Origin of the sequence: Chryseobacterium takakiae, assembly GCF_900129385.1 — a bacterium.
GTDB classification, from domain to species: Bacteria; Bacteroidota; Bacteroidia; order Flavobacteriales; family Weeksellaceae; genus Chryseobacterium; species Chryseobacterium takakiae.
This window is the reverse complement of sequence record NZ_FQVO01000011.1, coordinates 57,672-115,342: the sequence shown is the minus strand read 5'-3', so window position 1 is coordinate 115,342 and position 57,671 is coordinate 57,672. Positions and strand designations below refer to the sequence as shown.

The 57,671-nt window shown below is 34.6% G+C and carries 55 protein-coding genes, 1 tRNA gene and 1 pseudogene (1 of these 57 only partly in view); 33 read left to right on the top strand and 24 right to left on the bottom strand.

Going from position 1 to position 57,671, the window contains the following annotated elements:
• Positions 1-104: 104 nt before the first annotated feature.
• From BUA76_RS14550 to BUA76_RS14525, 6 genes are all read right to left on the bottom strand, one after another.
• Positions 105-1,130 (bottom strand): endonuclease, encoded by a 1,026-nt coding sequence (locus tag BUA76_RS14550; RefSeq protein WP_228408493.1) that lies wholly within the window; start codon positions 1,128-1,130, stop codon positions 105-107.
• A gap of 632 nt (positions 1,131-1,762) precedes the next feature.
• The gene (locus BUA76_RS14545) at positions 1,763-2,212 is read right to left on the bottom strand and encodes a JAB domain-containing protein (RefSeq protein WP_072885517.1); all 450 of its coding nucleotides are present in this window, start codon (positions 2,210-2,212) and stop codon (positions 1,763-1,765) included.
• On the bottom strand, positions 2,205-2,591 hold the full coding sequence (locus BUA76_RS14540; protein ID WP_072885516.1) for a hypothetical protein: 387 nt from the start codon (positions 2,589-2,591) through the stop codon (positions 2,205-2,207). Before BUA76_RS14540 ends, BUA76_RS14545 begins: the two co-directional genes overlap by 8 nt.
• A gap of 39 nt (positions 2,592-2,630) precedes the next feature.
• Complete coding sequence (locus BUA76_RS14535) at positions 2,631-3,266, bottom strand: hypothetical protein (protein ID WP_072885515.1); 636 nt, start codon at positions 3,264-3,266, stop codon at positions 2,631-2,633.
• Entirely contained in the window at positions 3,267-3,680 is a 414-nt protein-coding gene (locus BUA76_RS14530; protein WP_143149919.1) for a hypothetical protein, read from the bottom strand.
• Between the two features lie 4 nt (positions 3,681-3,684).
• Positions 3,685-4,047: a hypothetical protein gene (locus BUA76_RS14525; RefSeq protein ID WP_072885514.1), complete on the bottom strand. Its 363-nt coding sequence runs from the start codon at positions 4,045-4,047 to the stop codon at positions 3,685-3,687.
• A 257-nt stretch (positions 4,048-4,304) separates the two neighbouring features.
• On the opposite strand from BUA76_RS14525, the gene BUA76_RS14520 reads away from it, so the two are divergent.
• Entirely contained in the window at positions 4,305-4,535 is a 231-nt protein-coding gene (locus tag BUA76_RS14520) for a helix-turn-helix domain-containing protein (protein WP_072885558.1), read from the top strand.
• A 401-nt stretch (positions 4,536-4,936) separates the two neighbouring features.
• Here BUA76_RS14520 and BUA76_RS14515 read toward each other — a convergent pair whose 3' ends face one another.
• Positions 4,937-5,284: a hypothetical protein gene (locus BUA76_RS14515; protein ID WP_083573242.1), complete on the bottom strand. Its 348-nt coding sequence runs from the start codon at positions 5,282-5,284 to the stop codon at positions 4,937-4,939.
• Between the two features lie 248 nt (positions 5,285-5,532).
• Here BUA76_RS14515 and BUA76_RS14510 point away from each other — a divergent pair, with 248 nt between their 5' ends.
• From BUA76_RS14510 to BUA76_RS14480, 7 genes are all read left to right on the top strand, one after another.
• Positions 5,533-6,159: a hypothetical protein gene (locus BUA76_RS14510; protein ID WP_072885513.1), complete on the top strand. Its 627-nt coding sequence runs from the start codon at positions 5,533-5,535 to the stop codon at positions 6,157-6,159.
• A gap of 151 nt (positions 6,160-6,310) precedes the next feature.
• Positions 6,311-6,838 (top strand): ATP-binding protein, encoded by a 528-nt coding sequence (locus tag BUA76_RS14505; protein WP_072885512.1) that lies wholly within the window; start codon positions 6,311-6,313, stop codon positions 6,836-6,838.
• Positions 6,822-8,348, top strand: coding sequence for a PIN domain-containing protein (locus BUA76_RS14500; protein ID WP_072885511.1), 1,527 nt, complete (start codon positions 6,822-6,824; stop codon positions 8,346-8,348). The genes BUA76_RS14505 and BUA76_RS14500 overlap by 17 nt, the downstream gene beginning before the upstream one ends.
• Positions 8,345-8,749: an ASCH domain-containing protein gene (locus BUA76_RS14495; protein ID WP_072885510.1), complete on the top strand. Its 405-nt coding sequence runs from the start codon at positions 8,345-8,347 to the stop codon at positions 8,747-8,749. The genes BUA76_RS14500 and BUA76_RS14495 overlap by 4 nt, the downstream gene beginning before the upstream one ends.
• The gene (locus BUA76_RS14490) at positions 8,742-10,112 is read left to right on the top strand and encodes a hypothetical protein (protein ID WP_178337344.1); all 1,371 of its coding nucleotides are present in this window, start codon (positions 8,742-8,744) and stop codon (positions 10,110-10,112) included. Before BUA76_RS14495 ends, BUA76_RS14490 begins: the two co-directional genes overlap by 8 nt.
• Positions 10,102-10,452, top strand: a complete 351-nt coding sequence (locus BUA76_RS14485) for a DUF4325 domain-containing protein (RefSeq protein WP_143149917.1) — start codon at positions 10,102-10,104, stop codon at positions 10,450-10,452. The genes BUA76_RS14490 and BUA76_RS14485 overlap by 11 nt, the downstream gene beginning before the upstream one ends.
• Positions 10,449-10,982: a hypothetical protein gene (locus BUA76_RS14480; protein ID WP_072885507.1), complete on the top strand. Its 534-nt coding sequence runs from the start codon at positions 10,449-10,451 to the stop codon at positions 10,980-10,982. The genes BUA76_RS14485 and BUA76_RS14480 overlap by 4 nt, the downstream gene beginning before the upstream one ends.
• 41 nt (positions 10,983-11,023) lie before the next feature.
• On the opposite strand, the pseudogene BUA76_RS14475 reads toward BUA76_RS14480, so the two are convergent.
• The 9 genes and pseudogenes from BUA76_RS14475 to mce form a co-directional block, all read right to left on the bottom strand.
• Positions 11,024-12,105: pseudogene (locus BUA76_RS14475) on the bottom strand (DUF3871 family protein).
• Entirely contained in the window at positions 12,083-12,961 is an 879-nt protein-coding gene (locus BUA76_RS14470) for an ATP-binding protein (RefSeq protein ID WP_072885506.1), read from the bottom strand. Before BUA76_RS14470 ends, BUA76_RS14475 begins: the two are co-directional and overlap by 23 nt.
• Positions 12,962-13,049: 88 nt before the next feature.
• Positions 13,050-14,252, bottom strand: a complete 1,203-nt coding sequence (locus tag BUA76_RS14465) for a site-specific integrase (protein ID WP_072885505.1) — start codon at positions 14,250-14,252, stop codon at positions 13,050-13,052.
• An 84-nt stretch (positions 14,253-14,336) separates the two neighbouring features.
• Positions 14,337-15,653 carry a DUF3987 domain-containing protein gene (locus BUA76_RS14460; RefSeq protein ID WP_072885504.1) on the bottom strand — a complete coding sequence of 439 codons (1,317 nt, stop codon included), beginning with the start codon at positions 15,651-15,653 and terminating at the stop codon, positions 14,337-14,339.
• Between the two features lie 4 nt (positions 15,654-15,657).
• Positions 15,658-16,050, bottom strand: coding sequence for a hypothetical protein (locus BUA76_RS14455; protein WP_072885503.1), 393 nt, complete (start codon positions 16,048-16,050; stop codon positions 15,658-15,660).
• Complete coding sequence (locus tag BUA76_RS14450) at positions 16,043-16,324, bottom strand: helix-turn-helix domain-containing protein (protein ID WP_072885502.1); 282 nt, start codon at positions 16,322-16,324, stop codon at positions 16,043-16,045. Before BUA76_RS14450 ends, BUA76_RS14455 begins: the two co-directional genes overlap by 8 nt.
• Before the next feature lie 128 nt (positions 16,325-16,452).
• Positions 16,453-17,208, bottom strand: a complete 756-nt coding sequence (locus BUA76_RS14445; protein ID WP_072885501.1) for a hypothetical protein — start codon at positions 17,206-17,208, stop codon at positions 16,453-16,455.
• Positions 17,209-17,295: 87 nt separating this feature from the next.
• Positions 17,296-17,369 (bottom strand) — tRNA-Ile (locus tag BUA76_RS14440).
• A 61-nt stretch (positions 17,370-17,430) separates the two neighbouring features.
• A complete protein-coding gene (gene mce / locus BUA76_RS14435; protein ID WP_072885500.1) occupies positions 17,431-17,829 on the bottom strand; it encodes a methylmalonyl-CoA epimerase in 399 nt (132 codons plus the stop codon).
• Between the two features lie 85 nt (positions 17,830-17,914).
• Here mce and BUA76_RS14430 point away from each other — a divergent pair, with 85 nt between their 5' ends.
• The 6 genes from BUA76_RS14430 to BUA76_RS14400 all read left to right on the top strand — a co-directional run bounded on the left by BUA76_RS14430 (position 17,915) and on the right by BUA76_RS14400 (position 23,999).
• Entirely contained in the window at positions 17,915-18,274 is a 360-nt protein-coding gene (locus BUA76_RS14430) for a ribosome-binding factor A (protein WP_072885499.1), read from the top strand.
• A gap of 3 nt (positions 18,275-18,277) precedes the next feature.
• Positions 18,278-19,483, top strand: a complete 1,206-nt coding sequence (locus BUA76_RS14425; RefSeq protein WP_072885498.1) for an ABC transporter permease — start codon at positions 18,278-18,280, stop codon at positions 19,481-19,483.
• 204 nt (positions 19,484-19,687) lie between these two features.
• The gene (locus BUA76_RS14415; protein ID WP_072885496.1) at positions 19,688-20,425 is read left to right on the top strand and encodes a shikimate dehydrogenase family protein; all 738 of its coding nucleotides are present in this window, start codon (positions 19,688-19,690) and stop codon (positions 20,423-20,425) included.
• Between the two features lie 79 nt (positions 20,426-20,504).
• A complete protein-coding gene (locus BUA76_RS14410) occupies positions 20,505-22,310 on the top strand; it encodes a DUF349 domain-containing protein (RefSeq protein ID WP_072885495.1) in 1,806 nt (601 codons plus the stop codon).
• 59 nt (positions 22,311-22,369) lie between these two features.
• Complete coding sequence (ribD, locus tag BUA76_RS14405) at positions 22,370-23,404, top strand: bifunctional diaminohydroxyphosphoribosylaminopyrimidine deaminase/5-amino-6-(5-phosphoribosylamino)uracil reductase RibD (protein WP_072885494.1); 1,035 nt, start codon at positions 22,370-22,372, stop codon at positions 23,402-23,404.
• The gene (locus tag BUA76_RS14400; RefSeq protein WP_072885493.1) at positions 23,394-23,999 is read left to right on the top strand and encodes an IMPACT family protein; all 606 of its coding nucleotides are present in this window, start codon (positions 23,394-23,396) and stop codon (positions 23,997-23,999) included. The genes ribD and BUA76_RS14400 overlap by 11 nt, the downstream gene beginning before the upstream one ends.
• Here BUA76_RS14400 and BUA76_RS14395 read toward each other — a convergent pair.
• A complete protein-coding gene (locus BUA76_RS14395; RefSeq protein ID WP_178337343.1) occupies positions 23,996-24,706 on the bottom strand; it encodes a zinc metallopeptidase in 711 nt (236 codons plus the stop codon). The genes BUA76_RS14400 and BUA76_RS14395 overlap by 4 nt on opposite strands.
• 103 nt (positions 24,707-24,809) lie before the next feature.
• On the opposite strand from BUA76_RS14395, the gene BUA76_RS14390 reads away from it, so the two are divergent.
• The 17 genes from BUA76_RS14390 (at position 24,810) to BUA76_RS14310 (ending at position 43,094) form a co-directional block, all read left to right on the top strand.
• Positions 24,810-25,937, top strand: a complete 1,128-nt coding sequence (locus tag BUA76_RS14390; protein WP_072885492.1) for a GNAT family N-acetyltransferase — start codon at positions 24,810-24,812, stop codon at positions 25,935-25,937.
• Between the two features lie 327 nt (positions 25,938-26,264).
• The gene (locus BUA76_RS14385; RefSeq protein ID WP_029298774.1) at positions 26,265-26,636 is read left to right on the top strand and encodes an NADH-quinone oxidoreductase subunit A; all 372 of its coding nucleotides are present in this window, start codon (positions 26,265-26,267) and stop codon (positions 26,634-26,636) included.
• 105 nt (positions 26,637-26,741) lie between these two features.
• Entirely contained in the window at positions 26,742-27,302 is a 561-nt protein-coding gene (locus tag BUA76_RS14380; RefSeq protein ID WP_066441001.1) for an NADH-quinone oxidoreductase subunit B, read from the top strand.
• A 5-nt stretch (positions 27,303-27,307) separates the two neighbouring features.
• A complete protein-coding gene (locus tag BUA76_RS14375; protein WP_072885491.1) occupies positions 27,308-27,802 on the top strand; it encodes an NADH-quinone oxidoreductase subunit C in 495 nt (164 codons plus the stop codon).
• A 61-nt stretch (positions 27,803-27,863) separates the two neighbouring features.
• Entirely contained in the window at positions 27,864-29,087 is a 1,224-nt protein-coding gene (nuoD, locus tag BUA76_RS14370; protein WP_072885490.1) for an NADH dehydrogenase (quinone) subunit D, read from the top strand.
• 116 nt (positions 29,088-29,203) lie between these two features.
• Positions 29,204-29,713: an NADH-quinone oxidoreductase subunit NuoE family protein gene (locus BUA76_RS14365; RefSeq protein ID WP_029298766.1), complete on the top strand. Its 510-nt coding sequence runs from the start codon at positions 29,204-29,206 to the stop codon at positions 29,711-29,713.
• An 88-nt stretch (positions 29,714-29,801) separates the two neighbouring features.
• Entirely contained in the window at positions 29,802-31,154 is a 1,353-nt protein-coding gene (nuoF, locus tag BUA76_RS14360; RefSeq protein WP_072885489.1) for an NADH-quinone oxidoreductase subunit NuoF, read from the top strand.
• 73 nt (positions 31,155-31,227) lie between these two features.
• The gene (locus BUA76_RS14355; protein ID WP_072885488.1) at positions 31,228-32,004 is read left to right on the top strand and encodes a hypothetical protein; all 777 of its coding nucleotides are present in this window, start codon (positions 31,228-31,230) and stop codon (positions 32,002-32,004) included.
• Between the two features lie 43 nt (positions 32,005-32,047).
• Positions 32,048-33,046 (top strand): NADH-quinone oxidoreductase subunit G, encoded by a 999-nt coding sequence (locus tag BUA76_RS14350; RefSeq protein ID WP_072885487.1) that lies wholly within the window; start codon positions 32,048-32,050, stop codon positions 33,044-33,046.
• Between the two features lie 176 nt (positions 33,047-33,222).
• Complete coding sequence (nuoH, locus tag BUA76_RS14345; RefSeq protein WP_072885486.1) at positions 33,223-34,287, top strand: NADH-quinone oxidoreductase subunit NuoH; 1,065 nt, start codon at positions 33,223-33,225, stop codon at positions 34,285-34,287.
• A 164-nt stretch (positions 34,288-34,451) separates the two neighbouring features.
• A complete protein-coding gene (locus tag BUA76_RS14340) occupies positions 34,452-35,009 on the top strand; it encodes a NuoI/complex I 23 kDa subunit family protein (protein WP_029298761.1) in 558 nt (185 codons plus the stop codon).
• Entirely contained in the window at positions 35,009-35,506 is a 498-nt protein-coding gene (locus BUA76_RS14335; RefSeq protein WP_072885485.1) for an NADH-quinone oxidoreductase subunit J family protein, read from the top strand. The genes BUA76_RS14340 and BUA76_RS14335 overlap by 1 nt, the downstream gene beginning before the upstream one ends.
• A gap of 3 nt (positions 35,507-35,509) precedes the next feature.
• The gene (gene nuoK, locus BUA76_RS14330) at positions 35,510-35,839 is read left to right on the top strand and encodes an NADH-quinone oxidoreductase subunit NuoK (RefSeq protein WP_029298757.1); all 330 of its coding nucleotides are present in this window, start codon (positions 35,510-35,512) and stop codon (positions 35,837-35,839) included.
• 2 nt (positions 35,840-35,841) lie between these two features.
• Positions 35,842-37,755, top strand: a complete 1,914-nt coding sequence (gene nuoL, locus BUA76_RS14325; protein ID WP_072885484.1) for an NADH-quinone oxidoreductase subunit L — start codon at positions 35,842-35,844, stop codon at positions 37,753-37,755.
• A gap of 2 nt (positions 37,756-37,757) precedes the next feature.
• Positions 37,758-39,251, top strand: coding sequence for a complex I subunit 4 family protein (locus BUA76_RS14320; RefSeq protein ID WP_072885483.1), 1,494 nt, complete (start codon positions 37,758-37,760; stop codon positions 39,249-39,251).
• Between the two features lie 93 nt (positions 39,252-39,344).
• Positions 39,345-40,730 (top strand): NADH-quinone oxidoreductase subunit N, encoded by a 1,386-nt coding sequence (locus BUA76_RS14315; protein ID WP_072885482.1) that lies wholly within the window; start codon positions 39,345-39,347, stop codon positions 40,728-40,730.
• A gap of 63 nt (positions 40,731-40,793) precedes the next feature.
• Positions 40,794-43,094 carry a GAF domain-containing protein gene (locus BUA76_RS14310; RefSeq protein WP_072885481.1) on the top strand — a complete coding sequence of 767 codons (2,301 nt, stop codon included), beginning with the start codon at positions 40,794-40,796 and terminating at the stop codon, positions 43,092-43,094.
• 53 nt (positions 43,095-43,147) lie between these two features.
• On the opposite strand, the gene BUA76_RS14305 is transcribed toward BUA76_RS14310, so the two are convergent.
• Positions 43,148-44,326 carry a Pycsar system effector family protein gene (locus BUA76_RS14305; protein ID WP_072885480.1) on the bottom strand — a complete coding sequence of 393 codons (1,179 nt, stop codon included), beginning with the start codon at positions 44,324-44,326 and terminating at the stop codon, positions 43,148-43,150.
• 38 nt (positions 44,327-44,364) lie between these two features.
• Here BUA76_RS14305 and BUA76_RS14300 point away from each other — a divergent pair, with 38 nt between their 5' ends.
• Positions 44,365-48,069 carry a metallophosphoesterase gene (locus tag BUA76_RS14300; RefSeq protein ID WP_317041298.1) on the top strand — a complete coding sequence of 1,235 codons (3,705 nt, stop codon included), beginning with the start codon at positions 44,365-44,367 and terminating at the stop codon, positions 48,067-48,069.
• Positions 48,070-48,126: 57 nt separating this feature from the next.
• Here BUA76_RS14300 and BUA76_RS14295 read toward each other — a convergent pair whose 3' ends face one another.
• The 5 genes from BUA76_RS14295 to BUA76_RS14275 form a co-directional block, all read right to left on the bottom strand.
• Positions 48,127-48,900 (bottom strand): hypothetical protein, encoded by a 774-nt coding sequence (locus BUA76_RS14295; RefSeq protein WP_072885478.1) that lies wholly within the window; start codon positions 48,898-48,900, stop codon positions 48,127-48,129.
• A 40-nt stretch (positions 48,901-48,940) separates the two neighbouring features.
• Complete coding sequence (locus BUA76_RS14290; RefSeq protein WP_072885477.1) at positions 48,941-49,810, bottom strand: esterase-like activity of phytase family protein; 870 nt, start codon at positions 49,808-49,810, stop codon at positions 48,941-48,943.
• A 4-nt stretch (positions 49,811-49,814) separates the two neighbouring features.
• Entirely contained in the window at positions 49,815-50,894 is a 1,080-nt protein-coding gene (locus BUA76_RS14285) for an FUSC family protein (protein WP_072885476.1), read from the bottom strand.
• Between the two features lies 1 nt (position 50,895).
• On the bottom strand, positions 50,896-51,663 hold the full coding sequence (mazG, locus tag BUA76_RS14280) for a nucleoside triphosphate pyrophosphohydrolase (protein ID WP_072885475.1): 768 nt from the start codon (positions 51,661-51,663) through the stop codon (positions 50,896-50,898).
• Positions 51,664-52,695: 1,032 nt separating this feature from the next.
• Positions 52,696-53,232: a hypothetical protein gene (locus BUA76_RS14275; RefSeq protein ID WP_178337342.1), complete on the bottom strand. Its 537-nt coding sequence runs from the start codon at positions 53,230-53,232 to the stop codon at positions 52,696-52,698.
• Between the two features lie 881 nt (positions 53,233-54,113).
• Between BUA76_RS14275 and BUA76_RS14270 the strand changes: the two genes are divergently transcribed.
• Positions 54,114-54,461, top strand: a complete 348-nt coding sequence (locus BUA76_RS14270; protein ID WP_072885473.1) for a helix-turn-helix domain-containing protein — start codon at positions 54,114-54,116, stop codon at positions 54,459-54,461.
• A 95-nt stretch (positions 54,462-54,556) separates the two neighbouring features.
• Here BUA76_RS14270 and avs4 read toward each other — a convergent pair whose 3' ends face one another.
• Positions 54,557-57,671, bottom strand: the 3' portion of a protein-coding gene (gene avs4, locus BUA76_RS14265) for an AVAST type 4 anti-phage nuclease Avs4 (protein ID WP_072885472.1). Its footprint extends 1,553 nt past the window's final position; the window shows 3,115 of its 4,668 coding nt (coding positions 1,554-4,668); its start codon lies off the right edge, out of view; its stop codon occupies positions 54,557-54,559.

Sequence of the window (57,671 nt, the reverse complement as noted above, 5' to 3'; positions counted from 1 at the left end):
TCATTTCAGCATAATAAAAAAGGCACTCCTGAAGGAATACCTTTTTAACTATGCTGTTTGCTATTAGCAGAAAAATGCTAATAATTCAATATATATTAACACTTCTATTCTTTAATAAACTTGGTAGAAAAACGTTCAGTGACAAAATAATATACCCCTGGCTTTAATTCTCTAACATCAACTGTATTCGTATTTTTGAAAGGCATATTAACTTTTTTGATCAATTGCCCGAGTGAATTATAAATTTCTAATTTCTCTATTTTCGCAATATCACTTCCTGAAAGTGAAATTATATCTTTTGCCGGATTTGGGTAAAGAGAATACAAAACAGCAGTATCTTTTACTATATCATTGGCAGATAATGTGGAGTATCCCCATACATCATGAACCCACTGTGGATTATCAATATAAGGATTTCGGTTATTTTGCCAATTGTAGGCAGCATTGTTACGGTCAATCTCTCTTTGAGAAACGGGATCCATATCATTCCACAAGAGCAAAACATTCAGCTCCCAGGTTTGAAGGCCGGGGAAAGCCGAGTTTCCTAACATATTACCTGACGAGAAGTTGGCAAGCTTGTTCTCATACCTGGTAACAAAATAGAAAATCATTCTTGCGATATCTCCCTTAAACTCATCAATTGGCTCAAAAACAGTACCCGAATATCCTGAAGTAGCGCTCTGACCAAGCTTGGAACCATTCAATGAAGTCCAGGTTGGATTGGAAACCTTTCCTAAAGGCCAATCAGACCTCATTCCGTTTACTTTTCCGTCCGTAGGCGGAATGAAATGTACATCATTGTGCATTGGATTAGCCGAATTAAATAAACTTTGAGGTACTAAATGCTCCCTATTATAGCAATCCCCTTCAGTTTGATAATTTCCACATTGATTGGTAACAATAGTATATTCATAAGGGTCAGCAGCAGTGGGTCTCTCTGAATACATGTCCAAGACTTTTCCATTATTTTCATAATAATAATCTCTATCGGTTGTCTGATAAGCTGTCCATAAACCACTATAACCTTTATCTAGCGCAACATCAATAATTTGAGATAATTTAGTTTTTAAAGCACTTCCAGTAAGTCCTGTTGTGCCATTATAATAATTAGCGGGAGCCTGTGCAGTCATTAGTCCTAAACTACATAAAAAGACTCCTATATAAAATATAGATTTCAGTTTCATAAATCTTAGTATTTAATTTCATGCAAAGATATAAAAAGCTTGATTTAAAAAATAAGCCCGGGCAGTCCAATTTTTTTGAATAAAAAGCTCATTCGTTTTAAATACTTAAGAATATATAGTTTCTAAAAAACACATTTAAAACTACTTAACGTAATTATTTTACCAACAGTATCTAATTATGAAAAACTATTTGCAATTTTAATTTTAATTAATATATGTTTTCTTAATAACAATTCTTATTTCAGTAATAAAGAATTCACATAGAAAAAAGAGACTGTCTCAAAAGACAGTCTCTTTGTAATTTTTTGAAGATATCTATTCTTCGAAGTCGTGGTCCCACTTGGGCTCGAACCAAGGACCACCTGATTATGAGACGATTAAATATAATCTTCAATCTTTTGCATTTATTTGTATTCATCTATTTTTCAGTAATTTACTAATAATTAAAATTCTAAAACTTTTCATTTATTATTATTTTTCTTCAATGAGTAAATCTAATTGTTGCAGTAATGTTGCAGCTAAAACCATTACTCTCTTGAAACTAATGTAAACTTGCAAAATCTGCAATATTTGCAATACTACAATAATCCATCATCAGCAAAACTCATGTAGTTTTCTTTTGTAATGATGATGCTATCAAACAAAGTAATATCCATAAGCCTACAGCTCTCGTTTAATTTCTTTACAATGCTCAAATCTGCTGAACTTGGTTTTATATTTCCACTTGGATGATTGTGGACCAATATAATACCTGTAGCCAAACATTTCAGTGCTACAGATAAAATAAGTCTGACATCCACTAAGCTACTTGTAATTCCACCTTTGGATAAATTATAAATTCCTAAAACGCAGTTCAAATTATTAAGTAAAATTACTTTTACTTCTTCCTGCATTTGTATTGTTTCTTCATTCCAAAATTTTCTTATAATTTGAATAGCATCAAAGCTTGTAGTAATCTTTGAACTTAAAATTTTGTTAGGTTTATAAGAAACCTGTATTTCAGAAACTTCTGATATAGTATTATTCATTTCTTTGGATTAAATTTTTTTGTAATAGTTTATGTTGATACATCAATACAGAGAATTTCATATTCCTTCTTAGAATTAACATCATATATTCTGGTAAATCAATATCCTGTATCTCTTCTAATTTCTGTTTTAAAAAATCTAAAATGTCACCTGGATATAGGAATTCTACTTTCATTAATACATTGGCATTAAAATACAGAAGAATATGTTTTGTCCTTAGCTCCAAAGTCTCATATATCTCCCCAAAGTATTCATAAGGTTTTAATGACAATTCATTCTCAGTGAATTCATATGGTGGTATTGAAATAAGGTCAAATTCGTATTCTGCATATTCACTGTTAAGTTTAAAAATTAAGTGATCATAAATGTCGTTTTTCATTAATTTAAGGGTCTAAAAAAACCACCTCAAAGGTGGCTGTTAATCAATTTTAGGAATTGGAATCATAGGTACAGCTACCTTCTGCATTTCCTCCTCTATTTCTTTTAGTTTTTCTGGATATATATTTCTCTCATAAAGTAACATTTTAAATACATCATCAAATTCAATAAGGTTTTCGTAATACTTTCTGTCAATACAAACTCCAAATTCTCCTATTGGCGAATTTCCAAAATGAGGATGAACTACCTCATCATTATCAACACTATAGTCCAGATGGTCATAATAGAAAATAGCCAGTTTGTTGTAGCCAATATCAAAGTACTTTATCAACCATTCTTTTAATTGTGAATCATTGTTATAGGTTTTGTATTCTTCAAGTGCAACTTTACAAACTGTATCTAATTCTTGCATTTTTATCCCATATTCAACTTCTTCATAAAAATTTGTAAAATAGCTGTATCTCTTAGTACAATAATCTGCTTCTTGTAAACAGTCATAAGGCAAACCATTAGCTTTCCATTGTCGACACTCCTCGCAAAGATTCTTAGAATAATTTTTAACTTCCTTGTGTAAATCGTTATATTCATACAGCCAATAAGCAATCTTTTGTAATGTGAAAGGATTGTCGTTAAGCAGTTTTAGATTATTTAAAGAATTTATAATCTCTAGTTTCATTCAGTTACATTTACTTTTACTGTTTAATAATTCCACTTTATATTCGTAACCACTATCAGAAGTAAATGTAGCTGTACCATCTGAAATATTTGGTGCTTTAAAATGAGATTCATCTAACCATCCATCATTTGACCATTGTAGCTTAACTAATTTACCACCTTTGACAAAAACTGGTAAAAAATATTTAGATTCAGTCTCGGTTTCTGGATTATAGTAATGAATTTCTGCACAGTAAGTTCCATCTTCGTAATCATTATCTGGAATAAAGCCAATTCCTATAAGTCCTCCAAAAATAAGTAAATAGCCGCAAAGATTAATTAATTTTCTTTTGTTTTCACTTACGTTAAGTATTGTCAGCCATATTACAATCAGAGTAACAATTATCCCTATTAGTAGTTTCAATAAGATAATCATGAGGCTAAATTTTATTTAAAAGTTTCGCCCCAAATTCCGTTAAATAGATTTCACTTGAATCTTGTGTAACAACCCTAACTCCAACTACCTGTCCATTTTTCTCATCATAAATAATTGAAAATGCTCCCAACTCTGAATTTGGTCTTTTTTTTAACGTATGTTGTACAGCATCTGTTGTATAGGCAACATTAAACAAATTAGCATTGTCATAAAAGGTATTCTTAAACTTTATATAGTATTGTTTTTGAATCCTTAAGTCTTTATCATTTGTGTAGAGAATCCCATCAGAAGGAAAAAATCCAAAATAATAGTTTTCTTTAGCAACACTCCTATCTGGCTTAATTCTGTATTGTGTGTCAATCGTCATATTTTGTTGTGAATAACAGAATTGAAATGACAAAGTTGAAAATAAGATTAAAAATAGAATGTAATTACATTTCATAATATATAGTTATTAAAGTTTTTCAAATATAGTAAATGTATCATTTATGATAACCATACAATTATCATTTATGACCATTTTTGGCTATTAATATTAATAAACAAATAGAGTTAGAGTTTATCACATTTCTTTACGGTTTCCGTAGTTAAAGTGCATTCTAATTATTGTTTAATTCAGCTAAAGTGGATAAAAAAGCGTATCAGGTTGCAATAGGAAAGCGCATAAAACAGCTTAGAGAAAAGAAAAACATTTCTCAAGTTGAATTAGCGGCTTTATGCAATTTTGAAAAGTCTAATATGTCCAGGTTAGAAGCTGGAAACACCAATCCTACCGCATATACTTTGCATATTATTGCTCAAAAGTTAGAAATTGAAACCTTCGAGATTCTAAAGTTCAATACCTTGCTTGAGTAAGTTTTAGCTATTTATACTAATCCTTACAAAACACCTGTATAAGGGAAATAGTTGTTATTCTGATGTTATTTTGTAAGAAAGCACAAAAGTAAATCTTTTATCTCCAGATTTCCTGTAAGGGTTTGCAAAAGTTGTTCAAGCCTTCGCATTACATCTGGAACTACATAGCATCTTATATCTACAGGTAACACTCGAATAATAAACGTATAATTGTGAATATATTCGCTTTTCACCTGATTCATAATATTTATTTCCAGATGAAGTATTAAATTATCCTGCACATTTTTTCCTTACACTATATTATATAAAAGGAAATTTTGTGCAGCTAAAAAATAAAAATGTCCAGATTTTACCTGAACCTATATAAGATTCAACAGTAAAATTTGGACATTTTAGGAAATTTACTCAGCCATTGCAAAGTTACCCGGAGCTGAATATACTTTAGAAGCGCTAAATTCTTCTGCTCTGTAAACATACCTGTGAGACAATGTAATGATTTCTCCTGTATCTTGAATAGTGTATTCATAGGGTTTACATTCTTCTTTTACAATTGAGCCTGGAAATTCTGAACCCACTAAAGATTTACAGGTTTCTTCATCGAATGTAGACGTAATAGTAGCTTTCTTAGAGGTGGCATAATACATTCCTGTAGTTTTGCTTAATACCATTTCAATACCTCCTGAAACTTCAAGTACAAAGAACTCCTTGTTCTCTGCTACTCTTCTTTTGTAATTGATAATTCTTACCATTGTTTTTGATTTTGAGTTAGAAATAACACCACAAGAATTGAAATTAAACAGCACAAATAAACCCAGCTTTCAACTTGAATTTATAATTGTTCCTGTAAAATTTTCGTTTTCTTATAAAGGTGTAGGGGAATCTTCTTTCCCCAAGATGGGTGTGGGTTGATTTTGAGGGGCATCGAGTGTGAATATTTTTTTAAAGAAAAATTTTTTTAGAAAAAAAATCTGTAATTTTATTACTAAATCTAATTCCCATGAAATATTTATATCTGAACGGTAAGAATTCAGTTGCACTTACATATATTGAAGATAGCTCTAAAAAAAGTATTGTTAAAGATGTATTTATAGATAATATTGTACATGTCTTTAAAGATGGCGAAAATCCTAATAAAGAAGCATACGCCGAAGAAATAAAAAGGAATTCTTATAAGAAACTTCTTAATAATCAATTTGAAAATTTAGCTATTCTTACTGGTGCAGGTTCATCAGTTGACATTGGCAATGCAGACAAGAAAGGAAAAATATTATCCCAACTCTGGGATGATTCAGAAAATGAACTAACAAAAGATAAATTTACCTTGTTATGCGAAAAACTAAATTATGACGATAAATATGATGATGGGGAAATTATCAAAAACCTGGAAAAATTATTATCTATAGCAAATACAGCAAAAGATTATATACCTAAAGACGAGATTGATATTGCTGATTGTGTAGACAAAATAAAAAATGTTATAAAAGGCATTGATAAAAAAGGTGAACATGAACCGGTTATTGAAAATGGCAATGTAATTATAGAAAACAGTGATTTGAAACTAACAAGTAATCAAGATTACATCGTTTATCAATTTGATTTCATTCTGCGATTTGTAAAAAACTAATTGGTAAAATCTTTTTGGTAAAAATTTTAATAATCAAATTACGGGAATCCATAAAATAAACCAAATAAGATTATATACATTTGTAAAAAACTAATATTGAAAGCCTTCCGTAAAAATTAAGGCAACCCAATAAGCCTAAAACTTAAGTAACATGTTTAATAATATATACTTCCTGGGTGGGATACATGGCTCAGGTAAAGGTACTACAGCCGAAAAAATACTTTCTAAATCAAGCTTAATCCATCTTGAAGCGAGCAAGGTTTTAAAATGGGAAGATATTAGCCATAAAGAAAATAAAAAAGTTGATAACATTTCTTTTACGCAAAATAAACTTATCGTTAATTTAGAACAAATTGTGAATAATGACAATCAATTCCTTTTGGATGGTCATTATTGTCTTATAAACAAGCAAGATGAAATTGAAAAAGTTACCCTTAAAACTTTTGAAAAGATCAATCCTATATCATTAAGCATAAAAATTGATGAACCAACTGAGATAAAAAAAAGGTTGGAACAAAGGGACTCTAAACTTTATGATTTAGACTTCTTAATCCATTTTCAAGATGAAGAAGTAAAATATGCAAAATTCTTATCTGAATATCTTAAAAAACCTTTGTTCATTTTAAATCAAGACCTTGAAAATTTATTAAAACATATTAAAGATGAAAATCCTTCTTGACACCAATATAATCATTCATAGAGAAGCAAATAAAGCCCACAAACCAGAAATAGGAACATTATTTAAATGGATTGATAATCTAAAATACTCCAAATATATACACCCGATAACCATTGAAGAATTAAATAGGTTTAGGGATAATGATGCCAAAGAAACGATGAGCATCAAAATTGAAAACTATAACCAAATCAAGTATTTAGCTCCTTTTAAAGAAGTAATATCTAAAATAAGCAATGAATTTGATAAAGATTTGAATGACAAAAATGATACTAAAATCTTAAATGAGATATTTGAAAATCGCATAGATATTCTTATTTCGGAAGATAAAAAGATTCATAAAAAAGCAGAAGCTTTAAATATTAATGATAGAGTGTTTACCATTCAAAAATTTCTTGAAAAGGTGATAGCTGAAAATCCCAGTTTAATTCCATATGATATATTAGCTGTTAAACAAGCTGATTTCGGGCAAATTGATTTATCAGATCCTTTTTTTGATTCTTTCAAACAAGATTATTCTGAATTTGAGTGGTGGTTCAATAAAAAGACAGAAAATCCATGTTATATATGTAATAGCGATGGTATTTTATCCGCATTTCTCTTTATTAAAGTAGAAGATAAAGGCGAAGATTATTCAAATATCACTCCTGCATTTAAAACTAAAAGAAGGTTGAAAATTGGGACATTAAAGGTTACTGGAAATGGGTATAAAATTGGTGAAAGATTTTTAAAAATAGTGTTTGACAATGCATTTCAGTATAAAGTTGATGAAATTTACGTAACTATTTTTGATAGAAGACCAGAACAAATACAACTAATTGAAATGTTAGAAGAATGGGGATTCATCTATCATGGGATAAAAACTACATCAAATGGAGAAGAGAAAGTCTATGTTAAACCTTTCTCTAAAAAAAATATAATTGACATCAATAATCCAAGAATTAGCTTTCCTTTTTTCTCAAAAGAGACTGATAAATATATTATTAAAATAGAACCTCAATATCATACTGAACTATTTCCAGATAGTATAAATACAAAGGAGGACAAAACTCTTTATCAAGAAAATGCCCCTCACAGAAATAGAATTGGAAAAGTATATATATCTCACTCTCCACAAAGAAATTTAAAGTCTGGAGACATATTTTTAGTTTACAGAATTGGAGAAACTGATCCAAAAATTCATTCCAGTACAATTACATCAATTTGTATTGTCGAAGGTATTAAGACTGATTTTAAAAATTTTGACGATTTTTTTAATAGCTGTAATAGAAGGACATTAATAAATAAGGAAGACTTACTAAATAAGTGGTGGAATAAAAAAGGAGACTATAAACCATTTATTATTAACTTTTTACATGCTTTTTCCTTTCCTACTCCCAAGCCTACTTTAAAAAATTTAATTGATATAGGAGTATTAGAAAATCCAAGTAGTTTAGGTATAGGATTCTACAAGCTGAATGACGAACAGTTTAAAAAAATAGTTAAATTCGCATATAGAAATGTTAGAAAATGAAAGTAGTATTGTCGATTAAACCTGAATTTGCGAAGAAAATTTTTGAAGGAACTAAAAAATTCGAGTTTAGAAAATCTATTTTTAAAAACAAAGACGTGGAAACTGTAATTGTTTATGCATCTTCACCTGTGCAAAAGGTTATTGGAGAATTTGATATAGAACATATTATTAAAGATAAGTTAGATGAATTGTGGGAATTAACACATATGCATGCTGGTATTACAGAAGAATATTTTTATGAATATTTTCAAGATAAGGACTCAGGATTTGCCATAAAAATTAAGGAATTTAGAAAGTATAAAATACCGAAAGATTTAAAAGAAGATTTTAATCTTCTTCCTCCACAGTCTTTTTCCTATTATTTTAAGGATGATAGGTCTAAAAATGCCAAAAATGAATAAAAATAAAAATCTTTTAAAAAAATTAGCAAAAAAGAGAGAAAGAAAAAGATTAAAAAGAAAAAGGAAAAAAAAATATTCTCCCACATCTAATATTAAGATTAAAATTTATAGAAGTGCTATAAAAAATGATCAATATATTATAAGAAATAATTCGTCAAATTTAAACGAATTTTTAGTATCTACTGGGTTTGTATTCCCTTTCGAAGACTGTTTGTATGATATAAAGATACCCGAAATCTTTAGTTTTGAAAACAACAATTTAGAGACAAGGGCAATTTTTAGTAAGATAATTAATAGTATAATTCAATGCAAAGAAGATAAAGTCTTAATTGATTTTTCGTTTTGTAAAGAAATTGATGAAGAAACTATTTTCTTTTTAAATATTATATTAACGGAATTGAAAAACTATTCTGATAAACTTAATAGAAAATTAACTGTAAAAAACCAATCTTTTAGTATTTTAATTAGAAATTCTATTCATAGTAAGGTAAATAGGATGCTCTTTCTATATAAAAGTATAAAAGATTTTGATTTGCAAGATTTTAATATCTCTCAAGATGAAATTCCATTCCAACATTTAGGCTATTTAAAAGGGACTAAATCAAAAAAACATTATTTAGAAAATAAAAAAGATGTTTATACTACAAAAATAGTAAACTACTTAAATGAATGTCTTGGATTAAGTAAATATTGTTTCACTGAAGGTGGAAGAAATGACTTAGAAGGTATAATTTCCGAGATTCTTAATAATGCAGAGGATCACAGTCCTCTCAATACTTACTATGTAACATCAACATTTTCGGTTAATAATATTTCTGAAAATAGTGAAGATTTGGTAGGAGTTTTAAATATTAATGTTTTAAATTTTGGATATTCATTTTATGATGGTTTGGAAGGTAGTAAACATGAGAATAATCAAATGTATAGTCTAATAGAAGAAAAACAAAAAAAAGATAATTTCAAAGCTTTTAGTAGGGAAAATATATTTACCTTACTCGCTTTACAAGAAGGAATTAGCCGCCTAAAGTACGAGGATCAAAGTAGAGGAACGGGAACAATGAAATTTATTGGCAGCTTTATGGAACTCGGAGATTTTGAAGATATAGACAAGGGTTTCATTCCGTTTTTAAAAATTTATAGTGGTAATACATTGTTAATTTGTTCAAATAAGTATAAACCCTATATACAAAATGACTCATATTTATTATCTTTGAACACGGAAAATGATTTGAATTGCGAGCCAGATAAGAATAATCTTCTTACATTGGATAGTAAATTTCCTGGAACAATGATTTCAGTAAAGATCTACTTAAATGAAAAACATTTAAACAAAAAATTAAAAAAAAATGACAATGGAAATTAATTTAGGAGATTTTAAAAACTCTTATAGTTCAGTTTTCACAGGACGTCCACAAGGAAAATTAGCAAGACAAAAGTTAAACTTAGATAAAATAGACAATAGTTCTGAAGTTATTTATGTTATAATCCCGGATGGAGTATCATCTATAAATCCATCTTTTTTTTTAGGATTGTTTTTTGATAGTTACAAAAAATTAAAAGACAAATTTAACACAAAATATAAATTTAAATTTCTAAGTAATAATCCTGAAACTATTAATGTTTTACAAGAAAACATTAATGATGCATTAAGAAATGCACATAATTCAGTTAATGTAGATTTTAACAATTTATTTAAGCTGTGAAACTGTTACTTCTAAGTACTGTAGCAGATACTGAACTAAGCTTAAAGGACTATTTTCCTTTAATTGGTTCTTCAATAGTTATTATACTTTTCATTATAGAAAGAATTTTAAGCTATGGAATAAGAAAAAAAGAGAGAAAAACTAATTGGTATTATAAAGTATTTATAGATCCAAATATTGAAAAAATCAACTCTTTTTTTGACAATACTAAACAAACTTATGTAGAATCTTCAAAAGAAATAAAGTCTTATTTGACAAGACCTAATATCTTAGATTATAAATCTCATGAAATAGGTAAGTTTCAAACTCTCAAAAGAGATTTTGAAAATGACATTTTACTTCCTATTATCTCAAGCTATCAAGAAATAGGAAATAGCTTGACAGAGGAACTATTAAACTTAGAGGATGTATATGCAGAATGTATGGATAAGATTCATGGCGATGAAACTTATCAAAATGAATTTTCTAAGAAACTTTCTGAAAGAAAAGCTCAGTTTTTTAAAATGTTATTTAAACCTATTAATAAATAACCCACCAATTAAAAAAAATGAGCCATTTTCAGGCTCACTTTCTAACTCAAAAACCAATGATAATTGGAATTACCATTGAGTGTTTTCTGAATACCTTTGGTAAACTCAAAAGCATTCAAATTCCTGTTTAAAAATGTATCTATACAACTACTCTTACTGGCTTGTGTAAAAAGATTGTAGAGATTCCATAGGTTTATATCTCCAGCATTATCTCTACAGAAACTTTCATCTTCATAATAATCCTTGGTAATGGTATTGATATGACCATCATTAAATTGAAGCCTTGGTATCTGTGACTTCTCTTTTTTAGGTAAATGCTGATACAACCTGGTTCTACCCAACAACTGAGCAAATTGATGTTCAGTTAATGAGTAATCTGCAAGCTCTTTCATTCAGATAAATGTTTCTCTGAATTATAATTGTTAAGTACCTGGAAAAGTTTAGATTGTAATTCTTCATAAGAACTTACTTTTAAATCTTCAACAAATCCATCACTCCAAACACAAAGATTACAACATACTTTATTCTGAAAACCAACAAAGAATTTAAACTTTTCAAAGGTTTTCTTATTGTACAAATTCTCCTGATTATAAGCTCTAACTCCGCCAATTGTTAATGACAGTTCATCACCGTTAATAATGTCTGTAATTGCAGGTATTTTAACAATAAAAGCCATCCTTTCATAATAAATAGTTTTCTCATGGTCTAACAAATCCTTCACATTCTTATAAATAGCACCTGGAGTCCTACCTTTAATTTGATGAGAAACCCTTATTTCAGGTTCACTGATAGAATGGTTAGGAAATACATTAGCAATGCAGTTTTGGGATATTTCTATGAATTCCTGGTGACTAATAGTCTTTTCGTTATCCTTGCTGAATACAGGTATGATACATTCATTTTTCAAATGTTGCAAATGAACTTCCTGTGTATTGGCTTCAATAAAAGGTTTGTGGTTATAATCCTTCTTGTCCAGTAAAATTTGCAAATTAGCCTTTACGTCACCTGTATCCAAGATATTATTATGGGATACAGGTAACTTTTCAGTTCTTGTATTGTTGATCGGTCTTAAATCAAAAGCCTGCTCTAAAGTGGCAGGCTTAATGTCTCTTATTGTGTCCATTTGTCGAATAATTTTTCGGATTAGATAGTTGTATTAAGAAACTCTTTTTCTCTCCGTAATGAGGTTTAAGGTTCTCTTGATATTCAGGATATTGCTTGTATAAAGCCAATAATTCAGCTATATTATTACAATACTGGATTTGTTGAATTACCTGCTGTTCATTAAGAGTATTTTGGTTTCCAGGTACGCCACTATTACACCAATCTAAAATCAGCTTCCCAGTCAATTCACTTATCTGAAATTTAGGTTTACCCATAAATAAACCAGTTCTGTCTTTACTTGATACTGAAAAATGTTTTATATCAATATCAAAAACAAGAGTAAATTCGTAGTCCAATCCATCTCTTTGAACTGATTTTAGACCTACTTTTTCAGGAATGTATTTACCATCTTTTTGATTCAGCACATAGTCTTGTTTAGTTCTCATAGTAGCAATAATATGAACATTAGCTTGAAGAATTTTCTCTACAAAGGCTTTCTGTCTCGGTGTAACCTTTGCCCAGTTAGTAAAGCTGTTTCCAGCCAATCTGGAATGAAAATCTAATAGTTCATCCCATTCATGAGATATTGAATCTATAATAATAACTTCCATTCCTGCTTTTTCACAAACTTCAATAGCTTGAATATAGTTTTCAGGTGTAAATGGTGGTGTCATTGTCAAGACGTTGTAATTACCTAAATGAGCATACAAATCAGCACTTCCATTTTCTGTATCAATTACAGCTACCTTTGATAAATCGCCATTAGTCAGTCCTTGTGCTATAAGTAATGAGGAATAGGTTTTTCCTGTTCCTGATGCACCTTGCAGAGCCATTTTGATTTTTGCTCTCCTCCTTTCGCTTTGTCTTAATTGCATAATATTTTTTATTTAATGGTTAATGTTTAAAATGAAAAAAGGTTAAGCAAAGTTGCCTAACCTTTCCTCCGACTTTTAATAGTTAAGATTATAAATCATCTAATGCTTTTACAGCATCATCTAATACATCACTGCCAAACTCTTTCAGATAAGTCATTGTAACTTGAACATTGCTATGTCCCATCAATTCAGAAATTATATCTGTACTTGCTCCCCTATTCTTCATAATTGTTGCAAAACTATGTCTTGCAACGTAAGAAGTTAAATGAGTTTCAATTTTAGCTATCTTAGCTATCTCCCTAAGCTTATTGTTGAATCTTGAAAGTATCTTATGCTTTCTATTTTCAATCTGCAAAGGTGTCATTTCATTGTGGAGCAAAATGGGAAATACAAACTCTGATTTACTTCTATTACTATAATAATTAATAATATCCTTTGCTTTATTATTCAATTCTAAACTAAAATCTCCTTTTGTTTTTGAACGAGTATAAATGATTCTATTATTTTTAATATCAGATTTTTTCAGCTTCATCATATCAACAAAATTCATCCCTCGTGTATAAAATGAAAACATAAAATAATGATAAGCTTCCAACAATTCAGGTCTATCAGACAAGTCCACATTTTTAAATTTTCTAAAATCCTCTTCCGTCAATGCTCTTTTTTTAGTTTTTGTTTTTAGTTTTGAAATCAAATATTTATCAAATGGATAATCTTCTTTTGACATTATTTTTCTTTGAATTGCTTTATTAATTAACGATCTTAATTCCCTCATTTTAAAGGCAATACCACCATCTATATTTCCTCTTGACCTCATATCAACTTCAAATTTTTCTAAGAACTCAGGAGTTATATCAGTAAATTTAATCTTATCATTAGAAAACTTTAAAAGTGCATTTTTAGTTTCCTTATAAGCCCTTGCATTACCAAGCCTATGAGCTGTAGTTAGTTCATCAATAATTTCATCAAAAAAAGGAATTACTAATTTTCTATTTATTTGTTTTCCTCTAAATTTATCTTCAAATTCCTCGAGAGAAAAATCTTTATCATCCAACTGAAAATCTCTAACTATATCTTCAGCTTTGACTTTAATTTTATTAAGAATCTTATTTTCAGCTTTGTAATTTTGATGTCCTTTAAGAAACTGTTCATTTTTAAAATTTGCTCTATAGCATTTTAAACCAATATTTATTTTTTTTCTTTGACGTGCTTTTATGATTTGTAAATAAACAGAGTATTGACCATTGGACATAGGTTTACTGTCAAGCACTATTTTAATACTTGTATTCATCTATTTTAATTTTAAAGTTTAGGAAAAACTGCCCAAGAAGCTGGGCAGTTAAATTAAATTGCAAAAACTGCAATAATTGCAGGTTTACACCATCTTTCTGTCTCTGCGATATTCACCATGTTTGACCGGAATAATTATTTTCTTTTTTTTCCATTGGCTTAATTTATCGTCAACCGTTCTGGTTGGAATACCTAAAGTTTCACCTTTTTGTATTGCTTCCGCTCTTGTAAAAGTTGATGGTAATGAAAAAAGAAATTGCTCATCATTTTCTGATAAGAATGAATCATCAAATGAATTAAATGTTATTAATGAATGTTTTAATAATTTCTTCGTAATTCTTAAAGCTAAGATAAAATCAACATTTTCACATAGCAACTTTTTATCTTCTATAATTCTATCTAAATTTCTTAATGCAGATAAAATCATTGCGATTCTATAACATATAAGACCATGTCTACGTAAATTAGATAAAAATGAATGAGAATGTCCGTTTATAATTGTCTCATGTAAAATCTCAAATTCCTTTGTAAAAGCTTTATTTTGTGACTCTGTAAATAAAAACTCTATTTCATAATCTAATTCTTTTAACTTCCCATAAAAATCAAATATTACAGAAGCTTCATTTTGAAATATCGTGTTGATATCATTTGTTTTCTTTAAAAATAAATCAGATTTAAATCCAGAGATCTCATCAAAAGAATAAACAATAAACCTGGAAAACAATCCATTTTCTTTAGATTTTATTAAACTTTTGAGTTGCTGTGGTGTTCCACTTAAAAGCATTGATAATTTAGGTTCTTTTATATCAACAAAAATATTTTCTAATTTTCTGCTAATTGATAAAGGCTCGTGATGAAATGCCTTACGCAATACATCAGAATAATTACTCCAATCATTATTTAGCATAATACTCATTGTGTCCGCTTCTGATTCTATTATTACTAAACCGTTCTGTGATTTAGATAAATAGGAATACATTTCCGCAGTTGAAATATTGGCTGGCAAAATTTTGATTTCAGGTGAAGGACAATTTTCAAAATCTCTTTCCTTCGCTTTTTTCTTTTCTTCTCTACATTCTTTCTGTTCGTGAATGCTTAACTCCAATAATCTATCGTGAATTTTCTCAATTAAAATTCTTGACTTGTTCATAACACCTTTGCCAGATGCCGCAGGAGCAATAATCATCGAATAAAGGTTTGGATAAACTTTATCACTATCATAAACCCCATAAACATTAGGTAAACAAACACTTAACACAGATAATGATGATACTAATACTATATCTCTTTCTCTTCCTTCAAAATTATCTGTTAGATTTTTCAATACAGAAGGCAATAATTTAAAGACTTTATCATCAAGCATTTCATTAACAATTCCATTATTATATTTAACTTCCTCCATGTCTCTATATATTAATTTTGCTTTCAAAAACTTTAGGAAAAATAAAGTATCCTTTATTGTCATTCTTCATTCCATCATCATATGGAGGGCTATTTTTACTTTTATTCACAACAGAAAAAGTCCCATTTGAATAAAAAGCTAAATAATTTAGCAAAACATCTCCCAATTTATAATCATATTTATTACTTGAAGGAAAAATTGAAATTTCAATTTTATTTGAGAAATAGGTAACAGCAATACCACGGTTAGTTTTTCCATTTACTTCATAAAGATAGCCATTAGATACAACCTCAGTAATTGAAAGGTTTTCAATATTTCTTAAAATTCTTTTATTAAATTCATGAAAAACAATTTTAGCCTCATGATCTATCGAATAATTTTCTAATCTCTTATACATCTTTCCTAACTTTTAAATTGTTAAGTATTATCTCTGCTATGGAATCTATACTTTTACTTTCATTTTGAAGCATCCAATTATCTAAATGAGTTTTCTGGAAATATAATTTTCCACCATTAGGTTTGGAAAATGAAATTTTCGATTCAGATGTCAATTTATAAATAGAACTCTCTGATAAATCAAGATATTGGGCTGCTTCTCTCAAGCTTAAAATATTCTTTCCAACAAATGTTGGCAACATAGAATACTCTTTATCTAATGTGTCTTTTGTCATTTTTTTTATTTTATGAAGTCCCGACGTCGTTAAATTTAGACTTCGTTGTTAAACAGTGACAAAATTCTTAAGATAAAGAGGAAAAATATGAAACAGAAAAAAATAAAAAATTGAAATCTTGTTTCAATTTATCTGGAAATATAATTGTTTAGATTCTTTAAATCTATACTCTCAATATTTTCTTTAAGAGTATCGTAAATCTCGACTGGATATTTATTATTGCTTTGAATTTGAGCAAAATGTAGAAAAACACCTATAAATCGGAGGGAATCTGATTTTTTTAAATCTCGGTCAATTAAAAAAGAATGCAATTGCTTAATGAATTGTTTTTTGTAGATTTCAGATGTATTTTTGAATTGCATAGTCGATTCATCTTCCAGTATTTGCAATCTTTTAGAGCTGAAATTATCCTTATTAAATCCGTAATAATGAATTATTGAAGAGTATATGTCTTGAACTAAGAAAAAATTATCAACAGTAAGATTATTACCATTCTTATTTTTAAAATAAATACTTTTTAAATAATTATAATTATTAGAAAACAAATATTCTTCTAAAATATCAAATAGTGAAGATAAATTTTTAGATAAATTTAAATAGTCTTCATCCATCGAGTTAATAATTGATAGATGTTCACTTTCATTAAAATATGTATTTTGAGTGAAAGCTAACAGTGTGATAAAATCAGAAGAAAATATTTCTAAATTATATAGCTTTACTAATTCTCTAAGCAATTTCAGTATGTTAGAAGGAACGGAAAATTGTTTAAATTTGAAGTTATCTACATCAATTGGAATAATGTTGCATTTTTCTAATGGTACAATTTCATTAGCAACAGAATTTGAAAAAGTTTCGATTTGTCTGAAATAGTAAATATCATTCACAATTCAAAATTAATAAAATGTTGCAGTATTGTTGCAGCCAAAAATAAAAAAAGCACCCACATTTCTGTAAGTGCTTGATTTAAAAAGTGGTCCCACCTGGGCTCGAACCAGGGACCACCTGATTATGAGTCAGGTGCTCTAACCAACTGAGCTATAGGACCGCAAAATTGGTTGAATTTTGTGACTGCAAAAATAACAAAATTTCCGTCACTACAAAATTTTTTATTGCTTTTCTTGACAAAGTTCTACAAGTACCCCGTTGGTGCATTTCGGATGCAGGAATACAATTAATTTATTATCAGCTCCTTCCTTTGGTTCTTCGGAAATAAACTCAAATCCTTCCTTTTTTAATCGTGCAACTTCATATAGTATATTTTCAACACCAAAAGCCAAATGGTGAATACCTTCCCCTTTTTTATCAATAAATCTGGAGATCGGGCTTTCTTCTCTACTGGCTTCCAGAAGTTCAATTTTACTTTCTCCTGCAGCATAGAATGATGTGACAACACCTTCTCTCTCCACTGTTTCTTTTTTATAAGATTCCGTTCCCAGAAGTTTGGAAAAGAGCTCGTCTGAAATTCCCAAAGATTTTACCGCTATACCGATATGTTCTAATTTCATAAATTATATATTAAGTTGTAAATTTGATAAACGTTCAAATTTTCAAAGTATCAATTCAAACAAAAGTACTAAATTTGCACAACTTATGGAAAGCAACAGACAACGAAAAGTAGCACAGATCATACAGGAAGACTTCGCGGAACTTTTCCGCAAACAGGCTGCAGAAAGCGGGCAAGGCATTTTGGTATCAGTTTCTGATGTAAAAGTGACCGCAGATTTAGGAATCGCTAAAATCTATCTGAGCATATTTCCTCAGGAATTCCGTGCTGCCGTGATGAAAGAAATAGAAGAAAATAAAGCGCAGTATAGAAATTTCATCGGTCAGAAAATGGCCAAACAGGTTCGTGTCATTCCTAATCTCAACTTTTATTTAGATACTACTCTTGATGACGTTGAAAAATTAGACCGGGAATTAAGAGGTGAAGGTGATAATCCTATTCTGTAACCTTTGAAAAATATTGCATTTTATATCGCATCCAGATACCTTTTGTCAAAAAAAGGAAGCACTGCAGTTACATTCATTACCTGGCTTGCTGTTGGGGCTATGACGGTTGCCGTTACTGCAATGTTTGTCATCATTTCGGTATTCTCAGGACTGGAAGATCTCAACAAGGAACTCATTTCCAATCTTCATGCAGATCTTACCATTAAAAGCAATTCCGGAAAAACCCTGAAAGATTTTGACAATATAAATACTATTCTTAAAAACAATAAAGAAATCAGTCATTTTTCAAGGGTTATTGAAGAAAAAGTTTACATCAGCTATAACGGAAAAGGCGATATTGCTTATCTGAGAGGTGTAGATTCCGCTTACACAAAAGTAAATCCTATTGATAAAGATATTTTTTACGGAGCCTATCCGGGTTTTAAGTATTCCAATGAAGTTTTAATGGAAAACTCCCTGGATAACAGGCTTTCCATTCCGGTACCTTCCAATTCAGATTATGCAACATTATTTATGCCTAAACCGGGAACCGGAATTATCAATAAAGAGGAGGATATTTATAACAAAAAAGACATTCTGGTGACAGGAGTCTTTCCCGGTAAAGACCAATTGGACAATTACATTATCGCACCTATTGAACTTACCGAAGAGTTACTGAACCTTCCAAAACACTCCACTTATCAGATTGTTATCAAACTAAAAAATCCTGATAATACAAATTTAGTAAAACAGCAGCTCCTGTCTTCTTTAGGAAAAAATGTTGATATTAAAACCAAAGAAGAAGAAAATGCTGCATTCTGGAAAATGATCAACACCGAAAAATTATTTATTTATTTAATTTTTGCACTGGTCATTTTTATTACAACCTTTAACCTTGCGGGAGCTATCATTATTTTACAACTTGACAAAAAACAGCAGGCAAAATCCTTGGTGTCATTAGGGTTACCTTTAAGCCATCTTCGTCAGATTTATTTTTATACAGGAATTCTTATCGTTGTTTTGGGAATTATTTCCGGGCTCATTCTTGGAACTGCACTTTGCTTTTTCCAGCAGTATACCGAGTTTTTCAAAGCCAATGAAACCCTGCCTTTTCCGGTAAAAATCGTAGGCAAAAACTATCTCATTGTCGCGGTTACTGCAGCACTTTTCGGCTTTGGTATTTCATGGGTGTTTTCTAAAATAAGTAAAGATTATATTACTAAAAATTAACCCGTATAAGAAAAATATTCGTGAAATTAAAAAAGCTTTGATTTTTATTTTCAGGAAAGATATAATCCAGATTACAGAAAAGCCTCAAAAATTTAAAATAAATGAAAGAAAATATTCTTTTCCTCAAAATTATGATAGAGTAATCTATAAAAAAAATATTTATATAAAGACCGGTTTTTCCAGTCTTTTTTTTATTTTTATACTATGGATTCCAATAAAAAATTAGGCCTCATCGGAAGAAATATATCATATTCTTTCTCTAAAAAGTTCTTTGAAGATAAATTTCAGAAACTGATGTTAAAAGGCTATTCTTATACTATTTTTGATCTGACTGAAATTCACGAAGTGAACGAACTTTTCACTATTCCTGATCTGATAGGATTTAACGTTACCATTCCTTACAAAGAAAAAATCATCGACTATCTGGATGATCTCAGTGAGGAGGCAAAAAAAATTGGTGCCGTAAATTGCGTTTTAATTGAAAACGGAAAAACAACCGGCTACAACACAGATGCCTTCGGGTTTGAAAAAACATTACTGCTTCACAAAAAGCCACACCAGGAATCGGCGATCGTATTAGGAAACGGCGGCGCAGCAAAAGCGGTAAAATACATTCTGGACAAGAATAATATTCCATCTGTTACAGTGTCAAGAAATACGGAAATAAATTATCTCAATCTGGACAGAAAAATGGTTGAAGATCACAAAATTATCATTCAATGTACCCCGGTGGGAACTTTTCCCAATGTAGAGGAATGCCTGGATTTTCCTTTTGAAGGCATCACAAAAGACCATCTCATCATTGATTTGATTTACAACCCAAGCTATACGCAATTCATTATCAAAGCTTCAGAAAAAGGAGCAAAAACAGTGAATGGATATTACATGCTTGAGCAACAGGCAGAAAAAGCCTGGGAAATTTGGAACTTTCAAAAAAAATAACATAAATTAGTGCTATATTTGGCTTTTTTGCTATATATTTAGAAGCTATATTAATGCCACTCACAATAAACGATTTGCTATGATTACAGAAAACAATCTTTCTGAAAACGAGGAAAACAAAAAATTTACTCCGGAATCTTCGGAAGAAACTTCAGAAGACGCCACTCCAAAAGATGAAACCGTTCATGCTGAAGAACATGAGCACGACGAAGAACATGAAGAGGTACAGCTTTCCCTCAGTGATACACTGAAGGAAATGGAGAAAATCATCAATGCTCCCAATGCCGGTGAAAATTTCAAAAAATTTAATCAGCTTAAAGAGAAAGCAAGTCATTACATCCATGATGAAGTGGAGGACAAAAAACACGAATATATCGATGCGGGAAATGCTCCTGAAAATTTTAACTTTGAACACCCTTCTCAGGCTAAATTTTCAGCCTTGGTAAATATTTTCAGGGAAAAACATGACACCTTCCAAAAAGGACAGGAAGAGGAGCAGAAAAAAAACCTGGAACACCGCCAGAATATCATTGAAAGACTTAAAAGTCTGTACACTAATTCCGAACCCGGAACCAATCTTTTCAAATCCATAAGAGAGATTAAGGAAGACTGGTCTAAGGCAGGACAGGTAGCAAAGTCTGAATTCAAAATTCTTAACAACAATTATTTTCATCATCTGAATCAGTTTTACCAGATGTTGGATCTCAATAAAGAGTTTCTTGAACAGGAATACAGCCATAATCTTGAAAAAAGACAGCATATCATTGAGCGTGCAAAGCAACTGGAACAGGAACCTGTTATTCAGAAAGCACTAAATGAGCTTCAGTACCTTCATAAACTCTGGAAAGAAGAAGCAGAGCCGGTTGCAGAAGAGTTCCGTGAAAAAACATGGGAAGAGTTCAAGGAAATTTCCAATAAAATCCACGAAAGAAAGTCTGAACTTTCAGCAGCTATCGAAACCGAACAAAATGAAAATCTTGAGAAGAAAAATCAGATTATCGCCGAAATAAAAAAACTTTCGGAACCGTCTGAAAATCCGAACCATAATTACTGGCAAAATGCCATTAAAAGAGTAGAAGAATTAAGATCGGAATTCCTGAAAACAGGAAGTGTGCCAAGAAAACTTTCCAACCAAAACTGGAATGATTTCAAAACAACTTTAAGATCCTTCAACACAACTAAAAATACCTATTACAAGTCATTAAAAGGCTCTCAGCAAGCGAATCTTGAAGAAAAACTAAAACTTATCCAGACAGCAAAAGATAACCAGAACAACGAAGAGTGGGATATTGCAGTACCTTTATTTAAAAAGCTCCAGGAAGACTGGAAGAAAATAGGTCACGTTCCCAAAAGCATGACCAATAAAATCTGGGACGAATTCCGCGATGCCTGTAATGCCTTTTTCAATAATTACAGAGAAAAGAGTAATGCTTCTACCGATAACTGGAAAGAAAATTATAAAAATAAAAAAGCACTTCTCGATGAACTGAAAACAGTAACCAACGAAGAAGGAAGCATCGAAAGAATCGAAGCGATAAAAACCTCATGGAACAATATCGGAAAAGTCCCTAGAGATAAGATTTCAATCAATACAGAATTCAACAAAACATTAAGAGAAAAGCTTAAACTCAACAAAATCAACGAGCTTGAGCTCAAAGAAGAAGGTTTATCTGAAAATCAGCTAACTGATAAAGCAAGAAAAATAAAAAGCCAGATCTCGGATCTTGAAGCTGAAATTGTAAAACTGGAAAATAACCTTGCTTTCTTCAAGAATCCATCCAGAGAAAACCCGCTTTTAAAAGAAACATTTGATTCTATTGATGAGAAAAAGACTCATCTTGAAACATTAAAACAAAATCTTCACAGCATTATTGCAGGAGAATAATATAATTTAAAATTAAAAAGGCGGAGCAAAGTAATTTGTCTTCGCTTTTTTCATTCAATATGCAGGACGAATTTTATATAAAAAGATGTATTGAACTCGCTAACAAAGCATTAGGAAAAACTTATCCTAATCCGCTGGTTGGAAGCGTCATCGTACATAATGACCAAATTATCGGTGAAGGCTATCATCATAAAGCAGGTGAAAACCATGCGGAAATCAATGCCATTAATTCCGTTAAAGATCTTTCCCTTATCCCGGAATCCACAATCTATGTATCGCTGGAACCCTGCGCTCATTATGGAAAGACACCGCCGTGTGCCTTAAAAATCAAAGAACTGGGCTTTAAAAAAGTAGTTATCGGAGCTATGGATTCTCATGATAAAGTAAACGGAAAAGGAAAAAAAATCATTCAGGATGCGGGAATAGAAGTCGTTTCAGGAACTTTTGAGAAAGAGTGCACCGAATTAAACAAGAGATTTTTCACTTATCATGAAAAGAAAAGACCATATATTATTCTGAAATGGGCACAGTCCGGTGACGGGTTTATGGATAAAGATTTTAAACCGGTTTCCATCTCAAATCCATTGGTCAATCAGTTTGTTCACAATCTTAGAGCAGACGAACACGCCATTCTTGTAGGAACCCAAACCGCTTTGAATGACAATCCTGCTCTCACAGTACGAAATGTTGAAGGCATAAACCCTGTGAGAATTTTGATCGATTTTGACCTGAAAGTCCCGCAGGATTTCAATATTTATAATGAAGATGCAAAAACTTTGGTTGTTAATGCGGTTAAAGATGAAGAAAAAGGAAATATCCGTTTTATAAAAATCAATAAAGAAAATCCACTGAATGAACTGATGCATGTACTGTACAACGAACAAATCCAGTCGGTGATCATAGAAGGAGGAAGATTTACCCTTCAACAATTTATTGATGAAAATCTTTGGGATGAAGCTATAGTCATTGAAAATAAAAATTTAAAACTTGAAAACGGTACAAAAGCTCCGCAATTTGACGCAAAACCTGAAAAAAAAGAAATATTCAGGGATAATTTAATACGATTTTACAAGAGAAAGAATTATGTTGTTTGAGTACAAAACGATAGAAAAACCCGTAGAAAATATTTTATTAAAAGAAAAAGGAAGTAAATTTATAGGATTTGCCTATCCGGTAAACAATGAAGAAGAGCTTAAACATGCTTTAGAACAAATAAAATCAGAGCATCCCAAAGCGACACACTATTGTTATGCTTTCAGAATAGGGCTCCACGGGGAAAATTATCGGGCCAATGACGACGGAGAACCTTCGGGAAGCGCTGGACTTCCGATTTACAACCAGCTTCTTGCCCATGAAATTACCAATGTAATCGTTATTGTGGTCCGCTATTACGGCGGTACAAAACTAGGGGTTTCCGGCTTGGTAAAAACATATAAAGAATCTGCTAAGCTCACTTTGGAAGAATCTCACATTATTACAAAGGAACTTGAAACAATATTAGAAATAAATTTCAATTTTGATCAGCAAAACATCATCTTTACAATTCTTTCTAAATATGACGCAAAAGTGATGGATTTTGCTGCTGAAGAAAAATGTAAGGTTACCGCATCGTTAAAGCTGTCACAAAAAAAAAGCATTTCGGACAAACTGTCCGAAATGCAGCATATAACTTTTAATTTTAAAAATTAATCTCTTCTGCCTCCCATAAGCAGTGATGCCCAGTATAAAAGCTGAGCCAATGATCCGATAGCCGCTACCACATAGGTTCTGGCCGCCCATTTTAAACTGTCTTTTACCCCTACATACTCTTCTGCGGTTACCGTACCGGTATCTCTCAGCCATTTCATTGCTCTGTTACTCGCATCGTATTCTACAGGAAGAGTAATAAAAGCAAACAGCGTTGTACATGCAAACATGATCACGCCTATTGCCAAAACCAAACGGTTTCCCGTTGGGTTCTCAATAGATTGTGTAGCAGCCATAATCATAATCCCTGCAATAAGCACAAACTGCATAAGATTTGAGCTTATCTGTACTACAGGCACCAGTTTTGAACGAAGCTGCAGCATTGAATATCCTACTTTATGCTGTACAGCATGTCCGCATTCATGGGCAGCAACTGCAGCCGCAGCCGCATTTCTCTGCATGTAAACGGCTTCTGAAAGGTTCACCGTTTTATTTTCAGGATTGTAGTGGTCTGTTAATTGCCCCGGAACCGATATTACCTGAACATCATTAATTCCGTTATCTCTCAGCATCTTCTCTGCCACCTCCTTTCCGGAAAGCCCGTTCCGAAGATGCACTTTTGAATAATATTCGAATTTCGACTTCAGCCTGGATGAAACCCACCAGCTTACAAGCATTGAAATCCCAATGATTATATAATACCCTATCATTTTAGTAACTTTATAATATATTTTCACCCGATATGATGTAAAAACTGTGCCAAAGTTTAGCATTTATTTGGTTATATTTGCTTATTAATTTGCCTTTAAAACTATGTCTACAATTTCAGTAATTGAAGTAAAAACAACGGATCAGTTAAAGCAATTCGTCAGATTTCCAATGGATCTGTATAAAAACAACCCTTACTATGTGCCGTCATTTATCAATGATGAAATCAACATTTGGAATCCTGCTGAAAACCCTGCCCTACAATATTCTGAAGCGAAGCAGTTTCTGGCTTTTAAAGACAATAAAATTGTTGGCAGGATTGCCGTAATAATCAATCATAAAGAAAAAAAAGAGCTGGGTATCAGAAAAGTCCGTTTCGGATGGATTGATTTCATCGATGACTTTGAAGTGTCTGAAGCGCTAATAGACACCGCTATAAATTATGCCAAAGAAAAAAACATTGACAAAATAGAAGGTCCAATGGGTTTTACCAATCTTGATAAAGCAGGAATGCTGACTTTAGGATTTGACAAGCTGGCAACGATGATCGGAATTTATAATCATGAATATTATCCAAGACATCTTGAAAAATTAGGCTTAACAAAAGAAAAGGAATGGGTAGAATTTGAACTTCAATTTCCGGAAATACTCCCTGATAAAATTCACAAATTCAACGAATTAATATCCCAAAAATACAGACTTAGAGTCCTGAAATTCAAATCAAAAGAAGAGATTATCGAATATGTAGATCCTATGTTTGACCTTCTTGACGAAACCTATAAACATCTCTCTACATACACTCCTATTTCCGATGAACAGCGTAAAACATACAAAGAAAAATATTTTAAGCTGATAGATAAAGATTATATTGTTTGTGTTGCCGATGATGCAGATCAGCTCATCGCTTTTGCCATTACAATGCCTTCTTATTCCACAGCTTTACAAAAATCAGGAGGGAAACTTTTACCCTTCGGATGGTGGCATTTTCTGAAAGCAGGAAAGAAAAACGACCGGGCTAATTTTTATTTAATAGGAATTCATCCGGATTATCAGCGAAGAGGTGTTACTTCTATTATTTTTAAAGAAATATGGAAACTTTTCAGGAAAAAAGGTGTAAAATATCTTGAAACCAATCCTGAACTTGAAGAAAACAAAAGCATACAGCTCCTTTGGCAGGATTATAATCCTGTGAACCACAAAAGAAGACGAACATATTCTTTAAATGTCATTTAATTTAATTAACTAAATTATTCATCACTAGATATGAAAACGCCTCTTATTATTTTTGGAGTTTTAATTGCAGGATTTATTGTTTTCAATCTGTTTCTCCAAACAGACAATGAAAGAATTGACACAGCCATAAATATCATCTATGCCAGCATCTTATTTGGCTACATTTCCTTTATGGCATTTTCTCTCCTTAAAAAAATGAAGAAATAATCTTATTTTTATTGATTCTAAATTGTGCGTTTTATCCATTTTAGTGAGACTTTTAATGGTATAAATTTCATGCTTTCTTGTTTATTCCCTAAATTTGCAAATTGAGATAATAATGCAAAAATGAATTTACCTGAAAGTTATATTCCAATCCTTATACAAGCGGGTGTTGCGATAGGTTTCGTAGCCATTTCTTTGCTTGGAGCACATTTTTTAGGTCCGAAACAGAAAAAAGGAAATTCTGTGAAAAACCAAAGCTGGGAATGTGGAGTCCCGGTGGAAGGAAATGCAAGAACGCCGTTTTCCATCAAATACTTTTTGACAGCGGTATTGTTTGTATTATTCGATATTGAAATCGTATTTTTTTATCCGTATGCAGTAAACTTCAGAGAATTCGGAATGGAAGGATTCTTAGCAGTGCTCATGTTTGTGGCAATTTTCTTTATGGCATTTTTTTATGTCTGGAAACGCGGCGCATTAGATTGGGATAAATAAAAGGAATAGAAATTTTAAATGACAATTTTAGACAATTCATTTTACTTTAAAGCTAACATTACCAGTAATTTTGAATCTAAAATTAAAATCTTAAATCTAAAAAAAATGTCAGATAACAAACCAATAATAAGAACAGATGCACCTGCTCCGGAAGGATTTGAAGGAGAAGGGTTTTTCGCAACGAAACTGAGCAGTGTAATCGGGATGGCCAGAAAGTTTTCTCTATGGCCGCTGCCTTTTGCAACCTCTTGTTGTGGTATCGAGTTTATGGCAACCCTCAATCCAACATATGATGCTTCAAGATTTGGTATGGAAAGAAACTCTTTCTCACCAAGACAGGCAGATTTATTGATGGTTTGCGGAACGATATCAAAAAAATTAGGCCCCGTGCTTAAAGAAGTATATACACAAATGGCAGAGCCGAAATGGGTAGTATCCGTTGGTGCATGCGCATGCAGCGGAGGTATTTTCGATACCTATTCCGTATTGCAGGGGATCGACAAAATCATTCCTGTGGACGTATATGTACCGGGATGTCCTCCAAGACCGGAGCAGATTATCGAAGGCGTAATGCAGGTTCAGGCTTTGGCGGAAAGCGAAAGTATCAGAAGAAGAGATATGCCTGAATATCAGAAACTATTAGATTCTTACAACATTAGCAACTAACGGAAATGACAAACGAATTTGTATTAGAAGCAATCACAAGAGAATTTCCGGAGTCTGTAATTTCAAGTTCAGAGCCTTATGGAATGCTGACGATTGAGGTAAAGAAAGAAGATCTGAAAAAAATCGTTCACTATCTGAAAGACTCATCCCTGGAAATTAATTTCCTTACCGATGTTTGCGGAATCCATTACCCGGAATTTCCTGAAAAAGAAATTGGGGTTGTATATCACCTGCACAACATGATGACGAATTTCAGACTCCGTATTAAAATCTTCATGTCCAGGGAAAATATTGAGGTAGATTCTTTAGTAGATCTTTATGCAGGAGCCAACTGGATGGAAAGAGAAACCTACGATTTTTACGGAATTAAATTTAAAGGACATCCTGATCTCAGACCAATTCTGAACATGGAAGATCTCGGTTACCACCCTATGCTGAAAGAATATCGTCTGGAAGACGGCACAAGAACCGATAAGGACGATGCAATGTTCGGAAGATAAAAAGCGAATGGCCAATGGCGGCTTGCCTATAGCCAGAAGCAAATAGCTAAAAGCAATCATTATGAAAGATAACTCATTATCCAATATACTCAACCAATACGACAGTAAGGAGCAGATTGACGGGCAGTTGTACACCCTCAATTTAGGTCCGACCCACCCTGCAACACACGGGATTTTCCAGAATGTCCTTACCATGGACGGAGAAAGAATCCTTCATGCAGAACAAACTGTTGGATATATCCATAGAGCATTTGAGAAAATTTCAGAAAGAAGAAACTATTCTCAGATCACTACCCTTACCGACCGTATGAATTACTGTTCTGCGCCCATCAACAATTTAGGTTGGCACATGACAGTGGAAAAACTGATCGGCGTTGAAGTTCCGAAACGTGTAGATTATATGCGTGTTATTTTAATGGAGCTTGCAAGAATCGGGGACCATTTGATCTGTAACGGGGTAACGGGAATGGACTCCGGAGCAATTACCGGTCTTACCTACATGTTCATCGAAAGAGAACGTATTTATGATATGTATGAGCAGATCTGCGGTGCAAGGATGACTACCAACATGGGAAGAATAGGAGGCTTTGAAAGAGATTTCACACCTAAATTCCATGAGCTGATCAAGGATTTCCTTAAAACGTTCCCGCCAAGATTCAAAGAGTTCTGTACTTTACTGGAAAGAAACAGAATCTTCATGGACAGAACCATCGGAGCAGGAGCGATCTCTGCAGAAAGAGCATTAAGCTATGGTTTCACAGGTCCGAATTTACGTGCAACAGGCGTAGATTACGATGTAAGAGTTGCACAGCCTTATTCTTCATACCAGGATTTCGACTTCATTATTCCTGTGGGAACTTCCGGAGATACTTACGACCGTTTCATGGTCCGCCAGCAGGAAGTCTGGGAATCCATTAAAATCATCAAACAAGCATACGAAAATCTTCCGGAAGGACCATTCCATGCGGATGTTCCTGATTTTTATCTTCCTGAAAAGGCTGATGTTTATCAAAAAATGGAAGCATTGATTTACCATTTCAAAATCGTAATGGGAGAAACAGATGTGCCTACAGGTGAGGTATATCATGCTGTAGAAGGTGGAAACGGAGAATTAGGATTTTACCTGGTAAGTGATGGCGGAAGAAGTCCTTACAGACTGCATTTCAGAAGACCGTGTTTCATCTATTATCAGGCTTATCCTGAGATGATTACCGGCTCTGTAATTTCAGATGCCATTGTTACAATGTGTAGTATGAATATTATTGCCGGAGAATTAGACGCATAAAAAGAATTTAGAAAAAAAGATGAAGGATAAAAGACTTTCATCACCCCAATATAAAATTGAATTTAGGACAGAATCAGAGTATACTCTATAATAATGTTCTTTAATCTTAAATAAAAATGAGCGAAACAATAGCTTTTAAACCGGAAAGTTTAGCACAGGTACACAAAATGATCGCAAGATATCCTGAGGGCCGACAAAAATCTGCACTTATTCCTGTACTGCATTTGGCCCAGAAAGAATTCGGTGGGTGGTTAGACGTTCCAGTAATGGATTATGTTGCAGAATTATTAAGTATAAAACCGATTGAAGTATATGAAGTGGCAACATTCTATACGATGTTCAACATGAAACCGGTAGGCAAATATGTTTTGGAAGTCTGCAGAACTGGACCTTGTATGGTTTCAGGAAGCGAAAAAATTCTGAATCATATCAGGACTAAACTGAACATTAAAGACGGAGAAACTACGGAAGACGGAATGTTCACCCTAAAGCCTGCAGAATGTTTAGGCGCTTGCGGATACGCGCCGATGATGCAGCTGGGGAAATTCTTTCATGAAAATTTAACGATAGAAAAAGTAGACGAAATCCTCGATCTTTGCAGAGAAGGACAAATCGCTTTAGACTAATAAAAATTTAAATCTCAGGTTTAAATTAATTTAAATTTTAATAATTAAATGCAAGAAGCTAAAAGCCAATTGCAATAAGCATATAACAATGAGTAAAAAACTTTTACTTAAAGACGCACATATAGAAGGAATACGCTATTTCGAAACCTACCGTAAACAAGGCGGTTACGGAGCAGCTGAAAAAGCCCTGAAAATGACACCGGACGAAATCCTGGAAGAAGTAAAAGCTTCCGGACTGAGAGGACGTGGTGGAGCAGGATTCCCAACCGGTATGAAATGGAGCTTTTTGGCAAAACCGGAAGGCGTTCCAAGACACCTGGTAGTAAATGCCGATGAATCTGAACCGGGAACTTTTAAAGACCGGTACCTGATGGAATTTCTTCCTCATTTATTAATTGAAGGAATGCTTATTTCATCATATTGTTTGGGTTCGAATGTTTCTTACATCTACATCAGAGGAGAATATTCCTGGATTCCGGATATTTTAGAAGAAGCCATCGAAGAAGCAAAAGCTGCCGGATTTTTAGGTAGAAATATTCTCGGAACCGGGTTCGATCTCGAAATTTATGTTCAGAGAGGTGCCGGAGCATATATCTGCGGTGAAGAAACGGCTTTGCTGGAATCCCTTGAAGGAAAAAGAGGAAACCCAAGACTGAAACCGCCATTCCCGGCTGTAAAAGGTCTTTGGGAAAGACCAACCGTAGTAAATAACGTTGAATCTATTGCAGCAATCGTTCCAATCATAGATATTACCGGAGCGGAATACGCCAAAATAGGTGTAGGAAGATCTACAGGCACAAAATTAATTTCCGCTTGTGGAAACATCAATAAACCGGGAGTTTATGAAATCGACATGACCATTACGGTTGAAGAATTCATTTATTCAGACGAATATTGCGGCGGTATTAAAAACGGAAAAAAATTAAAGGCTTGTATTCCTGGAGGAAGCTCAGTGCCGATTGTTCCGGCAAATTTACTGCTGAAAACCGTAAACGGAGAACCAAGATACATGAACTACGAATCATTGTCAGACGGAGGTTTTGCCACCGGTACCATGATGGGTTCCGGAGGTTTCATCGTACTGGATGAAGATCAGTGTATCGTAGAACATACCATGACTTTAGCGAGATTCTATAATCACGAAAGTTGCGGACAATGTACACCATGCCGAGAGGGTACGGGATGGATGTATAAAATATTAAAGAAAATTGAGAATGGACAAGGTAAGATGGAAGACATCGATTTGCTTTGGGATATTCAGAGAAAAATAGAAGGTAACACAATCTGCCCATTGGGGGATGCAGCGGCGTGGCCTGTAGCAGCGGCAATACGTCATTTCAGAGATGAATTTGAATGGCACGTGAAAAACCCGGAACTGTGCTTAACACAAAACTACGGATTGGCACATTACGCAGATCCGATTCCGGCGCCGACAGCTTAGGCTGCTTTTAAGACAATAAATTAGGGTGATAAAAAAGTGTGTATTACTGCTTGGGTTAGCAGTAACACTGGGTATGAAAGCCCAGGGAAATCATGTGGATCCGTTTAAAAAAGGATCAGTAATGGTATTTTGGGGGTGGAACAATTCGGTATATTCAAAATCGGATATTCATTTTAAAGGAGATGGATATGATTTTCAACTGAATAATGTTGTTGCCCATGACAGACAGACGAAATTTGGTTGGGGAGTGTATTTTAAACCTAGCTCAATCACAATTCCGCAGGTAAACTACAGAATTACGTATTTTCCTAAAGATAATCTGGGGATTACGTTAGGAATGGATCATATGAAATATGTGATGGATCAGAATCAGACGGTTGATTTTAAAGGTTATATCAATAATCCTGAATATGCTGAACTGGTGCATGACGGAAAAGTAGATTTAAGTGATGCCAAATTATTAACATTTGAACACACAGACGGTCTTAATTATATTAATATTGGTGCTCAGAAGTATCATAATGTTTTAAATAAAAAAAATATTGATCTTTTTCTGAGCTATGGAGCCGGAATCGGTGCCCTGCTGCCAAAATCGAATGTAAAGCTGATGGGAAATGAAAGAAGTGACAGATTCCATCTTGCAGGGTTCGGTGCCGACATCAGAGGAGCGGTAAGTCTCGTAGCCATAAGACACGTTGTCGTTCAGCTAGAAGGTAAATTGGGTTACATTAATATGCCGGATATTAAAACAACTCTGAATAATAAGCCGGATAAGGCTTCACAGGATTTTGTGTTCGGAGAAGTTGATCTGGGTATCGGCTATACATTTAATACAAGGAAGTATAATTAATAAAGCTTACTGCTCGAACAGTAAAAAGCGAAAAGCATAGAATATGAGCGAAGAGGTTAAAAAATTTAAAATAACTATAGACGGACAGACTACCGAAGTGTTGCCTGGAACTTCCATCCTGGAAGCGGCAAGACAAATCGGCGGAAAATCTGTACCTCCTGCAATGTGCTACTACAGCAAATTGGAAACAAGCGGAGGAAGATGCAGAACCTGTTTGGTAGAAGTTTCTAAAGGATCTGAAGCAGATCCGCGTCCTATGCCGAAATTGGTGGCAAGCTGCAGAACAAATGTAATGGACGGTATGGAGGTTAAAAATCTTACTTCCGAAAAAGCTCAGGAAGGAAGAAAAGCCGTTACCGAATTTCTATTGGTAAACCACCCATTAGACTGCCCGATCTGTGATCAGGCCGGAGAATGCCATCTTCAGGATCTGGGATATGAACACGGTGTAGAAAATACCAGAACCGAATTCGAAAGAAATACATACGATGCCGATGATCTTGGCCCGCACATCAAACTGAATATGAATCGTTGTATCCTTTGTGCAAGATGTGTGCTGGCTGCCAACCAGTTAACCGGAGAAAGAGAGCACGGAATTCTTTTCAGAGGGGATCATGCTGAAATCTCAACTTACTTAAATAAAGCATTGGACAATGATTTTATCGGAAACGTAATTGATGTTTGTCCGGTAGGAGCATTAACCGACAGAACGGCACGTTTTGCAAGCAGAGTTTGGTTTACAAAGCCTATGAATGCTTCTTGTAAGTGCGACAAGTGTTCAGGAAAAGCTGTTGTATGGATGAAAGGAGATGAAATTGTAAGAGTTACAGCAAGAAAGGATCAGTGGGGAGAAGTTGAAGAATTTATCTGTGATACATGTCGTTTTGAAAGAAAAGAGCTTTCTGACTGGAATATCGAAGGTCCGAGACACATCGACAGACACTCTGTTATTTCATTGAATCACTACGAAAAGCCAAAAGATGAGCTAAGAGTTTTAGACAATCCAATGGCTAAAGAAATCAGTGAAAAAGACGAAAAATAAAAGTCGGATGCTTGAAGCTCGAGGATGGAAGTTTGTAACCGCAAAACCTACATTTCTACTTTAGTTTCAATCATTTAAAAAAATATAAAAAATTTTGGTAATGTGATGACGAGTTAATGCCACGATGTGATAAACTTCCAGCTTCCAGCTCCCATCTTCAAACATTTAAAATAAAAATGGATTTACTTACATTTAAATTGATACTTGTACTGGCGCTTTTCCTTCTTTCGCTTACGATTGCAGCCTATTCTACCTGGGCAGAAAGAAAAGTTGCTGCCATTATGCAGGACAGAATAGGGCCGAACAGAGCAGGACCATTCGGATTGTTGCAACCTCTTGCCGATGGTGGGAAGTTTTTCTTTAAAGAAGATTTCACCCCTGCCAATGCAGAAAAGTTCCTTTTCGTATTGGGGCCGGCTTTGGTAATGTTTATATCATTGATCACGGGAGCAGTTATTCCTTGGGGTAAAAGTTTAAATATTGCCGGTACTTCTTATGACCTGCAGGTTGCAAATATTGATGTTGGGGTGCTTTTCATCATCGGGATGGCTTCCATCGGTGTTTACGGAATTATGATCGGAGGCTGGGCTTCCAATAACAAATATTCTTTATTAGGTGCAATCCGTGCTTCTTCTCAGATGATTTCTTACGAATTGGCAATGGGACTGGCTTTGCTTTCTATTATTATGATGACAGGAAGTTTAGATTTAAAAGAAATTACGGAAAGCCAGACCAACGGGAAATTATGGGGCGTTATTCCATGGGTTTCCGGACTTAACTGGAATATTTTCTACCAACCGATTGCTTTCTTAGTATTTATTGTAGCCGCTTTGGCAGAAACGAACAGACACCCTTTCGATTTACCGGAGTGTGAATCTGAACTGGTAACAGGATATTCTACAGAATATTCATCCATGAAATTGGGATTGTACATGTTCGGTGAATATGTGAACATGTTTATTTCTAATGCTTTTATGGTTGTTCTTTTCTTCGGAGGCTACAATTATCCAGGAATTGAATGGGTAACTCAGAACTGGGGAGAAAATACCGCAGGAATTTTGAGTATTGTTGCATTTCTAATTAAAACAATCATCGGAATTTTGATCTTTATGTGGATCAGATGGACGCTTCCGAGATTCAGATATGACCAGTTAATGCATTTAGGTTGGAAAACGTTGATTCCAATGGCATTGGTAAACCTGCTGATTACAGGCGCTGTAATTTTAGCATTTGGAAATTAATTAATTTGAAAATGAGTTAATTTGAGAATTTGAAAATGGTAATATTACCAATCATTCAATTTCTAACAAAATATAAATTTGAAAATGAGCTGATGCGAAAATGTGACGATGCAATATACTTCCATCTTCCAGCTTCCATCTTCTAACATTTAATAATAAAAATAATGAAACTTACTAACAGATCGAAAGTTGTTTCTAATAAAGAAATGACCCTTGCTGAAAAAATCTACCTTCCTGCTATTTTTACGGGAATGGGGATTACTTTCAAGCATGCTGTAAGAACCGTACTGAAAGGTGCACCTGCAGTATATTCTTATCCGGAAGTACAAAAGCCGAGAGCAGATATCTGGAGAGGCCAGCACGTTTTGAAGAGAGACGAAGAAGGCAGAGAAAGATGTACAGCCTGCGGTCTTTGTGCGGTAGCATGCCCTGCAGAGGCCATTACCATGACTGCTGCTGAAAGAACAAAAGAAGAAAAGCATCTTTACAGAGAAGAAAAATATGCATCGGTATATGAAATTAATATGCTGAGATGTATCTTCTGCGGGATGTGTGAAGAAGCCTGCCCAAAATCTGCAATCTATCTTACAGACCGTTTGGTAGATGTGGAAACCAACAGAGGTTCTTTCATTTATGGAAAAGATAAATTGGTTGAAAAAATAAACGAAAGGATTGATATCACTGAAAGACAATCCGAGAAACAAAAAAATGCGGTAAAATAATGGATCAGTTTTTATTTTTCTTGGTGGCGTTTTTAGCAGTGGCAAGTGCGGTTTACTTCGTATTTGCGAGAAATCCTTTGTATGCTATTTTGTCATTAATTGTTACGATGTTTTCTATTGCGGGCATGTACATTCTCCTGAATGCACAATTCCTAGCGATTATCCAGATTATTGTTTACGCCGGAGCCATCATGGTACTATTCCTTTATATCCTGATGATGCTTAACCTTAATAAACAAGACGAAAGTAAGAAGAGCAATACTTTAAAGTTTGTTGGCGTATTTACGGCTGGTCTTGTATTAATTGGTGTTTTAGGCGTATTCAGAGGAATCCAGCAGAACCAGATTGTAGTTGAAAATGCAGACGGAAGTGTTGGACTTACGAAAAATCTGGGAAGACTTTTGTTTAATGAATATGTTTTACCGTTTGAGCTTGCATCCATCCTTATTTTGGCCGGTATTGTAGGTGCGGTATTAATCGGTAAAAAAGATTTATAAATTATGGGAGAAGTAAATACATTTATACAAAGCATCCCTCTCAATTACTTCATCATTCTTTCATCTGTATTATTCAGTCTGGGAGTATTGGGTGTATTGCTGAGAAAAAATGCGATTGTTATTTTGGGTTGTGTAGAGCTTATGCTCAATTCTGTTAATCTTTTATTAGCTGCATTTTCAGCGTACAAAGGTAATGGCGACGGACAACTTTTAGTTTTCTTCATTATGGTGGTTGCTGCTGCTGAAGTAGCGGTAGGTTTGGCAATTATTGCTATGCTTTATAGAAATACCCGTTCTGTTGATGTAAGTATATTTAATAAATTAAGAGGATAAGAATGGAAAATTTAGTGTATGCAATAATACTTTTACCACTTTTAGGTTTTCTTATAAACGGTTTATTCGGGAAAAATCTGCCAAAAATTGTTGTGGGTAGTTTAGCTACAGCAATGGTTTTTGCTTCTTTCTGCATCGCAGTAAGCATTTTCCTGGGTTTCAATTCAGAAAGCCAGCCAGTCATTGTAAAAGCTTTTGAATGGTTCAGGGTAAACGGAGTTCAGATTAATTTCGGGTTTCAGATCGATCAGTTGTCATTAATGATGGTGATGATCATCACGGGAATCGGTTCTTTGATTCACCTCTACTCTATCGGATATATGAGCCACGATAAAGGTTTCTATAAGTTTTTCACGTATCTGAATCTGTTTATCTTCTCCATGTTACTTTTGGTAATGGGAAGCAACTACCTGATTCTGTTCATCGGATGGGAAGGGGTAGGATTATGTTCTTATTTATTGATCGGGTTCTGGTATACCAACGAAGAATATGGTAAAGCAGCGAGAAAAGCATTCATCATGAACAGAATCGGTGACCTTGCGTTACTGATCGGTATTTTTATGCTGGCTTCACAGACGAATGCTGTTGATTATCTTACGATCAGAGAAAATGCAGGAAAGTTTGAATTAGACGGAAGCGTAATCATCTTTATTACCGCGAGTTTATTTATCGGTGCAACTGGTAAATCTGCGCAGGTTCCGTTATATACCTGGTTACCGGATGCGATGGCAGGTCCAACTCCTGTTTCCGCTTTAATTCACGCAGCAACGATGGTTACGGCAGGTATTTATTTAGTCGTAAGATCTAATTTCTTATTTACATTAGCACCAAGTGTTCAGGACGGAATTCTATTCATCGGATTCTTAACGGCAGCTTTAGCCGGATTCTATGCACTGCGCCAGAACGACATCAAAAAAGTATTGGCCTACTCTACCGTTTCACAGCTTGGATTTATGTTCATTGCTTTAGGATTGGGCGCTTATACAACGGCAATGTTCCACGTAATGACACACGCTTTCTTTAAGGCATTATTATTCCTGGGGGCAGGTTCTGTAATCCACGCGATGAGCAACGAACAGGATATGCGTTTTATGGGTGGATTAAAAAAGTATATTCCTCTTACCCACGCTACTTTCCTTATCGGAACATTGGCGATTTCAGGATTCCCTTTATTATCGGGGATGATTTCCAAAGACGAAATTCTAGTAGCTGCTTTTGCTAAAAACCCTGTTTACTGGGTGATTCTATTCATTTTGGCAGCAGTTACTGCAACATATATGTTCAGATTGTATTACCTGACTTTCCACGGAGAGTTCAGGGGTACTGAAGAACAAAAACACCACCTTCATGAAAGTCCGGCTAACATGACGTTACCTTTGATCGTATTGGCTATTCTTTCCGTTGTGGGTGGTCTTATCAACCTTCCTCACTTCATTGGCCACGGGCATTATGCAAAACTGATGGAATGGCTGAAGCCGGTTCTTACCGAGGAAAGCTTCAACCAAATGGAAACAACGCTTTCAGCAGTTCCGTTTGGTACAGAAATGATACTTTTGGGAGCAACAGTACTCATGTTCTTCTGTGTATGGTTTCTTGTTAAAAATACCTATGTTAACAAGAAAAAACAGGCTCTTCCTGAAGAGCAGTACACCGGATGGGAAAAACTGTCTGCCAGAAAATTATATATTGACGAACTTTACAATGCATTGATTGTAAAAACTGTTGAAGGATTAGGACGCGGAGGAAAGATGTTTGATAATGGTATTCTTGACCGTTTTGTAGACTTTGTGGGCGATGGCGCTGAAGACAGCGGAAAAGCCATGAAGCGTGTACAGAACGGAAATGTAGAGAATTACATTCTGATTATGTCTTTAGCGGTGGGAATTATATTAATTGTTAACTTTTTATTACAATAATAATGTCTGAGTTGTTATTAACATTATTACTATTACCTCTGGTAGGTTCGGGATTAGTTTTTGCATGGAAAAACAATTCAAGCAAATATTTGGCACTGGGAATTGCATTGGTACAGATGCTCATCACTTTCTACATTGCAGCAGATTTTAATTACAGTCCAACGGTAGACAGCGTACTGCAGCACGAAATCAATTACCCTTGGTCGCAATTTATTAAAAGCTCTCTTCACTTCGGTATTGACGGGATGAGCCTTCTTCTTTTACTGCTGACCAATATTTTAGCGCCAATCATTATTTTATCTTCTTTTAACGAAAATGTAAGCTACAGAAATACATTCTATGGTTTAATATTATTGATGCAGTTCGGATTGGTGGGAGTTTTCACTTCGCTGGACGGATTATTGTTCTACATTTTCTGGGAAGTAACCTTAATTCCGATCTGGTTCATTGCCGGACTTTGGGGTCAGGAAAATAAAAGATTTGAATTCACTACGAAATTCTTCGTTTATACATTTGTAGGATCATTATTCATGCTGGCAGGACTGATTTATGTATACAATCACTCTGCATCATTTGCATTGACAGATTTATACAATGCTCAGTTAAATGAAACCCAACAGACTGTGGTTTTCTGGTTTATCTTCTTTGCCTTTGCAGTGAAATTACCGGTATTCCCTTTCCATACATGGCAGCCTGATACGTATACTTATTCGCCAACTCAGGGATCGATACTGTTATCAGGAATTATGCTTAAAATGGCGATCTATGGAGTAATGCGTTATTTATTACCGATCACGCCCCTTCCGATAGCAGGAATTTCAGGACAAATTGTGATTATCCTTGCCATTGTAGGAATTGTTCACGGTGCTTTGATCGCGATCATTCAGATGGATATGAAGAGAATCATTGCCTATTCATCTTTCTCTCACGTAGGATTGATGGTAGCGGGAATCTTCGCTTCAGCAGTGATTACATTAAGAGGAACTTTCAATATTGAAGGGGCTGAAGGAGCTTTGGTACAGACTTTTGCCCATGGTATCAACGTAGCCGGATTATTCTACTGTTGTGATATTTTATACAAGAGATTCAAATCAAGAGATATCAGACAAATGGGCGGGCTTGCAAAAGTAGCTCCTAAATTTGCCGTATTATTCCTGATTATCATACTAGGTTCAATGGGTGTTCCTTTGACCAATGGATTCATCGGAGAATTTATCCTATTGAAATCGGTATATGATTTTAACGGATTGGCAGCAGTAATTGCCGGTCTTACCGTAATCTTGGCAGCTGTATATTTATTGAGATTTTATGGAAAAGCAATGTTTGGTCCTGGTGATGAAGCCGTTCTGAGCACAGCTAAAGATCTGTCTGCGGTAGAATTCTCAGTATTGGCAAGTTTGGCGGTTTTTGTGATTGTGTTTGGTATTTTCCCGCAACCGATCATCGAAATGGTGAATAGTTCGCTGAAGTTTATCTATACGGCGATGGCCAGTTAAAAAATTAAAAGATTTAAAAATTAAAAACTAGGAGATCGAAGAAGAATAAAGTGAAAGAATAAGACTTTAAACTTCCAATCTCGAATATAAATTATGAGTGTTTTAATTATTGTTTTCCTAACGGCAGTTATTGCGTTATTTTCAGGAGTTTTTGAGCAAGGGAAATTCGCAAGATACATTGGAATTTTGGGATTAATCATCGCATTATGGGTAAGTTTCATGCCGGAAGCTGCATTCTTCGGCCAGTACAGACACATGTACGACTATACCGCCAATACTGCATTATTTACTAAAATATCCATTGTAACCACCTTATTACTATTCTTTTTGGGAGGTTTTGCATTCAGCAACCACAGAAGCCACCAGTCTGAATTATATGCACTGATGCTTTTTGCATTATGCGGTGGAATTATCCTTTTCGGATTCCAGAATCTGGTAACATTATTTTTAGGAGTTGAGATTCTTTCCATTCCTTTGTATGTAATGGCAGGAGCAAATAAAACCGATCTAAGATCGAATGAAGCCTCTATTAAATATTTCCTGATGGGTGCTTTTGCAACAGGTTTCCTGTTGTTCGGGATTGCATTTATTTACGGAAGTGCAGGAAGTTTCGATTTATATAAAATCCAGGATTTCGGAGTTTCAAACCCGAAGGATGTTATGTTCATTTTAGGTGTTTTATTAATTCTTTGTGCGTTGGCATTCAAAGTGGCATTGGCTCCGTTTCATATGTGGAGTCCGGATGTGTATTACGGGTCGCCTTCATTGATTACGGCTTTCATGGCAAGTGTTGTTAAAATTTCAGGATTTTTCGCATTATTCAGATTAATGACTATCGGATTCGGTGGCGTTACAGAAGAATGGATCAATGTTTTCGGCGTATTCCTGATCATCACTCTGCTTCTGGCAAATGTTATGGGTCTTGCACAAACCAATGCTAAGAGAATGTTGGCCTATTCATCTGTTTCGCACGCCGGTTATATTGGGTTGGTATTCTTCGGGATGACAAGCCTTTCCACTTATAATTTGGCATTCTATTTATTTGCATATGCTTTGTCAACAGTAGGTGTTTTCATGTGCCTGATTTATGTTGAAAAATTAAAAAGAGAAACTTCTTTCGGAGCATTCAAGGGATTGGCAAAAACAGAACCTTTACTTGCAACGGCCGCTGCAATTTCAATGCTATCTATGGCCGGTATTCCTTTAACAGCAGGTTTCATGGGTAAATTTGCATTGTTTTCCCAGGCTATGAATTCTGATCACGGTGTTTTCCTTGTATTGGTTGCCGTATTGGGATCTGCCCTATCTATTGCCTATTATCTGAGATTAATCATCTCCATGTTTTTCTTTAAAGAAAGCACATTCAAATCTTCAGAGAAAGTAACCTTAACGTATAATATTGTTGCCGTATTTGTAATTGCTTCAATCATTGTGTTGGGGGTTTTCCCTGATCTTTTCGCAAGACAGTTCGGACTTTAAAAAGTCCTCATAAAAATATAAAACCACAACCTCAAAGTTGTGGTTTTTTTATAACTTTACTTTATGGCAAATCTTTATAAAAAAGACGCTCCATTTCAGGTTTACATATCTTTCAATAAGTATCTGGATGTGCTGGAGCATATCCGCTACAACGATCGTCTGGAATATCGTGTGAACTATGCCAAATCGTTATTAGATAAAACCAAAAACTTTAAGGAACTGAGAGACGGCTTTCAGGATGTAGCACTGCTTGAAAAACATGAAGAGCTGATTAAACTCCTGCTTTCTGATCTATTTCCAACAGGACTAACCAATAATGAAATAAAAGCAGCCAGCTTCCCGCTTTCCAATATCACATTCAACTATACGGAAAGATTTAAAAAGATTCTGAAAGACGCAGGAAAAGATTTTGAAATAGAGCTGCGGAATATTGATGACGACGAATTTTATGTATTCTGCTGCTGTCTTATTCTGCAGACGTATTACAAAAGAGACATCAAAAGCTCGCTTCCGTTTTATTACGACATCCCGAACAGGCAGGGAATCATGAAACATTACAAGATTACTGTGAATGCTGATTTTGCAGAAGTATATCCTACCGAAGATGCAAAAATTCCTTCTGATGAGGTAGTCGATATGCTGCTCGAAAACCTGGATGATTTCAAACTTTGGAAAAGATATTTCCCTTCGGAATCTTGGGTATTAAAAGGATTTACGATTATTTCACTGGTAGACTGTACTTCTGAAGTGGCATTGTCTGATCTCAAATCCAGCATGATCAGCATCGATCCGGAAAACCTTTCTCCGGACGAAAACCTCATCGAAATTTTCAAATCGTACTTTGATGTCTCGAAGCTTAATTTCGGACTGATGCTGTTCAATAAAAAAGATCAAAGGCTGGAAAAACTCCCGATTTATGAAAACCTGTTTACCAATCATATTCTGGATTTCTGGATCAATACCTTTGATGATGAAACAAGAAGAACAACATTCACCAACTTAAATCACAATTCCAAGCCAATCGTTGTTTCCAACATTGAAAATCTCGATCACGAAATAAAATCGCTTCCGTCTTTCAGAATTCTTAGGGATAACAACATCAACAGTTTCATGGTGATTCCTATTGTGAAGGATAATGAATTGCTGGCCATTATGGAATTTACATCACCGGTTGTGAACAGTTTCAACGGAATCAAACTCAAAAAAATGGAGTTTTTTTCAGATATGATTTTGTTTTCGCTCAACAGATTCAGTTTTGAAAAGGATTATCAGATTGAAGCCATTATCCAGCGGGAATACACCAGTATCCACGACAGTGTAGTCTGGAAATTCAGAAATGAAGCCGAGAAATATTTCAATGCATCGCTGGCAAAAAAAATATATACCTTAAAGCAGATCTCCTTTAAAAATCTTACGCCGCTTTTTGGGTTTTCAGATATCCGTTCGTCTTCAGAAAAACGGTTTAATTTAATGCTGGAAGACCTCAACCAGCAGATTGAATGTCTGCATGAAATCTTTTCATTAACCAATTCGGAATCTGAAAAATATTTACTGGCACTGGAAATTTTCGAGAATGAATTAAATAATGAAATTAAAGCAGACAGTGAACAGCGTTTCCAAAGACTGTTAAGAGATGAAATTCATCCTTATTTACAAGCTAAATTAGAGATCAAATCTTCCAGTGAAGTAAAAGCAAAAATTAAAGATTATTTTGCCCAGGTTTTCACTCAAAATGACCTTTTTTATGCTAACAGAAAAAGTCTGGATGATTCAATAACATTAGTGAACAGGAAGTTGGCAGACGTTCTGGATGAAGCCCAGGTAGAAGCCCAGCAGATTTTTCCTCATTATTATGAAAGGTTCAAATCAGATGGCGTTGAACATAATCTGTACATTGGCCAGAATATCGCTCCGGACTTGCATTATCATTCAAAGGTAGTTCATAAATTGAGATACTGGCAGCTAAAGACCATATGCAATATGGAACTTGAATTCCGGAATTTCAAAAAAGATCTTCCTATTTGCCTGGACATCGCTTCACTGATCTTTGTCTATAACGAAAAAGTAGATATCCGGTTCAGGATGGATGAAAAAAAATTTGATGTAGACGGAGCATACAACTCTTACTATGAAATTATCAAAAAGCGTTTAGACAAAGCCCATATAAAAGATTCTACAGAAAGAATCACTTGCCCCGGAAAAATAACAATCGTCTATTTCGGTATGGAAAACCAGAGAGAATATCTTGATTATGTTAATAAATTGCAGAAAAAAGGCATCGTGAAAAATGATGTTGAACTTCTAAGGGTAGAAGATCTTCAAGGGATTACGGGACTTCTTGCATTGAGGGTTTCCATTGCCTGACATAAAAAAACTCATCCCAGCAGGATGAGTTTCTATTTTCTTCTCTGTATCTTTTAAAGGCTTAAAAAAGCATATCCGAAAGACAATACGGAAATCACGATTCCTGCCATGAAAATCTGGTAGGTAACGGATAAAAGCCTGTACTTTCTGTCCAGCACTTTTCCGAGGAAATACAAATCCTTTACCATGGATTCATAGATATAATCCCGGTCTTTGATGAGAATATTCATTGCGCTCTGATAATCATCGAACAGCATCCTGTTGAAATTTCCGAAGAACAGCAGGTTTACTTTTCTGTCAGCCACATCCTGCATGCTGAATTTTGCTTTTGTAACATTAGGCTTTGTTGATAAGATGGCAAAAATAATCGTCAATACCGCAGATAACAGCAGAATAAAACTCGGAATAATCAGGTGTGAATTTTTCGGAGTATCCAGCTTTGGAACCAATACCGAAAGACAAACCGAAATAATAATCGCATTTACCGAAAGAAGAATATTGGCCTTGCTGTCTGCAATATCGCTTAATCTCGTATGGTTGCTCAGCGTAACCCTGAAAAGCGTATCCACACTTCGGTCCGGCTTCGGATCTTTTTCTTTATCCTTTTCTTTTTTATTTTCGGAGCTGTCTTTTTTGCCGTCCTCCTTTTCTAATTTTTTTTCGATTTTTTTAATATTCTTTTCCTTTAGCGGCTGCCATGCGCTTTTTGCATAATCCGTATAAAATTGATGCTTGTTTTTGAGCATATCCAGGTTACCGGCATTCCACTCATCGTTAGAAAAACATCTCACATTGGTAAGTTCCCACTCTTTCCGCAGTGCATCGGAAATATCGTTGTAATCGTGGCTGGCAAAATGGCTGCAGTCTGCATCTTTTACAATTTTTTCCAGAAGATTTTGAGGAACATACGTAATTTTTGTCGCCAAAATTAATTTAACAATATCATTAATCTCAGTTTCAGGGTAATTTTCTTTCTGAAGGAAACCTTTTGCGATCTCGGCTCCTTTTTCTTCATGTTCTTTGGCACATTCTATGTATCCTGTATCATGAAACCAAAGTGCAAGCAATACCTTTTCCTGATCTTTTTCAGAAACGGGAGTATTTCTTAATATTTCTTCAGCTTTATTTACCGTAAATGTAGTATGAATAAAATTATGATAAAAATATACCGAAGATAGCTTATCTTTGAATAAGGTTTCAACATAATCTTTGGCTTTTTGTAAAATGTCCATCACCGAAATTTTGTTAATGTAAATTTATGAATTTATACTTGAAAACTCATCTAAAAAATACTTCTCTTGCTCTTAGATTCGTATTGTCCGCCGGAGTTTTGTATTCCTGCGCAACATATAACGTAAAAAAGGGTAAAAACTTATCTGAAGTCAGCAATTCTGATGCAAAATCCGAAAATGACTTTACCCTATTTCTTGTGGGAGATGCAGGAAATGCAGATGAGCCTCAGTCTCAGCAAACTTTACAATTACTTAAAAACCGGCTGGAATCTGCAGGAAGCAACTCGATGCTCCTGTTTCTGGGTGATAATATTTATCCTCACGGAATGCCGAAAGAGTCTGATAAAGATTATCCGTTGGCAAAACAAAAACTGGAAGACCAACTCTCCATTGTAAAAAATTTTAAAGGCAAAACACTGGTTATTCCCGGGAATCATGACTGGTACAGCGGGCTCGACGGGCTAAAAGCCCAGGAAGATTTTGTGAAAAATTATTTGAATGATAAAAAAGCTTTTCTTCCTAAAAATTCCTGTCCTATAGACGACATAAGCCTTTCGAAAGATATCAAACTAATTGTGATTGATTCGGAATGGGCGTTGCTAAACTGGGACAAACATCCGGGAATCAACAAAAACTGCGACATCAAAACCCGGGAAGATCTTTTCACCGAGTTTAAAGATTTAATTAATAAAAATCAGGATAAAAGAATTATCGTTGCGCTTCATCATCCTATTATCAGCAGCGGAACACATGCAGGATTTACTTCTGCAAAGTCGCATCTTTTTCCCCTGAAAAGCAAAATTCCGGCTCCGGGCGTTGCAAGTCTTATTAATGTGGTGAGAAGTACCTCAGGTGCAAGTCCGGAAGACATTACGAATAAACATTACGCAGATCTTGCCAACCGAATTAAGAGTATTGTCCAGGAAAAGGAAAATATTATTTTTGTCTCGGGACACGATCATAATCTTCAATACCACGAATTAAGAAATATCAGGCAGATTATCAGCGGTGCGGGCTCCAAAGTTGATCCCGCTACCATCAGGGAAAAAACTGATTTTTCCTACGGAGGAAGCGGCTTTGCCGTATTGAATATCAGAAAAGATAAAAGTTCGGACGTTGAATATTTTTCCACAAAAGACAATTCTTTAGAGAAACTCTCTCATATCCAGGTAACGGATAAGCCTGCAGATTTTGTAAACAATTACCCGGATTCTTTTCCTTTAACAGTAACATCAACCATTTACCCTAAAAAATTAACGGAAAAAAGAAAATTTTACAGATGGCTATGGGGAGAGCATTACCGAAAATATTACAGAATGCCCGTGGAAGTTCCTACAGCGAACATTTCAACACTTGATGGCGGCTATACACCTTTCAGGGAAGGCGGCGGAAACCAGTCGAACAGCCTTCGGCTGAAAGCGCAGGACGGACAGGAATTTGTGATGAGAGGGGTTAAAAAAAGTGCCGTCCGTTTTCTCAACAATATGGCATTCCGGAAAAGCACTTTCGGAAATGAGCTGAATAATACTTTTCCGGACCGGTTCCTTCTGGATTTTTATACAACCAATCATCCCTTTACACCTTTTGCCGTTGGAAATATGGCAGACAAGATTGATCTTTACCACAGCAATCCGAGGTTATTTTTTATCCCGAAACAAAAGGCACTGGGTGAATATAATCTGAATTACGGAGATGAAATGTACATGATTGAAGAACGTTTTTCTGCAGATCCTAAAACCCTTGCTTCTCTGGATAATGCAAAGGATATTCTTTCGACGGATGATGTCCTGAAAAATTTTAATAAGAGTTACAAATATTCGGTAGATCAGGAACTATACATCAGAGCACGACTTTTTGATATGTTAATAGGCGACTGGGACAGGCATTCCGACCAGTGGAAATGGGCAGAATATAAAGAAGGTGACAAAGTGGTCTACAAACCGATTCCGCGGGACAGAGATCAGGCGTTCAGCAAGTATGACGGGAATGCTTTCAAAATTATCATGAATATTCCGGCAATCCGCCACATGAAAACCTTTAAAGATGATATCAAAAGCGTAAAATGGCTTTCCATGGAACCTTATCCTCTGGATCTTGTTTTCCTGAAAGGCGCTACTGAAGATCAATGGATTGAACAGGCAAAATACATCCAGGATCATCTTACGGATCAGGATATTGACAATGCATTCACCAATCTTCCGAAAGAAGTTCAGGACGAAACCATTGCGGATATTCAAAGAAAACTGAAGCTAAGGAAAACAAAACTGGAAACCTATGCTTCTGAGTATTACGATGTATTGCAGAAAAAAGTTCCATTGGCCGGAACGGTGAATCCTGATAAATTCGTTATTACGAAAACGGGAAATTCGGTTAATGTTAAACAATACAAATTAGACAAAAAGAAAGAAAATCCCGAGCTGGTTTTTGAAAAAACATATGACGACTCCAAGACCAAAGAATTGTGGATTTACGGACTTGAGGATGATGATATCTACGAAGTTTCCGGAGAAGGAAGACCGAAGATGAACATCAGGCTGATTGGTGGCTATAACCACGATACCTATACTATTGCCGACGGGAAGAAGGTTAAAATTTATGATTTTAAATCACAAAACAATACCTACAACTCAACCGGTGCTTCAAAAAACATTTCAGATGATTACGACGTTAACACTTACAATTACAAACATCCGAAATACAACTTTGTGGCAGGTTATCCGAACGCCAATTTCAATCCGGATGACGGGGTAATTTTAGGATTTGTGGCCAACTATACAGTCAATAATTTCATCCGTGATCCTTTTACCCAGAAACATAGCCTGAGAGCCAATGTTTACACGGCTACGGGAGGATTTAATCTCGGTTATAAAGGAGTTTTCAAAAAAGTGATCGGAAACTGGGATGCCGGAATTGATGCTTTGTACACAACGCCATTTTTTGCCAGAACTTTTTTCGGTCTGGGTAATGAAACACAATATGACAAGGATGCAGTAGATAGAAACTACAACCGGGTAAGAATTTCGCAGTTTAAATTTGCACCATCTTTATCCACAACAAGCTGGCGCGGTATAAAAAACCAGTTTCAGCTGAGTTTTGAGCATGCTAAAGTGCAGCGGACAGACGACCGTTTTGTAGCGGTTTCCCCAGATGTAAACCCTGAAGTTTTTGATGGCCAGCAGTTTGCCGGAGCGAATTATACTTTCAGTTTTAAAAATGTAGATAATAACGCATTTCCGACTTTAGGAATGGAATTTATATTAAATGGAGGCTGGAAAGCCAATATTTCAGAATTTAACCAAAATTTTGCGACATTCCAGGGAACATTGAATGTTTTCCACAGAATCGATAAAAGAGGACGTTTCGTGTTTGCCAACTCCACCAATGCCATGATCATCAACAATAATAATTTTGAATTTTATCAGGCCGCGGCCATTGGCGGTAATAACGCGATGCGTGCTTACAGAAATGAGCGGTTTGCAGGAAAATCTTATTTCGTGAATAATGCCGAAGTGCGATGGGATTTTGGCCGTGTTAAAAACAATATTGTACCTGTCAACATGGGAATTTTGATAGGTTATGATCTTGGAAGAGTCTGGATAGACCGTGAATCATCCGACAAATGGCATCAGGGTGTGGGCGCAGGATTCTGGATGAATATTCTGGAAATGTTTTCTGCCCGCATCGATTATTTCACCGGTGAAGACGGCGGACGAATTTCAGGAGGCGTAGGATTGGTATTTTAGAATAATAGTACAAATTACATTATAAAAACCGCAGAGGATTTCTGCGGTTTTGTTTTATTATAATGTAAGAATTATCTGCCCGTCTGAACCATAGGAATAAGTCCATTCTGAATGACCGCTTCCAGGAAGAAATTGTGGATTCTGAAGGTCCTGAACAGTATAATCGATCTTTCGATAATTGTTTTTTGATAGACTTTTCTCGTAAAAATTATCATTGCATACATACAATTTTTTAAAAGGATTTTTTGCAGTATCGAAATTTGAATAAAAAGTTGTTGTAAGTTTAGAATCTATGCCTCCGGATTTTTCTAATTTTTCACTTTTAATTAAATTCTGGTTTGAGTCAAAGAAATATGTTGTAAAATATTCCCATGTATATTTCTTTTCATGTACAATAATCTTGTCTGCCTGGTAAGTGTATATTATCTCTGAAAATTGGGAATCTGAACTATCATACAAATACCTGCTTTTAAGCTTTCCGTTCTCCACATTACAGATTTCTTTCTTTGCACCATTACCTGCTATTTCTGAATGTTGAATAGATATCTTGTCATTATTGTAAGAAAACAAAGAATATGGATCTGTCATAAAAGTGGTAATACCCGGAGCTGGTGACATAATTTTACCGGAAGCCTTTTTCAGAAGACCATTTTCATATGAAAATTCGTAATTAAGATGCGGATCAATTGAAGAATAGCTCTTAGGAAATGAAGCGATAAAAGCGGAAATTTTTTCTGGCTGTAACTCCTGATCAACAATTGCTGCGCTCTCATCATTATCACACGAAGAAAATATTCCTGCAATACATAAAATATAAAAAAATTTTTTCATAGTTATTTTTAAGTCGCAAAAATACAATTTCTGGCAGAACTCAGAAAGAAAACTTATACACATTCCCTCCTTCTTTTCCGTCCTTTTCATCGGCAATGAGCAGGGTTTTATCATCAAGGAAAACAACCGCTTCTTTTTGGGAATTGTGGTTCAACGGAACTTTTTGAATTTTAGTTTTGCTAAAATCGTCCGCTGAAAAGCCTGTAAGAATCTGCACGTTTTTATGATTTAACAAAACAATTTTATCTTTGGCACTGTTAATCGCTGCAGAAGTAATCGCCGCATCGCTGTACCCTCCCTGCAGCTTTAATTTTCCGACTAATTTCGCTTCAAAGTCGCCTGCTTTATTAGGAATCCGGAAAACAAGAAAAGTCCCGTTGAAGCCTTTGCTTCTGTTTTTGGTGAAGAGGTAGAAATAGCCGTCCTTTTCTACAAAAGCTTCGCAATCATACAGCCAGTTGGACTTTTTTGGAGGGAATTCTGTCTGTCCTTCATAATGGAATGTAGTAGCCTGGGTAACTGTTGCGGATTTCTGGGAAGCCTCTTTCAAATCAACTTTTAAAATCGATAAATTGCGTCTGTCGTTGTCATTATTTCCAAAGTCACCGATGTAAATATTTCCCTGGGCATCTTTGGTTATATCTTCCCAATCGTGGTTTTCCGTATTTTCTACGAGCACATCAGCAATCTGGTTTCCCTGCCGGTCCAGTCCGTAAATCACATTCTTATTTCCCTGATCTTCAATCGCCCAGATGGTATTTTTATCTTTTGATAATGTAATGCCGGAAACTTCCTTGAGCTTTTTAGGCAAAGAAAACTCTACCGTAAGCGCATCGGACTTCGGAGTATCCTGAGCTTTCGGATTGCAACTCAACAAAAGAATTGATGATAAAATAAGAACGCGCAACATATTTTTATTTTTTTAATTTTTTAAACTGAAAATAAGAGAACCTGATATTCTTCTCTAATTTATTAATCATTTGCTGATGGTGAAGGAAAAATCCTGCCCCCAGACCAATAAGACTTCCGATAATGGTGTCTAAAAGTCTTGCCTGCATCAGGATTTCCACATTATGATGAACTTCACTCGCCGTTTCGGTGAGGAGAATGGTTAAAGGCGTTATAAAAATAACCGCAAAACCATAATTTCTTACAATTAACAATTCAATGATGAATTGTAAAACGGTGATAATGACAATCATCACGATCTTTTCCGGATTGAATATCAAAATAATCCATGCCAGTCCGATTCCTATGAACGTTCCCAAAATCCTGTGCATGTTCCGTTGTCTCACATGTTCAAAATTTCTTCCCTGGATGATGGCAACCGCGGCAATGGAAATCCAGTAGGTATTGCTAAAATGCAACAGATGTCCGATTATTAAAGTGAGCGCCATAAAGAAACCGATGATCGTACTTTCCACAAATTTGGTATATCTTCTTTTATTAAATGTTCTTCTCGGGACCGCAACCACTTTGCTTTTTTCGATGAACACGGAATACAAAAATGCAAGGGAACAGGATAATATCGCTCCCATCGCAACCAGTCCGACACGTGCCGGAATCAATTCCGGATCAAACGGGTACGTACTGGCCATCGCCGCAACCATAATAAAGAAAAAATTTCCCGGAGGCGGAATTTTATAATACGAAGAAATAAAATGTGCCAGAAAAGCAATCACACCCAGCGACAAAGCTCCGGCATATGCATTAAACCCGAAGAACGAACTTACCGAAAATGAAAAGACAATTCCAAAAGCGCATACCGCGAGATGAATCATTCTCTGCGTAATCGGTGCCGAAGTGAAATATAAAATCGTTAAAGCTCCTAAACTGGACAATGCCCCGTAATTCGGCTTTCCGGAAAAATATCCGATGAAAAGGCAGCTTCCGATGCACAGCGCGGCGAGAAAAGGAAAATGCCATTTTCTTTCCGTTTCCTTAAACTCCAATAAATACTGAAACCTGTGATGGATCGGGTTCTGTACTTTCATATTACTGCAATTGTTTTGCTTCTTCCCAAAGGATATCCATTTCTTCCAGAGACAAATCGGCCAACTTCAGATTCTTTTCCGAAGCTAAGTTTTCCATTTTCTGAAACCTTGAGATGAATTTTATATTGGTTCTCTCCAGTGCAGAATCGGGATTGATGCCGACAATTCTGGCGTAGTTGATCAGGGAGAAAAATACATCGCCCAGCTCCTGCTCTTTTTTATCTAAATCGGTTTCGTCGTGAAACTCCCGGATTTCTTCATCAACCTTTTTCCACGCATCTTCCGCATCATGAAATTCAAAGCCGATGCCTTTTACCTTATCCTGAATCCGGTATGCTTTTACCAGGCTCGGCAGGCTTTTCGGAACACCACCCAGAATGGATGTGTTGCCTTCTTTCAGCTTCAATTTTTCCCAGTTCTGCTTTACCTCTTCTTCGTCTTTCACTTCGGTATCTCCGTAAATATGAGGATGGCGGAAAATCAGCTTTTCATTCAAAGAATTGATGACATCCGCAATATCGAAACTTTCTTTCTCGGAACCGATCTTTGCATAAAAAACCAGATGCAGTAACACATCGCCCAGCTCTTTTTTGATTTCCTGTAAATCATTTTTCAAAATAGCATCCGAAAGTTCATAAGTTTCCTCCAGCGTTAAATGCCGAAGCGATTCCAGGGTCTGTTTCCGGTCCCACGGACATTTTTCGCGCAGATCGTCCATAATATCCAATAATCTTCCGAAAGCTTCCAGTTTTTCCTGTTTGGTATTCATAGTTGAGAATTCAAGTCTTACAAATTTACGGGAAATATTCTGTTTGATTCTTTTGTGGTAAAAATTTTAAACCACAGATTTACGCTGATTTTCACGGATAATAGCATGGCTTCAGAAAGCGGAACACGAAGTTTGCGGAGAAAATGTTCCTGCATGCTGCTGAAAGTTTCACAGAGACGTTCTACTTATAAGAGGCCACTAAGTCTGGCGTCAAGACAATTGATCAAGCTATCGACGGTTCTTCTGAAAGCAATGTTATAAAAATAGATCTTCCGAAATTCACCACAATGCTTGCCATTCCCGTAGGGAATCTCAACATAGTATTAGAGATTCATATGGAAAATTAGCTTCTGGATTCTCTTCGGGAATGACAACGAGATGTATATTCTAAGTATTCCCATGAAAATCTTTGATTTTCTTCTTCTGTGCTCTAAAATATGCGCAAAGCCTCATCCTTCATCTCATGTGACTCATGTGGTTAAAATCTCCCACGGATCTCACAGATTTTCACAAAATTGCTCTTACACCTTTACTTATAAAAACTACAAAGTTTCAACACTCTGTTTGTCATCCCGTAGGGATCTCGGCGTAGTATTAGAGAAGTAATAAAAATATTGGGTTCAGATTCTATTAATAGGATTTCACAGATGATGGCGTGGCTTCGAGAACCTCAGCCACCGAACCGTTAATTTTTATGCACAAAAAATCAAAGATTTTAAATTTTTTATCCTTTTTGAACGCAGAGGTCACAAAGAAAGGTCAATTTATCCTGTTGAAAGGCGCACAGAGCCGTTTCACTTATAAGAGATCACGAAGGCTAACTCAGAGTCTCTTAACATCAAAATTAAATTTTTGATATATAAAAAAATCAAAGATTTTTAAAAACTAATGTGTTCTAAAATATGCGCAAAACTTTCTTTTAATCTATGTGACTCATGTGTTTTAATATTCTGTAAAATCCGTGAAATCCGTGCGATCCGTGGGAGAATTTTTAACACAGATGGCCACAGATTTTCACAGAGAGTTATATACTCAGTTACTTTTCCGTTGAAGTCTTTCCACGATGAGCCATGCGGCGTCCAGCATTTTAGTGAGCTGAAGATACGGAATGATGATTTTCTTTTCTTCGTCACACCCGGAATTTCCCAGTGAGAAATACACCACCGCCGACAGAAATTCATCGAAATCCCGCAAACTGCAGATTTTAAAAACGCTCCGGAATACCTCTACCGGATTTTGGTATTCTTGTTCTGAGAGAGAACCCGTCATTGTTTTGGAAAAGTTGATTTCCGATGAAACTTTCAACTTTGCTTTCTTTGCTTTTTTCGAGATCAGAAAAGAGGCCCGAACCAAAGACCGCAACGAGAGATACAACTGGAACAGTTCGGCAGGATCTTTCCTGGTCCGGGATTTTTTCTGTACGGAATTGTGCATCATGCTGCTGAGCATTTGTTTGACCTCGGTCAGGTTGTTGAACTGGAAAAATACCTCCAGCAATCCTACGGCGGAATGTTTCCGGCTGCCGGACCAGAACCGGGCTTCGAAGTCTGTTTTTTTCTTTTTCATCATTTTTAATTATCCGTTATTAAGCATCATACTTTTTAACGCAAAGAGCCGCTAAGATTTTTTTTTAGCCACTGTTTTTTAGTTCGCAAAGTTGCTTCGGCTGGCTCAGCATAAACTGTTTCACGCAGCAAATAATACATGTGCTTCAAAAGATTAACAATTGAATAAGCGTTGCTATCATTCTAATATTCATCAATTACTTTATTTAATATTCCGCAGATTGCGCAGATTACGCAGATTGGATGTGCTTTATCAAATTAAGTTATTTATCGCAAAACAAAAATGTTTACTTTTTGAGATGCTTTAAGGCATACAAAGCCACTTCGTTGATGAAGGTTATCCAAAAATTTTTCAATCTTAAAGCATACCGGAGCCGGCCTGCCTTTTATGGCAGACCATTACCGGATGTCAAAAAAACAAAAATCATCTCGCTGCTGTATGCAGACCATGTACTTTTTTAAATTCCTTTCGGGATGAAAATAATTTGGAAAATTGACAGAAAGCCAGTACTTTTAAGGGGTGAGTTTTAGCGTACTTCGGCTTTCCTTTAGGCATAAAGGAATTTCGGAGGGGTGGTTTTTTGGTAAAGCGATACCCGATTTGCCGCATTGGCGGGCAGTTTTGGTAGCGCGCTGTTAGATTTTGCAGCACGGTTCCGTTTATTCCGGAAGTGCTGAAAACAGCAGGGTTGGGATTTTCTTTCTCATCATCTGTGTATTATAAAAGTTTTCACCTGAAACCTACCCAAAGACCATATGTTGCCGACATTGTTGGCTTACGATGCGTCTTTTGAATGGGTCTTTCGAGGCTGATTGTTAATTCGCTGATACAAATATAACAATATTTTTTAAATATCCAACAAGTAGGATAAATTTTTATAATTAATGGAAAAAAATTTCAGTTTCGAAACAACTCAATTTGATTTTGATTTTGCCAATCACATTAAAAAACTAAGAAAATCAGCTGGTTTAACTAAAGAAGAATTAAGTTTGAAAATGGGTGTCGCAAAATCTTTTGTAGGAAACGTTGAATCTCATACGCAACGCCATAAATATTCTACCCGCCACATTTCGTTGCTGGCCAAAGCATTCGGCTTTAAAAATATTTCCGAACTGATGGACTTCTCTACTCCGCAACATGACCGAATTAGAGTTACCGTGAAACAAATTTATAATGAAAGCGGAACGAAGGTGATGGAAAGTGAGGTGGTGGGAATTGAGGGGATTGACTAGAAAACTCCTGAGTTTTCAGGAGTTTTTGGGTTGGTAGTTTCGTTTTAGTGAAGTTATAATAAAATTCATTGACCTTTTGAGGTTCTATATATTATTTAAAGAATGCTTTCTCTTAATAAATATCCATGTAAAGAACCTCTTTCAATTGTAAAGTCTAATATTGGAATTATTTTATTTTTTAGTTTAATTTCTTTCTTTATTTTTTGCCTATTGATAAAAACATATTTTCTTAAAAAATTTTCTAGATAATATAGAGTATTGGATTCTAAATCACCAAGATGTAAAGATTTGTTGTTTGACACAATTATATAAATCCAATCAATGCCCTCGTCTTTAAAATTTGTACCGATTGAATTTAAAACTTTGACAATGGAATACAAAACAGCTGGAATATTTCCCATCTCTTTCGAAGCATTTGTATAAAGTATCAAATTTTCTTTCTTTAAGCTTCTCCATTCTTCAATTCCATCGCGCCACCAACGCCATGCGAATAAGTAGTTTATTACAATTTCTTTTAAATAATAGCCACGTGGAATCCTGCATAACTCTTTAATTTTTGGGGTTATGTAATTCCAAATATGCCAAAATTGTTCATAATTATATAAGTAATCTTCTGCACTTACTAATTCTTCTATGAATGAAGCTGTTTCTTCATTTGAAGAAAACAAATCAACAAATGGCTTCAAAAACTTATCAATTTCACTTATTCTTCTTTGTAAAATGAAATAAGCAAAATTTTTAAAAATATTCTTACGCAATAAATAAATATTAGTACCATCTCTAAAATCATCTTTGTTCTTTCTGTCTGTTAATAACTCAGAAGCTAATATAGGCGCCAATTTTTCATAAATATCTAAATGAACTATATGTCTTGTATCAGAAGGAATTAATTGAAGTATAACTTCTAATACAGAAACATCAGATGTAGGAATATCAATAAAATTAAATGATAGATCTTCAAAAATTATATCAGGATTTCTCTTTTCAAATTCTTCCAATATGTATTTTTTAGAAATTTCTTCCCAACCAATTTCTTTCCTTTTTCCGGAGAGAATACTTTTATAAACAGGTTCGAGTTTCACATATCCAGATAGAATTGACTGTGCGATCTTAAAATTTTGTTCCCATAATTTTGACTTGTGAATTGATTCTATTACGTAATCACATATTCTTTTGTAAGCTCCTATAGATGTTTGATCCAAGAGAGCAAAAACCATAACAAAAACGTATTCTTCTGCTTCATCTGGATATTCATCTATCAATGTTGGTATTGCATGGAAAGACGCTTCGACTCCATCACTTATTTGGTAGTCATAGTGATCAGAGAAAACTTTTGATATACTAGAAAGAACTATTTCTTTACAAAATAATTTATCTTCTACTGATAGTTTGTTTTTGTACTCAATTAATAATTTAGAACAGACAAATGCAGGTATGGAATCATTAAATATTCCATTTATATTTCGTCCTGTTTGCAGTTCTTCTACAAGTTTCTTGGTTTCCAGTAGTGCTAAAATAGGATCCTCATCATATTTAGACATTTTCTTTTGATCTCTATTATTTTTAAAGAAGTCAGCCCAAAGTCTTAGTTCTGAATATTTGAACATTTCTTCGTATTGACTATGAGCCTGCTCACTTTCTCTTCGGTGTTCATCAGAAAGTTCTTTAGGACTAAACTCTATTAGCAAATTATTTTCATCTTGTTTAGTTACTTTGGGTACTAGATTTCGTCTATCCATTCTCGCCAATAAAATCCCATAAGATTTACTTGTTAAAGCGTTCAATTTATGTTGGTCAATTATATTATACAATTTTTCTATAAATTCTCTATTTTGCTGCTCTGTAAATCCCTTTACTCCCAAAAGTTGATAATTCAAAAATGATGATTCTAAATTTGTATTCCTATGCTTATCCTCACACGATTTTAATCTTTCATCCGCATATAGAAAATCTTTAATTTTATCCATACCATACCCAATTGAATACAATGATTTTGCTTGGAATTCATTTGTGCATCTAATTGTATCAAAATGAAATAGTTCTATTGTTTTGAATAAGATCAACGCAATATCATAGAACTTATCAGGATTTGCGAGCACAATGCTACAAACAACAGAGGTAAGAGAAGCTGATTTTGATTGAGTAAGAATTCTTAGAAGTATATTCTGAATTATTTCTGACTTTAATATTTGAGAAAATTCTAAAAGAGTTTTTTCAAATGCCATATGTATTGACTGTAATAGATATGGGACAACGGGACCACCAACGCCACGATACATGCCCCAAATAGAATTACTTACATATTGTATAACTTCAGTTCCATTAATGTGTATTGTAATTTTTACGACATCCTCTTTTCCATAATCAGATTTGCTATAAGATTCAACAGCTCTATTTGTAAAATCTATTATAAAATCAAGAGTTTTGTAGAATTCTATTTGTAATAACCATTTTATTGGTGTTTGATTTGCACTTGAAGGAAAATAATTGAATTCGTGTTTTCCTGCTAAGCCATATCTACTCTCCATTGTATCTCTATCATATCCAAATCTGTCTTGTTTTTGCCAAAACAAATCACACAATTGAATTACGGATAGCGGAAGTGTTTTAATTAATTCCGTTGCTATATATGGTTTCTCTAAAATTTTAGAGCAAAGTCCTTCGTACGGGTCTCTGTGTTCCGTCCATTTATTAGAAATAACTTTTTCAAATATTTCTTTTAGTTCTGTTTCAATTTCATTGGCTGCATTAAAAATTACTTTCAAAATATTTTCTTCTGCAACTTCGTGCATATAGAAGTTTTCTTCAGTTTCAGTTTTTTGAATAACACTCAACGCTAACAAGCCAGCGTATTTTGTTGTTTCTCCTGTTTTGTTGAAGTCACACCAATCAGTTAAAACTGGTAAAACAAGTTTTAAATTGTTGTCAAAAAAGTCAGATTTATGTTTGTGAATAAGAGAAATTACTTCTTCCCAACCTTTACCTTTTGGTTTTATAATTTCAATATTTTGAATTGCTGAAATATCAGTGCAGGCAATTCTTAGTAAGAACAGAATTCGTTTTAGTATGTTAAAATCATTTGCAATAATTTCTTTCTCAAAAAAGTTAAAAAATGCCTCTGAATAATCTGACAATAAAACGGAAACTAAAATTTCATCTTTCCAAAATTGTGTAACCTCACTGTTTGTAAATGCACTTTGTATAAAACTT

Bases quoted from the DNA above. Each gene is read 5' to 3' on its own strand.
- BUA76_RS14410 (WP_072885495.1), top strand. From the start codon at position 20,505: ATGATTACAGAAAACAATCTTTCTGAAAACGAGGAAAACAAAAAATTT.
- BUA76_RS14305 (WP_072885480.1), bottom strand. From the start codon at position 44,326: ATGGACATTTTACAAAAAGCCAAAGATTATGTTGAAACCTTATTCAAA.
- BUA76_RS14340 (WP_029298761.1), top strand. From the start codon at position 34,452: ATGAAACTTACTAACAGATCGAAAGTTGTTTCTAATAAAGAAATGACC.
- BUA76_RS14545 (WP_072885517.1), bottom strand. From the start codon at position 2,212: ATGAATAATACTATATCAGAAGTTTCTGAAATACAGGTTTCTTATAAA.
- BUA76_RS14525 (WP_072885514.1), bottom strand. From the start codon at position 4,047: ATGACGATTGACACACAATACAGAATTAAGCCAGATAGGAGTGTTGCT.
- BUA76_RS14390 (WP_072885492.1), top strand. From the start codon at position 24,810: ATGTCTACAATTTCAGTAATTGAAGTAAAAACAACGGATCAGTTAAAG.
- BUA76_RS14315 (WP_072885482.1), top strand. From the start codon at position 39,345: ATGAGTGTTTTAATTATTGTTTTCCTAACGGCAGTTATTGCGTTATTT.
- BUA76_RS14450 (WP_072885502.1), bottom strand. From the start codon at position 16,324: ATGACAAAAGACACATTAGATAAAGAGTATTCTATGTTGCCAACATTT.
- nuoD (WP_072885490.1), top strand. From the start codon at position 27,864: ATGAAAGATAACTCATTATCCAATATACTCAACCAATACGACAGTAAG.
- BUA76_RS14355 (WP_072885488.1), top strand. From the start codon at position 31,228: ATGAAAGCCCAGGGAAATCATGTGGATCCGTTTAAAAAAGGATCAGTA.
- mazG (WP_072885475.1), bottom strand. From the start codon at position 51,663: ATGAATACCAAACAGGAAAAACTGGAAGCTTTCGGAAGATTATTGGAT.
- BUA76_RS14515 (WP_083573242.1), bottom strand. From the start codon at position 5,284: ATGGTAAGAATTATCAATTACAAAAGAAGAGTAGCAGAGAACAAGGAG.
- BUA76_RS14485 (WP_143149917.1), top strand. From the start codon at position 10,102: ATGGAAATTAATTTAGGAGATTTTAAAAACTCTTATAGTTCAGTTTTC.
- BUA76_RS14395 (WP_178337343.1), bottom strand. From the start codon at position 24,706: ATGATAGGGTATTATATAATCATTGGGATTTCAATGCTTGTAAGCTGG.
- BUA76_RS14415 (WP_072885496.1), top strand. From the start codon at position 19,688: ATGGATTCCAATAAAAAATTAGGCCTCATCGGAAGAAATATATCATAT.
- BUA76_RS14285 (WP_072885476.1), bottom strand. From the start codon at position 50,894: ATGAAAGTACAGAACCCGATCCATCACAGGTTTCAGTATTTATTGGAG.
- BUA76_RS14400 (WP_072885493.1), top strand. From the start codon at position 23,394: ATGTTGTTTGAGTACAAAACGATAGAAAAACCCGTAGAAAATATTTTA.
- BUA76_RS14500 (WP_072885511.1), top strand. From the start codon at position 6,822: ATGAAAATCCTTCTTGACACCAATATAATCATTCATAGAGAAGCAAAT.
- BUA76_RS14275 (WP_178337342.1), bottom strand. From the start codon at position 53,232: ATGATGAAAAAGAAAAAAACAGACTTCGAAGCCCGGTTCTGGTCCGGC.
- BUA76_RS14505 (WP_072885512.1), top strand. From the start codon at position 6,311: ATGTTTAATAATATATACTTCCTGGGTGGGATACATGGCTCAGGTAAA.
- BUA76_RS14320 (WP_072885483.1), top strand. From the start codon at position 37,758: ATGTCTGAGTTGTTATTAACATTATTACTATTACCTCTGGTAGGTTCG.
- nuoK (WP_029298757.1), top strand. From the start codon at position 35,510: ATGGGAGAAGTAAATACATTTATACAAAGCATCCCTCTCAATTACTTC.
- BUA76_RS14535 (WP_072885515.1), bottom strand. From the start codon at position 3,266: ATGAAACTAGAGATTATAAATTCTTTAAATAATCTAAAACTGCTTAAC.
- BUA76_RS14380 (WP_066441001.1), top strand. From the start codon at position 26,742: ATGTCAGATAACAAACCAATAATAAGAACAGATGCACCTGCTCCGGAA.
- nuoF (WP_072885489.1), top strand. From the start codon at position 29,802: ATGAGTAAAAAACTTTTACTTAAAGACGCACATATAGAAGGAATACGC.
- BUA76_RS14270 (WP_072885473.1), top strand. From the start codon at position 54,114: ATGGAAAAAAATTTCAGTTTCGAAACAACTCAATTTGATTTTGATTTT.
- BUA76_RS14460 (WP_072885504.1), bottom strand. From the start codon at position 15,653: ATGGAGGAAGTTAAATATAATAATGGAATTGTTAATGAAATGCTTGAT.
- BUA76_RS14510 (WP_072885513.1), top strand. From the start codon at position 5,533: ATGAAATATTTATATCTGAACGGTAAGAATTCAGTTGCACTTACATAT.
- nuoH (WP_072885486.1), top strand. From the start codon at position 33,223: ATGGATTTACTTACATTTAAATTGATACTTGTACTGGCGCTTTTCCTT.
- BUA76_RS14550 (WP_228408493.1), bottom strand. From the start codon at position 1,130: ATGACTGCACAGGCTCCCGCTAATTATTATAATGGCACAACAGGACTT.
- BUA76_RS14530 (WP_143149919.1), bottom strand. From the start codon at position 3,680: ATGATTATCTTATTGAAACTACTAATAGGGATAATTGTTACTCTGATT.
- BUA76_RS14290 (WP_072885477.1), bottom strand. From the start codon at position 49,810: ATGTTGCGCGTTCTTATTTTATCATCAATTCTTTTGTTGAGTTGCAAT.
- BUA76_RS14465 (WP_072885505.1), bottom strand. From the start codon at position 14,252: ATGAATACAAGTATTAAAATAGTGCTTGACAGTAAACCTATGTCCAAT.
- BUA76_RS14470 (WP_072885506.1), bottom strand. From the start codon at position 12,961: ATGCAATTAAGACAAAGCGAAAGGAGGAGAGCAAAAATCAAAATGGCT.
- mce (WP_072885500.1), bottom strand. From the start codon at position 17,829: ATGAAATTAGAACATATCGGTATAGCGGTAAAATCTTTGGGAATTTCA.
- BUA76_RS14495 (WP_072885510.1), top strand. From the start codon at position 8,345: ATGAAAGTAGTATTGTCGATTAAACCTGAATTTGCGAAGAAAATTTTT.
- BUA76_RS14455 (WP_072885503.1), bottom strand. From the start codon at position 16,050: ATGTATAAGAGATTAGAAAATTATTCGATAGATCATGAGGCTAAAATT.
- BUA76_RS14490 (WP_178337344.1), top strand. From the start codon at position 8,742: ATGAATAAAAATAAAAATCTTTTAAAAAAATTAGCAAAAAAGAGAGAA.
- BUA76_RS14295 (WP_072885478.1), bottom strand. From the start codon at position 48,900: ATGAAAAAATTTTTTTATATTTTATGTATTGCAGGAATATTTTCTTCG.
- BUA76_RS14365 (WP_029298766.1), top strand. From the start codon at position 29,204: ATGAGCGAAACAATAGCTTTTAAACCGGAAAGTTTAGCACAGGTACAC.
- BUA76_RS14350 (WP_072885487.1), top strand. From the start codon at position 32,048: ATGAGCGAAGAGGTTAAAAAATTTAAAATAACTATAGACGGACAGACT.
- BUA76_RS14385 (WP_029298774.1), top strand. From the start codon at position 26,265: ATGAATTTACCTGAAAGTTATATTCCAATCCTTATACAAGCGGGTGTT.
- ribD (WP_072885494.1), top strand. From the start codon at position 22,370: ATGCAGGACGAATTTTATATAAAAAGATGTATTGAACTCGCTAACAAA.
- BUA76_RS14375 (WP_072885491.1), top strand. From the start codon at position 27,308: ATGACAAACGAATTTGTATTAGAAGCAATCACAAGAGAATTTCCGGAG.
- BUA76_RS14540 (WP_072885516.1), bottom strand. From the start codon at position 2,591: ATGAAAAACGACATTTATGATCACTTAATTTTTAAACTTAACAGTGAA.
- BUA76_RS14430 (WP_072885499.1), top strand. From the start codon at position 17,915: ATGGAAAGCAACAGACAACGAAAAGTAGCACAGATCATACAGGAAGAC.
- BUA76_RS14310 (WP_072885481.1), top strand. From the start codon at position 40,794: ATGGCAAATCTTTATAAAAAAGACGCTCCATTTCAGGTTTACATATCT.
- BUA76_RS14335 (WP_072885485.1), top strand. From the start codon at position 35,009: ATGGATCAGTTTTTATTTTTCTTGGTGGCGTTTTTAGCAGTGGCAAGT.
- nuoL (WP_072885484.1), top strand. From the start codon at position 35,842: ATGGAAAATTTAGTGTATGCAATAATACTTTTACCACTTTTAGGTTTT.